The following is a 57,671-nucleotide window of genomic DNA, read 5'->3' on the forward strand; positions in this document are numbered from 1 at the left end:
CCGGTTTGGGTCACGGTTGGTAGAACACTTCGACCCTGTAGCTGCCTTCCCGCACCAAAGTATCGCCGATAACAACAGGCGCACCGGAACCGCCCGGCTTGGGCAGCAGGCGATCTACGGGAACGCCAAGCTTAACAAGCTGTCCCACCACTGAATTCGTACGCAGAGCGTCGATGTTCTTCGTTTCGGCCTCGTCTGAAAATCCGGCGATCACGAATTTTTTGTCCGGATGCGACATCGCCTGCTTCGCGATGGCTTCGACCACAGGTTCGCTGGCCTGAAGCACCGCCGAGTTCTTTTCGAAGAAAATCATATACCGATCAGGTGCCTGATCAGTCGGAGACTGCGCCGCACAAGCAGACAGGACCAACGCTACGGCGATCAACGCGCGTGGACGCGAACTCAGGAATTTTCGCAAGGCATCGGAAAAAAACATGTTAGTCCCTCAACACGATGCAGCCACGTGCTTCGATTGCTGCAAGCACGGCTTGCGGTGCATTCGTGGACACCATCACGCTGCAGGATGGCGACTTGCTAGACAGGGTGGTTTCCGGCTTTGCCGGCTTTGCAGGCTTGGCATCGGCAACCTCGATATCCGGAAGGCCTGCACGCTCGAGCGGACCTTTCAGAAAGGGGTCGTCCCGCATGGTTTCGATCGATACGCGCAGGAGCAGTTTCGCTTCTTCCGGCGGCATGTGCTGCGAGGCGCCGATCAGGGTCTGGACCCAGTTGCGCCGCTGGCAGCTTTCGTCGATTTCGGAGCGACCCGCACCAACTGCGATACCGGCCATCGAAGTTGAAGCCCCGTAGGACGCGCCTGTGCACGGACCACCGGCAAACGAAGGCATGCCAGGCGGTGGTGGACGCTGCTCGCCTCCGGAAAAGTCGAATATGTTGCCGCCTGAAATTGACTGCGCACCAGCATCGGACTGAGACGGCGTACTGATCACCGCGGAATTCGTGGTTGACTGGGTTTGGGTCGGGAATTCTTGTGCAACACCAATACCCTGACTGGCTATCGTCACAAAAAGAGCCGTGGCGACGAGATATTTCATTGTTCTTCTCCAACTTAACCCAACCCCGGTTGGGGATGGGCGATTTTTTGACGCCTTGCACCACGGTCAAGTGGTGCAAGGCGGGACAAGTTTTGATCGATTACTCGGGGGTACCCGGCATGAAGAACGAGATCTTGCGATCCACACCGCCGCCAGCGATTGCCGTACGGTCTGCCGTCTGGAACATGCTCATCCCGTTACCTTCCAGATCGCCGGTAAGCACGAGATCGGTGTCGCCCACGTCACGCGAGAAAAGGAAATCGGCGCCATTTTTATTCGCCGAAGCCCGAACGGTTTGATTGACCGTCACGTTGTCAATCCGCAGATCGGTTCCGGTGATGCCGCTGATTTCACCGTCATAGGACACGCGCGAAATCAAGCCATCCGAATCCATCTGACCGGCAATGTGTGCCGTGGTTTCAGACGTTGCACCCACGATCGGGACCACGGTCGGCTCGTTGTAGTCCGAGTAGCCGAGTTCGTTGAGGCTAAGGCTGGTTTTGTTCGAAGACGAGGCGTCGATGTAACCGAGCGTTTCGCCAAGACCGCGCGCACTTGCGTTGCCTTTGGTTGTCATGTCGGCGGTCACCGATCCTGTGCTGACGTAATCCAGCTCCGGGGTCAGAGCGTAGCTCACAGTCAATGCGCCGCCAAGAAGATCGCCTGCATCGACAGTGGTAAGATCCAGATTGCCAGCGCCATTGATCAGCTGTCCGGCTGCGGGAGTTCCCATCATAAAGTCGTTATCGCCACCGGAAGAAACAGTAACGGTGCCCTGTGCCTGGTTGTCCGACGACCTGCCCTGGTTCCAGTAATGCGCATACCAGCCACGTGCCGCATCTGGCGTAGCGCTGGTGACGAGTGCAAGCGTAGCGTTGTCGGACCAGCCAACGGTGCCAACCGAAGAATTCACTTCGAGGCTACCGGCCAGTTGGGACGGCAGCGTTTGTGCCATTGCCTGGCCTGCAGCAAAAACCATCAAGAACGAAGCTGTCGTTGCAGCACCGAGTTTCATGTTAAGAATCATCATTACCTCCATTATACGGTATCGTTTTTTTTATTTTAAGTTCCTATGAAATGTCAAACGTATCTCTAGCTTTGTTTTATATGATAATTATTGGCTTAATTGGCATTAGATAGTATTGGGCATCCTTAGTTAGCATTATTGGTTCTTTCGCGCCACATCCGCATTCAGATAGCAGCGGTTTGGCGCGGATTCGGCGGTCCGTAGCACGGCGATAATGCACACAAGCCAAGCCCAGAGGTGAGCAAGGATTCGGCTGCAGGCGTTCAGGATGGCAAAGACCGCGTCGCCGATGGCGCCTTTCATGGGGCATCGGGACAGGCGGTGATCGGTTATCATCGCGCCGATTTCGGCCTCGATTGCGCTTCGTCTGCGAAGGTCGATGATCGCTTTGACGGACACCCGGAAATCCCCCGGCACCGGAGCGATGCCCTGCTTCATGGGCCATGCCCTGATGGAGAACCGCTCGGGCCGGATCGTGCAGGGCGACCACACGCAGGCCGAACGATGACAGCCAACACCCTATCCGCGCCAAAGTCCGCGAAACCAAACCAAGCCGGCGGCGCCAAAGGAACACCGTTCCGCGCCGCCGACTTGTTCAGTAGCCTGCAAAAGCCAATAAAGGCTGGCCGACGATTGTTATCGCGCGAGAACGATCAGTGCCACAGCGGCGGTAAACAGGAGAACCTGACCGACAAGAAGCTTACGATCCATCACACGTGCCGCTGCAACAGCAAGATCGCCACTAAGCTCGGTGCGCGATGTCCAGATTGCTCGAAGCAGCGTCAGCACGATCATGGCATATGCCACTGCGTATATCTTGTCGATCAGCACCAGATACCCGACCTCGGGCAGTCCGTCCGAATACGACTGCTGCAAGAATACAGCTGTCAGCAAACCAGTCGCTGGCAGAGCGGTCCGGACTTCTACGAGCTTGGGATCGAGCACAAGCACCATCCATGATGCCATCAAGAGGATGACCAAAGGCAACATGAGCTTCCAGATAAAGAAGTTCACCGGCCGTGCAATTTCCAGATCGAAGCGCAGGGTGGAATACACGGATGCACTGCCAGCTTTCTCGGCGCCGAAGAAGCTACCATAGTCGTGCTGCAGCTGATGTGACGACCAGTTGCTGATCTGCCAGCCAGGAATTGCCAGCATGTGACCGTATCCGCTGCCTTCTGTGTCCATGACATACACAAGCTGGTCTGCGCCATGGGTGCTGTCTTCGAGATAGACAGACAATTTCTGGCGGTCCAACGGGTAATCAGCGAGGACGAAGGGCTGCATGAACCGCCCTTCGACCTTGAGCAGCTTGTATTGATGGCCGTCCGGAAGCAGCATTGGCTCTTCGTTCAGCGGGGTGACTATCGCGCCCCATTCCTCGACGAGGTTGGTGATTTCCATGGTCGCAGTGGGATCAATGTCGCCCTTCCATTTGAACCACAGATAGGCGTCCAGATAGTAGGTCGAGCTGGCTACTTCCAGCTGGTACACAGTGTTCACATACATGCCCACGTTCACGACCTCGGCTGTCGCAGCGGGCGTTTCGAGTACAGAAATCGTACCGGATGCTTCAGCTTGTGCATTGGCCGAAACCGTCGTGCTCGCCAAACTTGTTGCGATCGTTCCAAGACAAAGAGCTAGCAAGGATAGTAGTCGCCATAGGGTCGTCATCGGGTTGTTCCTTTTATTCTCTTTTCATGCAAATTCACCCGGTTGGCTGGCCTTGGACAAACGTCGATACGTTAAAGACACAAGGGCGCAAAGACCGTCCAGTCTGCAGCTTTCACAGAAAGGCAGAAGCCAACTTATTGTAATTTATTTCAAGACACGCTTTAGATGGGTCGCCCCCAGACCAAAGATAAAAGGCCGGGTCCGCACGGGCAGGCTTATCGCGTCTGCAGCCCCGTCCTTGCAGCGCGGCCAAGCGACGCCTTCTTCGCTAACTTTGAGGCAAGGAGGCCGGAAGAAGCATGCGACAGAATGTGCCATGTGGTGCTGACATACAAAATATACATTTTGCAATGTTGAAACCAGCATCAACGAACGCTGTGGTAAAATCCCTGTTTTGCACGTCAGGCGATGATCTCATCATAATGTATAACACTCAGTATGCCGGTTTCGACCATCGGGTCGCAAGCCTCGTAGGTCATGTCGACAACAATTTTGGTGCCATAGCTACGAAACACTGCAAGCCATTTGTGCCGGAAGGCTGTGTCTAAATCGAGCTGTACGTGCCTGTCACTTACCGCCGAAATCAACGCAACTTCGCCACGTCGCACAGATCGCACAAAAGCGTCGTCATGCATGAATTGACTTGCTTCGCCAACCAGCCGTTCCACCAGCTTCACGTCCATCAGTTTCGAGAAGTCTGGCCAAGCAGCCATCAAGCCACTCGAGGCCGTTAGCAGCTTTACGCCGTCGAGTTCGAACGATGCCCGGATCGCTCCTTGCTGTTGGATTGCCAGGTTATCCACGCGAAAACGCTCATCAGCCGTTGCTGTCATGATATCGACCAGACGCCCGACAAGACGACGATGGGGGATATCACGTCCGTTTTCCCAGTGAGAGACCGCTGATTGCGATACACCAAGAACGGCGGCCAAGCTTTCTTGCTTGACACCGTTGGCCTTACGCCAGTCGCGTACCAAAACTCCAATGTTTTGCGCTAGCAACCAAAACCCCCGCAGGGGTATATTTATAGTTGGCTGCGCCAAGGAAGCCATTGTTCAAAAGAGCGAAAGAAAGTCTTTAGAATGGGTTGAAATCGTTTAGAAGCTTCGGGAAGGGCGCCTAAAAGTGGCGCCCTTCGATATCAGGTTACTGTGCGGTCAGGCGCAGAACCGCGATGTTCTTGCTGCCATCCGTCGCCGTGGTCGTGCCCGCAACGACAATCAGCTTGTCGCCCTGAACGACCACCGCTTGCGCCATGTCGTCACCATCCCCGAGAGAGATGTTCACGATGCCGTTTTCGGTGCCGTCATCGGCGGTGCCGAACGCCTGATCTAGGTCGCCATTGGCTTCATAGCGGGCCACAGCGATATTGGTGCTGTCGCCTTCCTGATGATACCCGGCCACAACCAGCTTGCCGTCATTCTGGATCGCCAGACCGGTCGCATAGTCGTTGCCTTCGCCAAGCGAGGTGGAAACGAAACCGTTCGGGGTGCCATCTTCAGCAACCCCGAAGCCGTCGTCCGGTGTGCCATCTGCATTCAAGCGGGCCAGCACAAAATTGCTGGAACCGTCAGCCGAAACGCTGTCACCTGCAACGACGACTTTGCCGTCAGCTTGCAGCGCGATGTCCCGAGCAACGTCATCACCTTCGCCCAGCGAAATATTCACGAAGCCCTCAGGGGTGCCATCGTCGCCCGAAGCGCCGAACGTTGGATCGGGCACACCTGCGGCATCATAGCGTGCCACGATGATGTTGCTCGATCCATCGTCGGCAACCCGATTGCCCGCAACGACGATCTTTCCATCTGCCTGCAGCACCAGCGAATTTGCTTTGTCATCGCCATTGCCGAGCGAGGTGGCAACGAAACCGTTGGGCGTTCCATCTTCGGATTGGCCGAAACCTTCGTCCACGCTGCCGTCAGCATTCAGTCGCGCTACGATAATGTTGGACGAGCCATCAGCGGCAACACTGTCACCCACCACGACGATCTTGCCATCTGCCTGCAGTGCAACATCACGGGCCACATCATTCCCGTCGCCCAGCGAAATGTTGACGATGCCGTTTTCAGTGCCGTCGTCTGCGGTACCAAAGCCTTGGTCCAAAGTGCCGTCAGCATTCACTCGCAGGACGACGATATTGGTCGATGCACCTTCTTCATGGTAGCCAGCAACGACAACTTTGCCGTCGGCCTGTTGGGCAACGGCGGTACCGAAGTCATTGCCTTCGCCCAGCGAAATGTTCACCACGCCGTTCGGGGTGCCATCATCTTCGCCCACTCCAAAGCCCGCATCGAACGAGCCGTCAGTGGTGTAGCGGACCAGCACGATGTCATTGCTTTCGCCGTTGTGCCGGTTGCCGACGACAACGACATGGCCGTCAGCATCAACGGACAAGTCTTCTGCCATGTCGTCGCCATTGCCGAGCGACGTGGACACAACGCCTGCCGGAGTGCCGTCGTCTTCGCCCGCGCCGAAGGAAGCATCCAGCATTCCCGCGCCTTCAGCAGCCCATGCGATGCCTGCCAGCAGCGCAACGGTAGAAACGGTTGCGAGGCCCAGTGCGCCCTTTGATTTTACGTTCATGTTCATTCGAATTCCTCTTGGCGAATTTGATCGTTGACCAACAGAAACCATAGCTGCGCACCGGAACGCCTCATGGCACTCCGGTATGAAACCAGACGCTTGGCTGTTGGGATCACACCTAGGATAGCAGTGTGCGCGGGCGCGGAGCAAAAGGAGAAATATTAGCTGCCATCGACATCCATATTTCGGGAAAGATAAATTTTCTAATATTTTTCAAGTGATTGTGCGGAAGCCAGAGAGAGTTTTCTTTGCTTTGATATTTGGCCCCGGATAGACCGAGGTAGGTTCTGCTCGACCTGTGACGTTGCCCCCGACTTTTATCCAGCATGAGCGAGACTCCGGGTTTTGATGATCCGACCCCCGACTTTGGGCCGCCCGAAGGCAGAGTTTTCCGGCTTCGCTCAGGGTGACGGGCTGGTGACGCCCCCTGATTTCGTCAGCATGATCGGGACCTTGTTGCCGATCGCGCCGTGTGGCCGTTCCTCGTTGTAGTATCTGCGCCAAGCCTCCAACTTTTCGGCAGCGTCCGCAAGGGTGAGGAACCAATGCTGGTTCAGACATTCCGCCCGGAAGCGTCCATTAAAGGCTTCGATGAAGGCATTGTCCGTCGGCTTGCCGGGCCGGGAGAAGTCGAGGACCACCCCGCGCTGGTAAGCCCAGAGGTCCATGTCTCGCGAGACGAACTCGCTGCCTTGGTCGACGCGGATCGTCTTCGGGTAACCCGGCGTGCGGCACACCCGGTCGAGGGTCGTCACGCCATCTTCTCCGCGGTAGCTGTAGCGAACGTCCAGCACGGGGACGTGAGCCGCGAGAAGGTGTCGACCACGGTCAGAACCCGCAGCTTCTTGCCCGTCGCCAGTTGGTCGTGAACGAAGTCCATTGCCCAGACATCGTTGGGCCCGATGGCCACTGCGCGGTCATCGCGCAACTTCGCCTTCACCCGCCGCTTGGGCGTCTTGTGCCGCAGCTGCATGCCCAACTCCTTATAAATGCGATAGACTTTCTTGACGTTGATGCCCCAGCCTTCACGGTCCAGCAGAACGTGAACGCGCCGGTAACCATACCTCACGCGCGTCTCGCAGATCTCCTTGATCCGCTTGGCCACAGCAGCCTGATCGGTGCGGCGGGATTGGTAGTGGAACGTCGAACGGTCAAACCCGATGGCCCCACAAGCCTGCCGGATCGACACCGCCCAATCGCTGCACATCCCGCGAACGAGTTCGCGCATCCGACCAGGCTTCAAAGCTTTCGGCGGATCTTGCGGGCCTACAAACGATCCCCCGGATCGTTTGCTATACGGCCCTCACCTGTAACATCTCGCGATCAAGCGTCAGGTCCGCCACGATCTTCTTCAGCCGCGCATTCTCGTCCTCGAGTTGCTTGAGCCGCTTCATCTCGGTCGGCAGCAGACCGGCATACTTCTTCTTCCAGTTGAAGTAGGTCGCCTGGCTAATCCCCGCCTTCCGGCAGATCTCCGCAACCGGCGTCCCGTCTTCGCCCTGCTTGATGATGAACGCGCATCTCGCGCGTCCGAAAAATTACTCGCCTTCATCCGATTCCGCTCCTCTCCCAGCCAGGAAAGCGTAGCCGAAAACTCCAGCTTCAAACGGTCCAGTTTGCCGGGATCAGATCACGTCGTTCTATTACGCGCCGCAGGGCGAGACCGCGATGAACCTCGACCTGATGTTGAAGGTCGACAAGCAGTTCCTGGACACGCCGTTTTACGGTGTTCGGCAGATGACATGGCACCTGCAGAACGAGGGCCATGCCGTGAATGAAAAGCGCATCCGGCGGCTGATGCGCCTTATGCGATTGATGCCAATCTACCAGAAACCCAATACCAGCAAGCCCGCGAAGGGACACAAGACCTACCCCTATCTTCTGGGCGGGCTGCGGATCGACAGGCCCAACCAGGTCTGGTGTGCGGACATCACCTACCTGCCGATGCGCAAAGGCTTTCTCTATCTGGTGGCCGTCATGGACTGGTTCACCCGGAAGGTACTGGCCTGGCGCATCTCCAACACGCTGGAGGCAGAGTTCTGCCTTGAGGCTTTGAACGAGGCGATCCTCAAGTTCGGCCCGCCAGAGATCATGAACACCGACCAAGGCAGCCAGTTCACGTCCTTCGACTGGACCGACCGGCTGAAGCGGGCAAAGACGAAAATCTCCATGGACGGCAAAGCGCGATATCTGGACAACATCTTCATCGAGCGCCTTTGGCGGTCCCTGAAGTATGAATGCGTCTATCTGCACGCCTGGGAAACCGGTTCTCAAGCCAAGGCTGGCGTGGGACGCTGGATCACCTTTTACAACCACCAGCGGCCCCATGCCGCCCATGGCGGTCAACCGCCCGCCGTGGTCTACTTCAACGCAACCCAAACCGATCAGCAGGTCCAGGCAGTAGTATCCGTTGTCAGCAAGAGCTATTTGGCGTCCAGTTTCGTTTGTCGCGCAGAAGCGCGTTGGCGAGGACGATTAGCTTTCGCATGATCGCGGTGATGGCGATTTTCGCGGCCTTCCCGCTGGCAATCGGCTTCTGGTATTTTTCCCTTAGTGGTGCGTTGTAGCGCGTGGCGACAAGGGCGGGCATGTAGAGGGACCTTCGCAGACCGGCCCGCCCGCCCTGGATGTGCGCATGCCCCTTCCATTTACCTGACTGCTGGGTGATGGGCGCGAGGCCCGCCAAAGCTGCCGCCTGTCTGGCGTCCAACTGGCCGAGTTCCGGCATCTCGATCAGCATGGCACAGGCCGCGATCTCGCCGATGCCCGGAATGCTGGTCAGGATGTCAAAACGTTGCGATAATGCTTCGTCCGCCCTGACAGCTTCGAGAATGGCAGCGTCGATTTCGGCCAGATGCGCCTCCACCTGACGAATGCTGAGCCGGAGCTGGTGCTTGATCAACGCAAGGTTGGCGTGCCGGAGGCGCACCGTCAGGGCAATGCGATCCTTCACCCGGCCTTGGCGGGCAACGCGTAACTCTCTCAGATCGTGCAGTATTTCGCTTTTAGGCGAAAGAGCTTGAAGATCCAGCGTCGCCCCAAGCCGCGCCAGCATTGCCGCATCGACCCAGTCCGTCTTGGCGAGGCGACCGATGGCTTCGGCAAAGCGCCGTGCCTGCCGCGGGTTCACCTTGATCATGGCAATGTTCGCCGCTGCCAGCGTCTTTTCCAAGAGCCGATGGTAAGGGCCAGTCGGCTCAAAGACGACGCGCAACGCTTCGTCCCGGCCCAACCAGCGTAGAAGTGTGGTAAGACCGGCCTTGTTACTGCCGACCTCGAGGGTCGCCTTGTCTGGCAGACGGTGAATGACGAGAGTGTCTTTTCCGATATCGATTCCGATTGTATCGTTCATTTGCCTTTTCATCCCCTGTGCTTCTTATGCGGGGCTTTCCCCCAAGTATCCGTTCAGGCCACATGAAAAGGCGGGGGTGATCTGACTACTGCACGGCCCAGCACGGCCCAGCTTAATTCGATCCAGCCCCCGCCGCTGCCCGGCATATATGCCGTGCCGGGCAGCAGCTCCCGTATCGCACGAAAGCCAAAGACTCTTCTAAGAGAAGCTTAAATCACCCCGGAAACTGTCCAAGAGTTGGGGAGTAGCTCAGAGAGCCGACTTACACACACGGCGTGGCATCCGCAGAAGCCTGCGAAACCGGCCGCTTAAGCCGACGGCGCGAACGGTGGCGACGCAGATACCCGACGCTCAAGTTGGTTACCGGCGGTCGCCGGGTGACAGATAACTGCTGGCAATTGCCGATAGCGGTATAAAGTGCGCAAGAGGTAAAGAAATCGTAAACATATTCCATGTTGTACTTGAAACTCCGCGCTTGGCGAAATACCCAGCCCCAAGTCGCCCCGTAGTAGAAGGTGATCGTATGCCCAATATTCTCTTCCGATTTTATGCACCCAATAACACCGAACCAATGACGCTCCTAAACACAGTTGAGGCCGAAGTATCGTTGCCGCGTATGCTTGTAGCCGCACTCACTGTAGGACGACCTAGCTGGGCAGCATGGCTACAGCACGGCGGATATTCAACTATGGAGTGTACATGGCGAGCCGCAATGATAATGGCCAATGTTGCAGTTTCCGAGCGCGACGATGGAACACGCGCTTTCGAAGCATCTCAAGCATTCCGGCATTTGGATCCATCGGAAGAAGGAGCCGCAACATTCTTCATTGCCGGTGCAATGACGAAGATTGTTGCGGAGTTGTTTGGCGTACCTGCTCTATACCACTTGGATACGCTGCATCATTACTCTAGCTTCATTGGCCCAACGTTGCCGCAAGTCGCTATGCTCGTCAATGCAACACGCAGACCGGACTTCATAGGCCCAAACGCTGGGATGCGCTATGGCGTGTTCGAGTCCAAAGGGCGCACTCATCATTCAAATGATCCATTGAGGGTTTCGGCGAAAGAGCAGACGGCGATGATAAATACAATTAATGGGTTAGATCCAATCTGTAGGATCGCATGTATAACAAGTTTCGGGAACAGACAGATGACTGTGGATGTTGTAGATCCAACTGATTATCACAAGGACGCATTCAGTATGAAAACTGAAAACGCTGATCTAAAAGAGCCCTTCAGGCTAACCCAGCAGTTATTCCATGAGAATGTTACGCATGAGAAAATAGTACAGCACAGCAAATTTAAGATGGTTAAACTAGAGGCGGCAGACCTCGAATTTGGTCTCCGTCAAGATATTTACGAGACACTGGAATTCGGCTCGAACACTGATATGGAAGCACAGCTTAAGAAGCGAGGCAGAAAAGAAAGTATTGTATATCCTGACTCTCTGATTTCTCGGCTCAGCGTGGTGGAGGACGGAAAGGAAGCCGTTGCATCAGACGGGCACTTTGTCCGAGTTGGCCCGAGTTGGGAACGTTGGATGCGGTCGACGGACGCTCAATCTTGAGCACTGTTTTGCTATTGCACAGGTCCGGTCGTAATTCTCATCGAACTTCTTCTCTTCTGGCCGGGATTTTCTCGTCCGTCAGGTCGATCCCAATCAGAAAGTACAGAATAGGGAACGACTTTTCATTTTTGCCTCATGCAGCAACCGCCACGCTGCATCGCCGTCAGTCCGTTCTCCGCCCCTCTGTGATTGATCGCGGCAGCGCGACAATCCTCGCATGAATTACCGAGAAGGCTGATCGCTCCTTTTGCTGCGGCGAGTATGAATGCCGGGTTCGGCAGCAGAATTTTGATGACCGACCGTCTGCAATGGGCCGCAGTTAAATAATGGGATGTCGCGCAATTTTGAAAGGGCTGTGCTGCACTAAAGCCCGTGGGAATAGGATGAGGCAGGCGGAACCAGCCGCCATCACACTAACGCTCATCGACACGGTGATCTCAATAAATTGAGCGATGTATCGTTTATAGAATCGTACGTGCTTTGTTGCTTTGTTGAAATCACAAGTCTCGGTCTTCTCTTTACGGACTTCTTTACTGTTTTTCATCATTATCTCTCCTTTAATAGATCTTCCGAGCAAGCTCAGAAAGGTTAAAAAATTGATGCAGATGAGCAGTGTGATGACAGCAATTGGAATCGAACCCGCAACTCCTCCGAAGATGTAAGTTATGGAAAATATATGAATGTACGTAGCGGATAGCAATATGTAGTCTGAAACCGTGTGCGCTTCCAGGAATCTGTACTACGGCGTGGCTACGGGGCGAGAGTCGGCTTTGGGCCGAAAGGAACGGCCTACTGGTCGTTGCAAGACGCACCAGAGAAGTGAATAAAAGCCAATCCGACTGTCAACGGTTCGGACCTGCTTGGTTCAATCATGCGGTTTCGAAGCTGCGAAGACGTCTCCAAACATGAGAAGGGCACCGCCGAAGCAGTGCCTTTCTGCAAAGATCACTTCCACTCCAAGACTGCACACACCGGGAAATGATCGCTTTGCATGTTGTGTTGCAGACGCACCAAAGAAACGTCGAAGACGGCACTGTCGTGGAAAATGTAGTCGATGTGATATTGCCACTGGCCCGATTGGGATCGACCGACGACCGTCGGTTCACGCTCGTCGCCAAGCGCAACATCGACAAAGCGGTGGTAGGCCGAGGCTAGACCCGAACGGCTCCAACCGTCGAAAATGTCTTGTCGCAGGGATGCGTTTTTCCTGCTGACTGTATGCGCGACAGAGGCATTGAAGTCGCCTGCGATGATCAACGGCAAAGCCTGGCGTTGCGCTTCGGACTGGAAGTAGCGCACGATCCGGTCCGCGCAGTCGATTAAATCCATATAGAACCCATCGCCGCGCTTTCGTTCGCCATAGGCCCAGATCGAGGCGAAGTAGAAGGGCCGCGGAGCATTCACGACTGCACCAACCGCGTTCCCCATCGGGGCTTCGGTCACGTTCGAAAACGCGTGACGAGACCCCAAAGCGATGCTTTTGGCAGGATTGGATACGGCCGGATTCGAGTAGATGTTTAAGCCGAGGTCAGGTCTTGCTTCGCATTCCTGAAGCGCGAGTGCATCGCATTCCATGGTGCGTAGAAGAAATCCGCGATCGCGCGGCGGAGCCTTGGAACGCCCCGCAGACAAGGGCGTGATCACGCCCTTGCTGTTCCATGTGCAGACCTTGATCATCGTATCGGGATTGGTCGGAATGGTGGAATTCACTGCGCGTCCTCCATCGAAGTGGCGGAAGCAAGGTCCACCGCAAATTCTTCGGCCAGATCCAAGGCGGCAACCGCTTGGTCGGCAAAACTGCCTTGTCCCATGCGGATCGGGCCGGACATGCGCGAATAGGCCGCGCGCCAACTGTCAGCCACCGGGGTTTGCGCAAAGATCGTCTGGCACAGGACGAACAGGCCCGTGAAACTGGCAGCGTGACGGGTCATCACAACTTCGTCACGGCAATTGCACAGGTCGCCGTGAAAATCTGGCGCGATGAGAAGAAGTTCTCCACCCGACCAGAACACACCAGCGCCGTAGGTCAGCGTACTGATGTGTGTAAGGGTATCAGGGCGCGTCATTGCCAACCACCGTAGGCGGCGCAACTCGGTCATTACCCAGTCATGACTTCCAAGTGTCGCCGGGGAGGATTGCTTAAAACGCGGTGCTTCCGCGCGTCCCAGTCCTTGGTGGAACCGCCAATCGCCAGACTGGATGACGGGCAGATGTTCGGTCCGTCCGGAGAAGATGTATGTCCATGCCGTGACCCGCGCACCATTCGGTCCGGCGAGGGTGATCAGACGGCGCTGGAACAGGTTCTCGTCAACGGTGCGGTGCGGCGCATACCCCTCGATCCGGTCGAGGTCTTCGATTGTCCGTCCGATATCTGCGACTGCAATGAACTCGCCTTGGATATCACCACGCGGACCGGGAACGTAGGCGGGGTACGCACCGCAGTCCACAAGCCGTCCTTTGGCAGCGGCAGGGTGGCGGACCGCATCGGCTTGCACCAGAGCGGCACGGCTTTGGCCGGATAGTAATGTGCCATAGACGAATATTCCCGCAACCGACGAAGGCGTTAAGCCGCAGGCACCTGCTGCCTCCCACAGAGCGAGCGAAGACAGGCCGTGGTCCGACAGACCGCTTGCAACGACATTCACGTAATCGGTGTGCGGCCCCACGTGGTCGCGTGCCCGAGTTGCCGTCACGCGGTAGCTGAAGGCCTGAACTTGGTTGCCGCCAGCGTCCTCTACGATGAGCGCGAAGGCCTCGTAATGTGCGGACAGAGCCTTTGCGCCCTCCTTGGCCGCCAACGCCGCGCGTTGCGCTTCCGTCAACTCGAAGAGCACGCCTTCGACGGCATGGCCCACCGCCGGACGGATGTCAGCAACCCCGCCCTGACGGCCCGCGGAGTGTTTGCCGAAAACAAGCCGATGGTCATGGGCCGTCGCCCCGCCGACGGGCTCCAATGGTCCACAAGCGTGGCGGTTGTCGTCGCACCATTTTTCCCAGTCTTTGGCGTTTAGGTTCGAGCCGTATGCGAAGTAGGGCAGACTTTGAAAATAGGTCAAAACGTCACTCATCAATGTGTTTCCTGTACCTGCACATCGACCACCGATGCGCCATGAACAGGGCTTAGCGCAGATCGATTCTTACATTCTCTTACCAAGCTTTTGGGGCTGCACTTTTTTCCAGTAAGCCAACATGAGTGAGCGGAGTTGCGAAGCGGAGGTTGACCGCGCCAATCGTGCCCTCGACAGGGTTCGCGCCCTCCAACTGCTCTGCGGCAAGCGCTGTGATCTTGTCGCGAAAACCACTTAGATGCTTATTCAGCCTGTTCTCGTTCGAACCAAGTTGTGTCCCGACTGAATGGCCTCGTTCGACGGACATGGCTTGCCGCAAGGCGTCCTCATCATGTTCCGAAAGGCAAAGGGTCGCGGCCAAGGTGGCGTCCATGCCTTTCAAATTTGTGCCCGAGAATTTGACGGTGGGATACACAAGCCACTCGAACTGGATGACAGGTTTTATCCGCTTTACGCTTTCCTCATAAAATAGGCGTGCCAACGGCTCTGTCATCCAGATCATCGGAACCCCGCGGATCAGGACAGTCCATTTGCCCCGCGGGGTCGCTTCGGAAACAAAATCCGGATCGATCCTGCCGGCGAACGGCAGACCGAGCAGGTAGCCTGTCTGTTCGATCAAGTTCGCAGTGACGCGCTGCGTAACGGCCCGACGGCCGGCCTCCTCTCCTCGCTCCTCGGGGCGGCGAGCTAGGTCCAAGGCTTTCTCAAAGCTGCCTTTGATGTCGGCATCGCTAACAGCCGCAGGCTCAAGTAGCCGCAGTCGATGCAGGGCGGCCACACGAAGCAAATGAGGTCGCGATCCGAAAGCCGGCTGCCCGCACGGTTCATCCAGCAACGCCAGCACACGGGCGAAATCCGAACTGTCACGCGCATCCCGCATCATGACATGCGCCAATCGATAGGCGCATAGTTCGGGAAAAGGCGAGGTCAGGCGTATCGGGATCGTCGCGAGGCGATACAGTTCCTCCAACTGTTTACGTACATGCGACCAGTCGGGCGAAAGCAGCGATTTCTCGGCAACGACCGCCTCGAGTTCCTTATACAATGTATCGATAGAGAAAGGCTCTACCATATCCGTGGCAACGAAATCGTTCATTCTCGTCTTTTCACTCACACCGAACCTGAAACGCCTGCGTGGTCCAGCATCTGAGGGTATGCGGGCCAACCGTCAATTGTTTCGCACATGCTTGCGTGTTTCGCGTGATGGCGGGCACTGATTTCAGATGATGGCGGGCACCCGTTTCGCGCGATGACGGGCAGCTATTTCACGCGATCGCGGGCAGCGATTTCGCGTCATCGCGGGCAGGCCTGGTCGGCAAAGAGAGGATAGAGCTGCGCTCCTTGAAGAGAGGGGGGCAGGATGCCGACGGGACGACTGAACATGCGGCGGATACGCGATGTTTTACGATTGAAGTTTGGCCAGGGCCTGAGCGAGCGGCAGGTTGCCGCCTCTCTGGGGCTGAGCAAGACAAGCGTTGGAACTTACCTGCACCGGGCGCGGCAGGCGGGTCTGACCTGGCCTTTGCCACAGGGTCTCGACGATGACGGGCTGGAGCTTTTGCTGTTTCCCGCAGCGCCAACCGTGCCCGCCCCCGAGCGGCCGTTTCCGGATTGGATCAGCATCGACCGAGAGCTGCGCCGTCCCGGGGTGACCCGGATGCTGCTGTGGGAAGAATACCGTGCGGCCCATCCGGCAGGCTTTGGCTACACATGGTTCTGCACCCATTTCGACGCCTGGAAAGGGCGGGTTCGCCCGACGATGCGGCAGACCCATGTTGGCGGCGAGAAGGTCTTCGTCGACTTTGCCGGCGACACGATCGACGTCATAGACCCGGCAAGCGGTGAAGTGCAGCCCATGAAGCTGTTCGTCGCCGCGATGGGCGCATCGAACTACACCTATGCCGAAGCGGTCGCCTCGGAGGGCCTTGAAGACTGGATCGGTGCCCATGTGAGGCTGTTCACCTTCTTGGGTGGCGTGCCCAAGGTGGTCGTGCCCGACAACCTGAAGTCGGCCGTGCTGAAGCCGGACCGCTACGATCCCGGACTGAACCGGACCTATGCCGAGATGGCGGAGCATTATGGCACGGCGATCCTGCCAGCCCGGCCTCGCAAGCCCCGCGACAAGGCAAAAGTCGAGGTTGCGGTGCAGGTGGCGCAACGCTGGATCCTGGCGCGGCTGCGCAACCGGCGCTTCTTCTCTCTGGCGGAGCTGAATGCCGCGATCCGGCAGTTGTTGGATGAGTTGAACATGCGGGTCATGCGCGGCTACGGCGCCAGCCGGGCCGATCTCTTCGCGACGCTCGATCGGCCGCATCTCCAGCCGTTGCCGCAGGCCGCTTATACCTTCGCGCGATGGAAACGCGCCCGAGTGGCGTTGGACTATCATGTCGAGGTGGACAGTTCCTGGTATTCCGTGCCCTTCGGCCTGATCCGGGAAGAGGTGGATGTTCGCATCAGTGGCGACATCGTGGAGATCTTCCATAAAGGTCAGAGGGTTGCCAGCCACCTCCGCTGCCCCGGACGCCGCAGCCATGTGACGCTGCCCGATCATATGCCCTCGGCCCATCGGCGGCACGCCGAATGGACCCCGGCCCGGATGCTGGCGCAGGCCGCCAAGCTGGGACCGTCGGTCACCGCCTTTTGCGAGGCGGTCATGACCGCCAGGCCACATCCCGAGCAGGGCTTTCGAACCTGTCTCGGGGTTCTGGCCCTGGCCAAAAGCTACGACGCCACGCGCCTGGATGCCGCCTGTCGGCGCGGCCTGACCATCCAGACCCGATCTGTCGCCTCGATCAGGTCGATCCTGAAGAACGGGCTCGACCGGGCCTTCCTTGAGGACCGACCCGAAGACCGCCCCCTGCACCACGCCAATATCCGTGGGCAGGGTTATTACCACTGAGAAGGAGAAGACTGATGTTGACCCACCCCACTTCCGAGCGCCTCACCGCGCTCGGCCTGGCCGGAATGGCACGCGCGCTGGATGAGCAGCGCCGTGCCGGCCCCACCTATGAAGCACTCGGCTTCGAGGAGCGTCTCGGCCTTCTGGTCGATCGCGAGGCCGCCGAGCGCGACACCAAACGCCTGACCGCCCGCCTGAAGTTCGCGGCCCTCCGGCAGACCGCCAGCGTCGAGGATCTCGACCTGCGCACACCGCGTGGCCTCGACCGCGCCGTCATGGCGCATCTGATCGACGGGGGTGGACCCTTCGGCATGAGAACCTGCTGATCACCGGCCAGACCGGCCTCGGCAAAAGTTGGATCGCCTGTGCCCTCGGTCACAAAGCCTGCCGTGACGGACGCAGCGTCGTCTACCACCGCGTCCCGCGCCTCTTCGAGGCCCTCGCCCTGGCCAGAGGAGACGGGCGTCACGCCCGCATGCTCAAAGCCATCGCCAAACTGGACGTGCTGATCCTCGATGACTGGGGTCTGGCCATCCTCGCCCCATCGGAGCGACGCGATCTGCTGGAAATCCTCGAAGATCGCCACGGCCGTGGTTCTACCATCGTCACGAGCCAACTCCCGGTTGAGCACTGGCATGAAGCCATTGGAGATCCCACCCTGGCTGACGCCATCCTGGACCGCCTCGTCCACAACGCTCATCGCCTTCAGCTCTCAGGCGAAAGCATGCGCCGAAAAGTCACGAAACCCCTTGACCTCGGCCATCAGGCCTGACTCCATGAAGCCGTCGATCAGCCTGCCCGCGACCGCGAAATGGCTGCCCGCGATGCCGTGAAACAAGCGCCCGCGATCGCGCGAAATCACTGCCCCAATCGCGCGAAATCCGCACATGCTTGATCGCCCCTAGCCTGATCCGACGGATATGAAGCCAAAGATATGCTCTCCAGACCGAGGCGCAGGCTACAAGTTAAAGGCCGATGCGTGAGCATCGGCCTTTATCCGTTACCAGTTTTCGAATGCAATATGTACCGAAAGAGTACGTCGACCGATCAACCCATGTATCCATAGCGGGGCTCCTTTGTGTTGATTGAAAACGTGGGGCTTTTGGGCCCACACCCGACCTGAGTTCGGTCCGGGTCAGGCAGAGACCGGTTTGTTCAGCCGCGTCAGAATGCTGCTGTCACCGGAAGGCCACATCCCCACGCGACGAGTTCGCGAGCCTTCGGGTCGTCGCAATCGAGAGCACGATGTTCTCCGAATTGGAGAATAGCGAAGAGAGCCGTCTCAAACGGAATGCGCATGCCGACGTAGACCGTCCGGGCCTTGTCATGGCCTGCCAGATCGATGATCGAACCGCTGATTGGCTCGCAGTTCCACGCATTTGGAAGCAGTTCGTCGCTTCTCTCCGGCAAGATCCAGCCTTCCCAATACTCGACGCAATGCAGGTGCGCTGCATAGAGGGGATGGACGAAGTGCCGGTACCTTTCGAAATGCTCAGTCGTGGGCACGCTCGGTCCGGAGGCGCACCGTCCGAATGCGCTCACCGTCCGTCCGGCCCAAGTCTGACCGACCGGACCAGAAAGAAAGGCTTCGATCCGAACAAGATCTTTTTCGGAAAACTGGCCAGAACGTGCAGCTTGGGCCACAGCAGGTATGGCGCTTAGGAACAACTGCGTCTGGATTTCTGTGTACATTCTCACGCCCCTTTCTCTGTGCTGAACGGGAATTGGGATCGTCCGTCGCGGGGCGGAAGCGGTTTGTTGTGGGTGCGCCTGTGCCCGATCAAGATCACGCTTCGACCTCGGCATCGCGCTGACGACGCCCATACGCCGCGACTTGTCCGTCGAGATGGGCAATCCGCAGTTTGAGATCCATCAGTTCGGTGCTCTGGACCGCAACCACTTGCTTGCACCGGTCGATTTCGGCGGAAAGTTCTGCCCTTTCATGGAGCGCCACGGCTAGTGCCTCCTTGACCCTGAACAGTTCTTGCCTGACAGCATCTTTTTCAGCGTCGGCCGTACGCATCGTCTCGAACTGAGCGCGTGCGAGGAAATCGTTCTCCACTGTGAACCCTTCGATGATTGCGTTTTCGAACGCAGTCATCAGATCGCCGATGCGATCCTTCTGTCAGGACGGCAGTCGGGCGCGGTCATCCCGGCGCTGCCGATCGACGTATTCGTCGAACAACTCATCGATGACTTTTTGCATCGACTCCGGCCGCACCGTCGGACTGATGTCGAAGATGCTTGTCAAGATGGGAAGCACATCGCTTGCCGGGATCTGCGCGACATCCGTCGGAACACGGCCGCGCTCGGCGAAGATCTTTTCCAGTGCGAAGCGCACCTGCTTCAGCGTGTAAGTCGCATTCCGTCCGCCCTTGTTCGCAGCCATTTGTCAAACCTCCATTGTCATTCATTTGTCAAACCGCGCCCTGCATTCGGGGCCGGTAAGCGGAAGGTGGGTTTCGACGAATTTTTCTTTTGCCGGGTTTGATCCGCGAAATCCTCAAGATCAGGGCCGCACAGGGGTCGACAAAGATCACAAACCCATTTCTGCAGCATGCCGCACGGAACCATCTTCCCCTCGAAAAGAGAGGGGCCGTCGATGGAACTGCTCACACTGCAAGATCTATGTCCGCATCTGGGATTGGATGACGAGCGCACTGCACTGAAAGTCGCGGCAGGCTTCGGCTTTGCCCCGCGCGAGCGCTTCGGGCCCAAAGATCACTACCGCTTCCTATGGGACAATCTCTTTCGCTTCGTTCACGGGATTGAGCCAACGGCGCATCGGGACATCGAAGCGGATCTGAAACGCCCTCTCCTTCATTTCGATGGCCTTGCCGCCTCCTTGAGGAAAACGACCGAGGGCCTGCGCAAGGATGTCTCGCGCGGCAAGGTTATCCTGCCGCCTGCCATGATGCTGACCGACCGCACGCGGGCGTGGCGTCTACGGGATATCGAATGCTGGATCCGGGGCGAGCCGCTGCCGACTTACGTTGCCTACATCAAAGGAAACATCCCTTCAGCGGCAGAACCGACAGACGTCGAGATGCATGCATCGCCCTTCGAGCTGGAACCCCCTCTGCCTAATCAGTCCGGAGGTTTCGATCCCCTCGCCGATATCCTCAACACGAACCGGGCAATCAAACTCCCCGGACTGAACCCGAACACAGGACCCATCTTCAACATGGCCTGAACACAAACACCCGCCGTTTTTCGGCAGCGTGATGTGACGATCCACTCTCGCGTCTCTTCGTAGCGGCCCTATGGCCTGAAAAAATCGTTCGCCAGATAGACAGACAGTTCGCCGCCCATGGTGCGGTTGTAGCCGGGTTTGACAGCAGCCAGCAACGCGCGCGCGTCGGACCCGTAGCCCGGGCGTTCTTTGACAAGTTCAAGCCAGACCAGATATGCGGGGTTCGACGTGAACTGCGCGATCTGTCCGTTGGCACCGGCCGGAATCGCAACGCGTTCGGGAGACCTGATTATGGCAACCGTATTGCTGAAGATGTCGTCAAGTTTCTTGCCCTCGATGGCAATGTCGTATGGATTGTAACCCTGCCGCTGGACCATACGAGCGATCAAGGCAAGATACATCGCCGCATAATTCTGGTAGTGTGCGGACATGATGCCGCGTTTCATCTCGAGCCGCAGATTGCCGCTGGACGAAGCGTCGGACAGTGCTGAATAGATCGCGCTGACGCCGATGCGGAACAGAGCGTCATCGCTCGCGACCACACCGATAACTGCGGCGTAAAGGCCCCGACGATAAAAATGGTTGTTGCAGCAGGCTCCATCCAGTCCGCCCCGCACTGACAGGTGATGCCATGCAGATGTGACCAGCCATGCCTCGATCCGGTGTTTTTCGGCATCATGCCCCGGCACGAGTTCTCGCACGATGGAATAGGCAATCGCGGCAGCGGAAAGCGTGGCTTCGATCTCGAACCATGTCTGCTGCCCCGAGACTGCAATGTCGAACCCGGACAAGGCTGAACTTTGCGCCCACCGGTCCAGAAGGGTGATGAGGCATTCGCCGCTTCCTGTATCGACGGAAACCATTTGTGCGGCGGCAAGGCGGGCCACACGGTCCTGGAACATATGGTAGATCTCGGTGGCATCCCGCCAGCTTCGGGGGTCGGTATACAGGCCCGGTATGGCTTGGGCGCCCGTTATGATATGGAACGGCATTCCGTCGGCGCAACTCAACGGCTTTCGCATCAGGGAAATGCGGTAGTGCAAGCGGTCCGGAGCGCCGTTTCCTAATAGGTCGGCATGTCGCGCGCGGATGTCGAACAGACCGGCATGAGAATCGTTGACGACAAAGCTGCTCAGGTCAAGTGCATCGCGCTGTTCCTCAGTCATAGCAGTGACCGGGAGACAGAAGGGCAACGACACGACAGCCCAGAAACCCAGACAAAGCCGAAAAGCCAGCATCCTCATCGGGCCAACACAACCCTGACAGGCCGTCCTGCGTCGACCTCGATGTTTGGGTCGTCGAGCAGCAGTTGAACGGTAACAAATCCCGCACGGGCGCGCTGTGCACCGATGCGGTCGCCATAGACGCCGGTGCCGATGGCGGAAACCCGCGCCGTAAACTGCCGACCTTCTGCTTCCATTGTCACGCTCGCCTGCTGGTTCAGACGCACCAACGCGGCAACAGAGTCGGAGAACTGGGCTTCGACCGTAACCATGCTCGGCGCGGTGTTGACCAAGGTTGCCACCAGGTCGCCCGGTGCGACCGATGTGCCAGATGCCGCGATCCAGACAAGACGGCAACTGCAAGGTGAATGGAACGAAAGGGCCGCGCGCTGCTGAACAAACGCTTGCAGCCTCGCTTCGCCAACGTCACGTGCCAGGCTGATTTCGCTTTTGCTCATCTCGCGGTGGTAGCCGTCGGGCAAGACGACAGAAAGAGACTCGGCGCTCTGTCCGGCAGCGCGCAAAGCAAGGACGGCAAAAAGCCGTTGGTTCGCCCCCGCGATCTGTATATCCGCGTCGAGTTGTGCCGAGCGTAGCGTGACCACACTTTCGTCGCGGGACAGTTCGGCACCTGTTTGCACGCTGCTTGAGACGGTGCCAAAAACCGGGCTTTTGATGTCAACTCGGGGAGCCGTCATCGTCGCACTTGTGCTCGTCAGGGTCGTAAATGCGGTATAGGCACGATGTGTCGCAACCCAGGCCCCTCCCGCTAAAGCGAACAGACTAAGCACCAGGACGACCCAAGGCAGGGCCCTTGCCGTTTTTCCGGCTGGCGACCCGGTAAACGGGGTCGGCGGATCATGCTCTTCCAAAAGGTCGGCTGCGCCGGGTAGCATCCCGGTCAGCACTAAGCGCAAAAGTCGCGCAAGCGTCGCCTGCCCCTTTGGATCGATGCTCAGAATCCGGTAGCGATGCCCCGTTGCGCCGGTTGCGTCAGTTGCAACGATTTCCAGCTGCATCGGCAAGGTCAGATCGAACCCGTTCAAAGGAACCCTCATCGTCACCTCCCGGCCAGCTTCACCCGGACATTCTGGCAACGGCTCCCTTAGCGTCAGGTAACACAACGAAAGGCGTAGACCTTCGATCCGGCTTTCCCCGCGCTCCAGTGAAAAGGGCAGCGAAACTTCGACAAAGTCCCGCGGGTCGCGGCGCGCCATCTGAAAGGCCGGTTGCTGGACTGTTATGCCGAGACTCAAAACAGGTCTCCGTGCTTCGTCAGCGTCAGTGCCGTGACGGCGATCAAAGTTACGAGCGAAAGGACATGCAACGTGCTTGCTGCGAGGCGAGCAGCACCTTGCGTGCCACGTGCGGTGATGCGCTGGCGGGTCCAGCTTTGGCTATCCAGATGGAATAGCAGATAGGTCTTGAGGACCGCGCCCCAAAGCTGTCCATACACCATCAGAAAAGGCCATGCCGGATGGAAGCGACCCCAAACCGCTCCCTGAATCAAGGATGCGACCAAGCGCGTCATCAAGACCCAGCACACATAGCAAACCAGATAGACCGGAGAAACCAGAACCGCGATCAGCACTGCGGATGCCGGACCGAGCAAGGTCGTCCACATCGACGCCCGTTGGTCGAGCAAGGTTATCCAAAGGAACCAGCCGCAGCGCTGCGGTCCAAGGCGAAGTGCCTTGGCGTTTGCGCGCAGCATGTTACCGAACCAGCGATGCATCAGACGCGTCGAGCCGACAAGGAAACCATTGTCCGTAGGCATCCGCTCGTGCGACACCGCCATGACATCGGCGATATAAAGCATGTCGCTTCTTTGGCGGACCAAATCGAACCACATGCTTTTGTCATCTCCGCTTAGAAACGGAATCCGCCCGTAAAGCCAATGGTCCATGCTGTCTTGTTCGATCGCGGCGATGAAACTGTCTTTCAGTGTGGCTTCGGTGCGATAGATCGAAAAACGGCCTGTCAAAACCAACAACCGGCGAGACAGGGCCAATGAGGACATTGCAAGATGCCGCTGCGCAAACCGCAGCGGATACCACTGCTGCGCGGCGCCTCGGGTTTCGACAACTGCGTCGTTGTTCGTCGTAACGGCGATCAGCCTGCGGTCGTGTTGAAGAAACGGAAAGCTGCGAACAAGGGCCTCGGGTTCAAGGACGACATCGCCGTCGAGAAATATCGTCAGCGCATCCGCTGGCGGCATGTCGCGCCGGATGTGGCGAAGCGCCTGCCCCAAAGCCGGGCGCTTGCCCCCGCCGCACTGGAATTGCGCGCAGATCGTGATGGCTTGCGCACCGTCAAGTCTGGCGGCCAACTCGGCCAACACCGCGCAATCCCTGTCCGACGTGATGGCGGCGATGATGGTCGCAGGTCGTCCGATGGCCAAGAGATTCTCGATCAAGGCGCGATACACAGAACGGAAGACGGGTTCCTCGACATCATACGAGGCGACTACGGCATAGACGTGCGAAACCTGCGGCAGGTTGATGTCGTGCCGTGACCGAGCCGCGACACGTGGGAAGACCAGCTTCAGATAAATCAAAGCGCGCAGCAAATTTAGCCCCATCCAGCCGTAGCGCCACATCGCAACCGCGCCGACCGCAACGAGAAATGGCCGTGTGGACGTTTCGGGCGTCGACAGAACCAATCCCAGTGCTGCCCATAGAAACAAAGCGCAGCATAAGCTGGACCGCCACGCCAATCCAAGGATGCCGCACCTGTCGGAAGGTGCGGCAGCTTGGCCGTTAGAGGTAACGAACCTCGAGCGGTCGTTGCGCACCGACATCTCCTCGGTTCACCCCCTTGGTGTCAAAACTGATAGGTCGCGCTGGCACCGACATAAGGAATGTTTTGCGTGTCATCTTCCCGATCCACCAGCACCCCGCCCCGTAGCGTCAAACCTACCTTGCCAAGGCGGAGATCGGTCGCAACCAGCCCGAGGCGAAGCTTTTCCGATCCATCCACTCCGGAGAACCCAATTTCCGGCCCGAGCACAACCGACTCGAACCTGTGTCCCACTTGCAGATTGGTCTGATATCTATCGTCGGACAGACTGAATGTTGCGTTTACGTAAAGCGGAACGGACTTGCGGGACTGAATCTGGCCCATTGCTTTTGGGCCAAAGGCGGTTTCTCCGTCCGAAGTCCTCGCTTCAACCCCGCCGAACAGTCGATATTTCCAGCCGTCACGAACAAGTTGGTAGCCAAACAAGACATCGGCCGTGGAGGTGTCGATCTCTCCGTCGGCGGTGCCACCTCGCAGGTTCAAGCGTAAAATGGGCGCATCCGACGACAGATCGGCACCAAGCGCCCTGAGGTAAGACACCCCTGCGTTTCCACGATCTTCGTTGGCGGTGCCGCTGAATGTAACCTGTTCGCGCACCGGGTCCGCCGTCGCGGACTGGGGAGCGGCCAGCGTCGCTATGGTCGCTGCAATGATAGCAGGGCCAATAGCCCGGAACGTCTTCGCCATTTCGTTAATCCGATCATTGATTTACAGGACCGGCGTATCAATGGAACACTGATGGTTCAAATACGCATGGGACAGGCGGCCTCCACTTTGGATACAGGCTTCTGCCCTTTAGCGAAAAAACGGAGACCGCAACCAACGCTTCTCAATGCGGCAATCCCGAGGTCATTCGGAGATTCGTGAGTTGAGGGCTGAGGACTGAGGTGATTTCGAACTTGCCCTATCTTCTTACATGCGTGGTCAAGACCGTTGTGCCGTCGGGTATCATTCCCGCAGAGTTCGCTGCCAACCGTGACGTATCGGGGATGTCATGATCTGCGGATTGAGATTCGACTTCGAACCGACTTCATCGTCGGCGGCTTTCGGTTTTATCTTGGAGCGGGCAGAAGGGTTTCCGATGCATACAGGGATGACCTCACCGTCTCGGCGGTGGTGCAGCAACAAAATTACCTCGCCAACAGCTTTTTCGGTGGAACGGCTGCCTTCGACGCTGCGGCCGTAAAGGCGGCGACCGACGGGACAGGTCTGCGACTTCAGGTGCCGCTCGTGTTTGCCAGTCAGCCCCAGGATACACCCGTCGGGAACAGCAGCCGCTAGTAAGCGCTGTGCCGATCACACCATGACGGCGTAATTCCATGGGAGCAGGTCGCCGATCTGGCTTTGTTTGTGGCCTTTGACGATGGCGGTAAGCGTGTTTGCGAGCCAGACGTGTGGGTCGATCGCGTTCATCTTGCAGGTTTCGATGAGCGAGGCGATGACGGCCCAGTTCTCAGCCCCGGCGTCGTGGCCAGCAAAGAGGGCGTTCTTTCGGTTCAGGGCGATGGGGCGAATGGTGCGTTCGACGGTGTTGTTGTCGATCTCGACGCGGCCATCAGTCAGGAAGCGGCCAAGGCCGTCGCGGTATTTGGCGATGTAGGCAAGTGCTTCGCCCAAGGGCGACTTTGCGGAGGCGCGGGCGCGGTGGTAGGCCAGCCAGTCGTCGAGGCGGGCGAGGATCGGGGCGGAGCGGTCCTGCCGGATGGCCAGCCGGGTCGCGGGGGCAGTGCCGCGGATCTCGGCCTCTATGGCATAAAGCTCGCGGATGAGAGCCACGCCGTCCTCGGCAATCGGCGCGGGTCCGCTGCGGGTGATCTCGATCAACTTGCGGCGTGCGTGCGCCCAGCAATATGCGAGCTGAATGCCCGGACCGATCCGGTCCGCTGCGATCAAGCGGTTGTATCCGGCATAGCCGTCGACTTGGAGAATACCCCCAAAACCCTTCAATATCCGCTCAGCATGTTGCCCGCCCCGACCTGGGGCAAAGGTGAAGACCACGCCCGGTGGTGACGTGCCGCCCCACGGCCTGTCATCGCGGGCCAAGGCCCAGAAGTATCCGGTCTTGGTCTTTCTGGCCCCCGGATCGAGAACCGGGGCGCGGGTCTCGTCCATGAAGAGCTTGGTTGACCGCTTCAGGTCCGCCATCAGCGCGTCATGGACGGGGCGGAGTTCGAAGGCGGCGCGACCCACCCAATCGGCAAGGGTGGAGCGGTCGAGATCGACGCCTTGGCGGCTGTAGATCTGGGCCTGCCGGTAAAGCGGCAGGTGGTCGGCATACTTGCTGACCAGCACATGGGCGACCGTGGCTTCGGTCGGCATGCCGCCCGGGATCAGCCGCGCGGGGGCAGCCGCCTGAACCACGCCATCGGTGCAGGACCGGCAGGCATATTTGGGTCGGCGGGTGACGATGACACGGAACTGGGCGGGCACGATGTCGAGCCGTTCCGACACATCCTCGCCGATGCAATGCAGGCAGCCACCGCAAGCGCAGGTCAGGCTGTCCGGCTCGATGATCTCCTCGATGCGCGGCAGGTGCTTTGGCAGCAATCCACGATTGGCGGCACGCGGTTTGGCGGGGCGCTTGGCGGCCCGATCCGCGGCATCCTCTTCGGCATGGATCACGGCCATGGCCGTTTCCAGATCTTCCAGCGCCAGTTCGAACTGGTCCGGATCGCCCTTTTCCGATTTACGGCCGAAGACCGCCTGCTTGAAGGCCGCGACCAGCTTTTCTAGCCGTGCGATGCGCTCGTCCTTGCGCTTGTCACGTGCGTCCGCGGCAATCAGCATCGCCTTCAGCGCAGCAATTTCTTCAAGCAGATCAGCGGTCTCTGGCATGGCTGATGTTTACCAAACCACCATGGGCTATGCCTCCGGAAAGAGCACGATGAGTCATCCTGCCGCAGGGCAGAACCGGTCATTCCACGGCTTTGGGAGCCTTCGCCGCGACGGCCCGAACGCGCCGCCAATCGAGCCCCGCAAACAGCGCCTCGAACTGCGCATGGTTCAGCATCATGACCCCGTCCTTAACGGCGGGCCAGGTGAAGCTGTGTTCTTCCAGCCGCTTGTAGGCCATCACCAGACCGGTGCCGTCCCAATACAAGAGCTTCAACCGGTCCGCCTTCTTCGCGCGGAACACGAAGACTGTCCCGGTGAACGGGTCCTTGCGCAGCTCATTCTTCACCATCGCGGCCAGGCTGTCGTGGCCCTTGCGGAAGTCGATGGGCTTCGTCGCCACCATGATCCGCACCCGGTTCGACGGGAAGATCACGGGAAAGCCCGCAATGCCATGATCAGTTCCGCGAGCCGTGCCGCAGGTGTGGCAACATCCAGCCGTATCGTCACAGGGCCGATCAACAGATCAATCGACGCAGTTGAAACAGGCGTGTCCACTGCCTGCGCCGTCGCCACCGGCGCGGCGAACTCGGCTCCCGTTACCTCTGGCACGACCAGCTTGCCCTGCCGCGCAAGCGTCCGCCACGAAGACAGGTGGTTGGCCTTCACCCCATGCCGACCCGCCACCTCATTCACCGTGACACCAGGCACCAGCGTCTCCGCCACCATCCGGCCCTTCGCCTCGTCAGACCACCGCCGCTTGGCTGCCGGTGCTGCCAGCAGCTCCACAAAGCCGACGGCCTCCATACTGCGCTCCCGATGGACTCCCACTGACACCTCCCGTGCAAATCTCCACACGAGGGCGCATCGCAGCTTACGGATTCAGCAGGAAGGTGGGGTCGGCACAGCGCTTACAGCCGCTAAGCGGGGAACAGTGCTACTGTCACGCTTGAGACAGAGTTTGTGAAACCGCCGGAACTGAGCGCCGAGCTCCCGTGCAGGTAAGATCGGTCACAAGTCACCACCATGATAGCCGTCGCCAGCCGCTCACCTGCGCGTTCCTCGCGTCAACCGCTGCTGACAGAGTTGGGACACGTAAAGCGCACCAGATCGCGGCCCACGAAGCCTGACGAGCAAACGGGAATGCGCGCGGGGCGTATCGAGCGATGCGCGCATGATCCCAAAGAACAAAACGAAGCAACCCTCACCTCATAAGCCAACCAGCATCAACCGGACCGAGCGCGTGGCGCGGGTTATGTCACCGAGTGAACCCCAAAATGACCTTGGAAAGCTGATCAATCATGTTGAGGCCATTTTTGCCGACCCGAAGCAGAACTGGCACACACTGAAATTGTTCATGCCATCTTTGCCGGACTGACCAGCGAAACCAAACCCCAGTCGGGTCAAACCGCTACTACTCGACACAGCATTACAAAGCCGCAGGACGGAAAAAAAGCGAAGCTGGTTCATGGAAAGGTGGATACAATGTGCGGCGCGCGAAGTTCAGTCCCGAGATGATGTGTGTAGCGGTCCCCTTGTCGCCGACGCCATGTGTCAGGCGATGATCGGTCCATTATCCACCATCGGTGGAAGGAATTCAGATGCCAGCCCAAGAAAAAGCTCAGTCTCGGAGCCCCTCGCCGGATGCACCCCATGTGCATCACCGGAGGTATTGGAGTTGGCCGATAAGTGGCTTTGTCGTCGGATGTGTGGCTGGACCTGCGCACGCCCACGTCAAATGGTTCGCCCCTTATATCGTCGGGGCTTCACCGCAACCCCTGTCGGCGACGCTTGGCAACCTCTGGTTCTGGACAGCGATAGCCCTCGTGCTGATGGCCTTTGTTGCAACCCGCATCCTTGAACGCCAGAACATTGGTCAAACCATGCTTGGCGGTATGGATCGCGCCGCTGCCCCGCTCTGGGCGCGCGCCGACGACTTTATGCGAGTGGCGGTCGGCACCTTTTTCGTGGCGATCTTTGCGGTGGGCGGAGTGTATCTTACGCCCGACCTCGCCACTCCGTCGGAATGGGTGTCGTGGTTCCAACTGCTCATCGCCGCAGGACTGTTCTGGCGCAGGACCATGCCCTTATCTGCGGCGGGGATCATCATCCTGTGGGCGATTGCGCTGCGAGACTATGATCTGTTCCATCTTCTCGATTACCTCGCGCTTGGCGTCGGCGTGGCGGGTTATCTCGTCCTGGCAGCCAGCACGCAGGACAGATGGCAAAAGCATCGCTTCGAGGTGCTGCGCTGGGGTGTTGCGATTGCCTTGATGTGGTCCAGCCTTGAGAAATTCGCCTATCCGGAATGGTTCTACCCTCTGGTTCTGGAAAAGCCGTTCCTTACGTTTGGACTGCCGCGCGACGTGTTCATCCCGATGGCGGGCGTGGCCGAGTTCACGATGGGATTTGGTCTTTTGTGGACACCACTTGTCCGCAGACTTTCGTCTGTTGCACTGCTCATAATCTTTATGACCGCCGTATGGCCCTTTGGCAGGGTCGATATGATCGGACACGCGCTGATCATGGCCACAATCGTTCTCATCGCGCTTGACCCGGAACGGCAACTGCATGTCCTTACCGGCGTCCGTCAATCGCTGGGCGGGGTTCCCCTTGTCCTTGCAGCGGCCCTGATCGTATTTTCGACCGCCTACTGGGGCACGCACCGGATGATCTATGGCAAAGATGGAGCGCCGAATGCGGATGCCGGAAACATGGCGACCCACGCGCCCGATCCTGAAAAGCCTCACGGTCCTGAAGCTGCCGGCGCAACACCTGATCCGGCTGGCAGGACAAAAGACGTGCCCCTGCCATAATGCGGCATGGCCTACCTGATTACCGCGCAGCCAGTGGACCAATCACGGGGCTGCTATCGGTCGATCGCTTCCTACGCCCGCTAGAAGGAAATACCATCGAAGAGAATGCTCGGCCGAACTGAGAGCGTGTCCTCTTGGCGCGTCAGGCATCCGCCTCACCAGCCGCTCACCTGTGCGTTCCGCGAGCTGGCCGCTGCATGACAGCGACGAGACGCAAGAATCGCACCAGATCGCGGCCCACGAAGCCTGACGAGCATCCGGATAGCATGTGCTAGGTGTTCTGACAGCAAAGCGCAGCACACCCGCACATCTTGAACTTCAGAAGATCCCAAAGGTGGGCAGTGTCTCTACGGTGTCTTCATCGAGCAATTGACGCGCCTTCCGCAACTGCACCGTCACACGCCCGGCGGTCCAAAGCTGGCCATGAAGCGTGCGAGAACCCTTCGCGTTCAACTGATCGGCAACTTCGGCGCGTGTAAGAGCTGAATGTTCCGGATGCGCCCGCAGGAGCTCGACGATCTCCCTCACCATGGCATCCGCCTTTGCCTTGAAAGCCGCAGCGCCTTTGGGTTGGACCGCATTGATGTCAGGGTTCCCGAAGACAGCGCCCTGATCCTTTTTGCGCTTCATGCCCGCCTTGGTGCGTCGCGAGATTTCATCCCGTTCATGTTCGGCTTTTGCAATCCGGGCAGCTTCCGTATCGGCGCGAAATTTCTCGCCTTCTTTCAGGGAGACGATGCGGTCCGAAGCCGGAAGAAGATCACGAAGTTCACTGGTCGATGCTGCATGACGGGAAAGACGCGACCAATCCCAAACCACAAGCACGGCATCGAAGTCACGGCAGGCTTGTAGAGCATTTCGAAGGCCGCGACGATCGATGATGCTTTCCGAGCCTGCGCCCGTGGCAACGTCCAGAAAAATGTCGACCAAAGGCAAGCCACTCTTCTCAGCGTAGTTGCGGATTGCTTCTGCTTGCGAGTCGAGGCTGAAACCTTGGTTGCCCTGAGCCTCAGTTGAAACACGAACGTAGCCAGCGATTGCCTTCGGGCCGGTCTTTGCGCTCGCCTTCGTTTTCGCCATGCCTGCTGCTCCTTTCGTTGTCGTCATAATAGGGCGGACGAGAGAGGGACAAAAGGGTAGGCCAAGTCGCAATCGAGCCATAAGGCTGAGCGGTCGTGATTGATATGTGCATGAGGGCTGGTAAGGGCTGATGTGAGATGTGTGGGGGCCTATCCGATCTCCCCTTGGGTATCGCTCGTCGGGGTGACGCTATGAGACCCTATGGGATGAACGAGCCTGCACCTCGAATGGGAGTTTCGGCGGCACCAAGGCCAAGGGCCGCGAAACAGGATTTGCGCCGAAAGCCATATCCGCGCCCAGCTACATCGGAAGAATGCCTATATGCTTATCTAGCCAAATAGCTTTCTATGCACGCTCTTCCTCGTATTCAATCTGAGGGTGGACCAGACGATCAGCTACAGCCAAGCCCGTTTCATCCGACGGACCATTGCATTATGTGCATAGCTGTCCGGTTTACAAATCCTCGTAAAATCCAGAGCAGCACGATATGGTTGTCGATAGACGTCAACCGCCTTGTTTTATTGATCTCTTCAGGTTTTCATCTCGCTCATTCCGTCAACTGGCAGACCTGTGTTTGGCGTGAGTGGAAGCCTCGGACCAACCATGGTGTCAGCTTTGTGGCCACCCCCTGTCAGCGCCTGTAACCCCATTACGGCACCTGTTTCGATGCCAGCTATGCTCTAGGCGCAGGGCATCCAAAGACCCGACAGGACTGCGCGACAAGAGTCCTGTCGGGTTAGCTGATCGATGAAACTCTACTTGGCTGTCGGATCAGCTTCGGAGTCATGCAGGAAGAGCTTCAGCACCCGAGTGATCGTCCGAGCAGGTGCGGGATCGGTATTCGACGACGCCTCGCGTATCAGTTTGAGCCAGGCGCGCTCATTGTAAGTCAGCGGTTCGCCGAGCAGGTCCGTGATCAGTTTCAGCATCTCGGCCCCGTGAGTCTGCTCGATCGCAAGCCGCATGATCACAGCCGGATCATCCTCGAGCGCCTTTGCGAACGCAGGCACCCTGTCGAGCGCCAGCTTCGCGTTGCCCGTCTTCAACATGCTGATGAAGTTTGCATTCGCAAAACCAGCCTCTCGGGCGATTTCGGCTTGGTTTTTGTGACGAAGCTGGCTGATCCGAAGATCGATATATTTGGCGAGGCGGCTGTCGGCGTAGGGTGTGGTGCTCATGTCGTATCCTTGATGCAAGCGCACGTCGATGTGCGATGCATCAAGAATAGCGAGCGGGACGATGGGGAATTTCTGGGAAACGGGTGGCATTCCCGAACCTTATCGCAAGCGACCTTAAACGGCGGTAAGCGGACGGTCGGTGCAGTGATGTCTCCTGTTCTGGACCGCGACTGGCAATGAAGCCAAGCATTCCTCTGCTGTTCCTTTCGTTCCAACTGCATTCGCGAGACTTCGAAGCGCGTTCGCAGTTAGTTTCGTCCCGTATCTGCTGTCTCTCGTTCGGCTTAAAGAGGCAAAATCCCGCAAAGACATGGGCGATCGAAATCCGTCCGTTACTGCGCAAGGCCACCTGAACCGTTGCAGGCGTCCCATTCAAGAAAGGTGGGGTCGGCACAAACCCGGCTCAGTTCTGTTCTGAAAGCGACGCGCTTGAGCGACCAAACGGGCCGTGCCATCCTCCAACAATGGAACGGGATATCTTGATCTGATCCCGGCAAACTGGACCGTTTGAAGCTGGAGTTTTCGGCTACGCTTTCCTGGCTGGGAGAGGAGCGGAATCGGATGAAGGCGAGTAATTTTTCGGACGCGCGAGATGCGCGTTCATCATCAAGCAGGGCGAAGACGGGACGCCGGTTGCGGAGATCTGCCGCAAGGCGGGGATCAGCCAGGCGACCTACTTCAATTGGAAGAAGAAGTATGCCGGTCTGCTGCCGACCGAGATGAAGCGGCTCAAGCAACTCGAGGACGAGAATGCGCGGCTGAAGAAGATCGTGGCGGACCTGACGCTTGATCGCGAGATGTTACAGGTGAGGGCCGTATAGCAAACGATCCGGGGGATCGTTTGTAGGCCCGCAAGATCCGCCGAAAGCTTTGAAGCCTGGTCGGATGCGCGAACTCGTTCGCGGGATGTGCAGCGATTGGGCGGTGTCGATCCGGCAGGCTTGTGGGGCCATCGGGTTTGACCGTTCGACGTTCCACTACCAATCCCGCCGCACCGATCAGGCTGCTGTGGCCAAGCGGATCAAGGAGATCTGCGAGACGCGCGTGAGGTATGGTTACCGGCGCGTTCACGTTCTGCTGGACCGTGAAGGCTGGGGCATCAACGTCAAGAAAGTCTATCGCATTTATAAGGAGTTGGGCATGCAGCTGCGGCACAAGACGCCCAAGCGGCGGGTGAAGGCGAAGTTGCGCGATGACCGCGCAGTGGCCATCGGGCCCAACGATGTCTGGGCAATGGACTTCGTTCACGACCAACTGGCGACGGGCAAGAAGCTGCGGGTTCTGACCGTGGTCGACACCTTCTCGCGGCTCACGTCCCCGTGCTGGACGTTCGCTACAGCTACCGCGGAGAAGATGTCGTGACGACCCTCGACCGGGTGTGCCGCACGCCGGGTTACCCGAAGACGATCCGCGTCGACCAAGGCAGCGAGTTCGTCTCGCGAGACATGGACCTCTGGGCTTACCAGCGCGGGGTGGTCCTCGACTTCTCCCGGCCCGGCAAGCCGACGGACAATGCCTTCATCGAAGCCTTTAATGGACGCTTCCGGGCGGAATGTCTGAACCAGCATTGGTTCCTCACCCTTGCGGACGCTGCCGAAAAGTTGGAGGCTTGGCGCAGGTACTACAACGAGGAACGGCCACACGGCGCGATCGGCAACAAGGTCCCGATCATGCTGACGAAATCAGGGGGCGTCACCAGCCCGTCACCCTGAGCGAAGCCGGAAAACTCTGCCTTCGGGCGGTCCAACGTTGGGGATCGGATCAATCTATATGCCAAAGTCAGTGTTGTTTTTCAGGGATTTCCGAGGCTTAACTGGCGGGCATCTGAAGGTCGCAGATTACATCAAACATGTGCGCAGCAATCCGGCCTATCGGCCTATCATGTCACTTTCATCGAGATCCTTGCCCAGTGATCTTTGGGACGACTGCGAGATTGTTGGGCCCGATTTCGATCCGGAGCTCGCCGATGTGCTGTTTCTGGCGGGCCGCGATTGGGAGGCCGTGCCGAAAGATATCGAATTGCGCGTGCCCGTCATCAACCTGATCCAGGGCCTTCGCCATGCGGATGGCGACGACGTTCGCTATAGCTTTCTCGGTCGGAGGGCGACGCGATTATGCGTGAGCACCGAGGTAGCGGAGGCGATCACATCGACCGGAAAATGCAACGGGCCTGTTCTTGTCGTTCCGGCGGCGCTGCGACCCGATGATTTCCGCCCTGACGCAAGCAGGTCGAATGACGTGTTCATCGCGGGACTGAAGGCGCCGGAACTTGCGCTTGCGGTCATGGACGAGTTGAAGGGCAGGGGATTGAAGGTTACAGCTGAAACCGAACCAGTTCCACGTGCGGATTTTCTTGGAAAGCTTCGCGAGGCGCGCATTGCTGTAACGCTGCCCTCTGCGCGTGAGGGTTTTTTTCTTCCCGCGCTCGAAGCGATGGCGGCAGGCTGTCTGGTCGTATGCCCGGATGCCGTCGGAAACCGTGATATATGTATCGACGGCGAAACCTGTCTGATGCCCTTGGCACGGCAATCAGATCTTGTCGGGTCGGTGATGACCTTGTTGGGGGACAGGGAGGTGGCACGCAAAATAGTGGATGGCGCCAAGCGGATGGTGAGCAAGCATAAACCGGCGGCAGAACGCAGGACGTTCATGAATGTTCTGAATGCGACGAGCCCGAGGAACATAATCCTGACCGGTCTGCCGCGGTCGGGGACCACTTTGGCTTGCAGCCTGTTGGGTCAGTTGCCCGACGTTGTGGCTCTTCACGAGCCGATGAGACCGATGATGATTTCAGGCTTGGGCGGGTCCGAATTCATCGACACCGTCGTCGAGTTTTTCGATGCCATGCGCCAGCAGATCAAAACCGAAGGTACGGCCGCCAGCAAATCGCAAGAGGGGCGCGTACCTCGAAATCCTTTGGGCGACCAAGTAATCGATGGCCAGCGCGTTAAGAACATCGATGGTAACATCATATCGGTGGAAAATGTGACCACGCCGAGGTTCGACCTTTGCATGAAGCATCCTGCGATGTTTACGGCACGTCTGCCCGTTCTGGCAGAAGTCTTCGACTGTTACGCCATCGTGCGTAACCCGTTGAGCGTGCTTCTCTCTTGGCGTGACAGTGGCATGTCTGTCGGGGACGGCCATTCACCTGCGGCAGAGTCCCATGACCCTGAACTTGCAGCGCTATTGCGCGAATTGCCTGATGTACTGGACCGCCAGATTGCCCTGCTCGATTATATGTTCGCAAGGTATCGCGATTTCCTGCCCGATCGCACCATCCGCTATGAGGATGTGATTTCCACAGGCGGCGCGGCGCTTTCGGCAGTCGTGCCTGCAGCGAAAAGCCTTGAAGAGGAACTGTCATCCCGCAACCGGCGCCTCGTCGTGAAAAACGCGGACACGCTGCACATCGCACGTCGATTGCTCGAGAACGCGGAGGCTTGCTGGTTTTTCTATGACCAGAGCGACGTCTTGTCGATGGTCGAGGGTGGTTGATTTTTCCTGGCGGCTGGATTTGCGCCGGCCGGAACCCTATGGATGACGCGCTCGTGTTTTTTTGCCTGACGAAATCCGCTGCGGCGGTAGTACCTTGACGAGAACACAAGATTAGCGGGGACGCGCTTCGATGAGAAAAGACCTGATCTTCCATATCGGCCTGCCGAAGACGGGAAGCACTGCGATACAGGCGTTTCTGGCTCGCAACATCGGTCTCTTGGGCGAACACGGCATATCTTACCCTTTCATAACGGAAGAGATGGCAAGCTCGGGCGGAATTTCGGAGGGCAACGCCCTGCACGAATTCGTGCGGTTGGCAAAGCAAGAGGGAATTGCCACCTCATACGAGGACAGGGCACCGACGTTCTTTGCAAGGATGGTCGAAAACGCAATCGAGCAAAGCGAGCACCAGACGATCCTGATTTCGGGCGAGGAATTGTCGGCGCTGACGGTGCTGGATCATTTCCGCGAGCTGTCGAAGCATCACAGGGTGCGCATCGTCGCCTATGTCAGGGACCCTTACGACATCGTCTGTTCGAGTTGGAAGCAGCAGGTGAAGGTTTCGGGTGAGAGCCGGAGCTTTCCCGAGTTCGTGCATGACATGGGAAGATACACTGGGCGCGTGAGCATCAACCGTCTGGCTGAATTCGTACGGTCTGGCCTGGACGTCACGGCCCTGTCCTATGATTCATGCAAAAGCCGTTTGATCGAGTCGTTCCTCGGGGCTATCGGCGTCAGGGCTCCGCTCGAACGTTTGTCAGGCTTCGTCGGGCAAACGCATAATCGATCCCTGTCGTTCGAGGAGGCCTCTCTCGTCGTGATGACGTACAAGTGCGGCGAGTCGGACTGTGCGCCGCATCTGCTTGCAAGTTTCCAGAAGCGCGCGGCACCCTTCGTTGATTCTGTAATCTCGGAAATCGACGAGCAAATCCGGAGCAAATTGCGTGACGACATCGAGACTTTGAACGCTCTGCTCGAGCCAGATCAACGGCTGAGGGTGGTGCCCCGGAAAGGCATATCCCTGTCGGATCTGGCAATTTCACACGAGAACGTGGGCTTACTGCTCAAGGTCTTGTCCGACGCAGTGGTCAAACGTCCTGCGAGCGATGATCGCCCATCGCAGGAATGGCTCGAACTGGGACTTCCGGACGATTTCGACGCCGAGCGTTACCTGCTGCTGAATCCCGACGTAGCACGGGCCGGGCTTGGAGCGGAATACCACTATCTGAACCATGGCCGTTGGGAAAGCCGGGTATACAAGCGGGTGTGATGCGAGGCATTGCCGGTTGAGGGAAGTAGCAGGCGACGTCATGCAGGTTGGTGCGGTTTTCATACCGGGTGGGACGGTCTTCACGCTGCCTCGGTCGACGCGGATCGTCTTGCGATAAGCGATCATGCGGCACGGCCGACCGAAGATGCCTACGAAAACCTTGCCGCTTGAGGTGCCGTGACGGGTTCGCCCTTTGCAGGCTCCGCCGTTTTGACATCGGAACAGACCTGTTTGGGGTCAATCGGCCCGGCATGCCGGTGCGGATGAACGCAGCGGCGCCTTGTGCAAGGCGAGTGGTTTTGGCCTACATTTCCGATAAATGCGCGTTCAACAAGATTGATTTAAGTTTACTGCAGCGTGAAAATCGTGCCATTACTTGGTCATAGCGCCGTCTTGCGCGGCAATAACGGATGAGTGAAGATGAAGAAACTGCTTTCGACTACGGCCATACTGTCCTTCTTCTCCGGGTCTATGGCTTATGCCGATCCTACTGTAATGCTGGGACTGGCGCTGAACTTCGGTGGCGGAAAGCCTGTGTCGACGGGCGTGACCATGAAGGTGTTGTCGTCTGACGAGCCCGACACATTCGTCGGAGCGGCGGGTGTTTCCTATTTCTTCGACGATGGTGGTTACTTCGGCGCGGACCTTGGCGTGGGTCGGACATTCGATAGTGCCGCTGCGACGATTTCTTATGATTTCCTGAACCAGCGTCCTCAGATATCGGCAGGTTGGGCGCGGACGCACAGCGTCTGCTGACCTTGCTTCGCGCGTATTTGCCGGAAACGGTGGGTTCTTGGACATTTCAAAGCGCAGTATCCAAGCGCGAATGCAGCGGTCTGCACGGCAGATCGCTGCGTGACGGGATCGTATGAACGCGTCCTGTTCCGATACCGTCGATAATGACGACCTCGCACCCATCCTCTGAGTTTTGACAAAGATGCGCTTCGCGGTTGTCCTGCATCTCTATTACGAAGACCAATGGCCGGAATTTTCGGCCGCATTGGAATCGATAAACGATACGTTCGGTCTTTTTGTCAGTTTGGGGCCGCACAGCGACTTCGAAGGCGAAATCCGGCGCACTTTCCCGGATGCTGTTGTGTCATGCGTGCCGAATGTCGGGCGCGATGTCGCTCCGTTTCTCGCATGGCTGCCAAACCTGCAAAAGTTCGATGCGGTCTGCAAGATACATACGAAGCGCAACGATGCAGGTCATATCGGTTGGCGGCGGTCACTGGTAAACGGCCTGCTTGGCAGCGCCGATACCGTTCGTGTTTATGTCGATGCGTTCGAGCAAGAGCCCGACTTGGTTCTTGCAGGTCCAAGTATGAACTATGTCGATGGCGACGCGCACATTTATCATTCCAGACGCGCGCTTACGTTGCAGCACGGCGAACTGCCTGCAGGCTGGGGATTTTTTGCCGGAACGATGTTCTGGTGCCGCCCATCCTTCTTTATCAGCCTGAAAGATGATTACCCCCAAGATATCTTCGTCGCACATGGCGACTCTGAGGGTCACCCCGAACATGTCATCGAGCGCGCGTTCGGATTGATGGCACGTTGCGCCGACAAGAAGATCATGCTGGGCGGCGATCATCCGACCATCGCCCGGGCGTCGCAACTGCGCGGCAACTTGGATTGGAGCGAGCGTTACCTTGGCTTCAAGGCTGATCCCGCCGAAGAAACCTCGGTGGCCCAAGCGGAGGGAGTCGCGCCGAGCCTGGTGCAGCTTTACGAGCAGCAGTCAGGCCATCCTTCCGAGAAGTGGTCCGGTAGCCTCAAGCAATACGAAAGAATCTGCCGGGGCGTCCGCGACAGAAAAGTGAAATTGCTCGAAATCGGGGTGAGGAATGGCGGATCGCTTGAAGTGTGGTCCCGCTACTTTCCGTCAGGCCGCTTTTTCGTGGGCTGCGACATCGATCCCAAGTGCGCCGAAATCCGCTTCGACGACGACCGTATCAAAGTAGTCACCGCCGATGCTGCCGCACCGTTTGCCAAAACGCTGATCATGTCGATTTGCGGCCAGTTCGACATCATCATCGACGATGGGTCGCACCGTGCGGATGAAATCATGCGCGCTTTCCTACAGTTCTTTCCGGCTCTGGCCGAAGGAGGCGTCTACATCGTCGACGGAGTGAATTTAGCGGAATTCTCTGCCGAAGAGGGAGGACCGATGCAGCCGACCTCGTCTCTGGCTTTCTTTCGGACGATCGCGGACGTTTTGGCGAGAAGTACTTCGTCAGACCCGACAGATGCCGCCCATCGCCTCGCGCCCTTTGTCCGTGACCATGACCTCGAGATCGACGTCGCGTTGTTCAGGACGATCCTGTCCATCGAATTCGCGGGTTCGCTCGTCGTCTTGCGAAAAGCGGCGGCTCACGAGATCGGACCGGGAACGCGCATGCGTCGTGGATCGGCAAGCGCAGACTGGGATGCCGAAACCTTGCAATCTCTGGGGCAGGATTCGACGGCTTTCCCTTCCCCATCGCCGGCAGTGTTGCTGCCAGCGGCAATTTTTGTTTCGGCCGTCGTCTGCTTCAAGAATGGCAGCGCAAATCTGCCGGACGCCATCCTTTCGATCCAGAAACAGAGCAGGCCCGTATACGAGATCATCGTGATCGACGACGGTTCCGTCGCGCATGAAGCGGAATGGCTGCAGTATTTTGCAAAAGATGCGGGCTTCAAGTTGCTTCGGCAGGACGCCGCAGGCAGCTCCGCGGCGCGGAATTTCGGGATCCGGGCGGCGTCCGGCACGCATGTCTGCTTCGTAGATCAAGACGACATCTTGCTGCCCCAGCACGGAGAAGCCTTCGTGGACCATTGGCGCTCTATCAGTTCCAGACTGGACAGGCTCGGCTGGATATTCAGCGATTACCGACTGATCGATGAAAACCAGACTGTCACTTCAAGTGCCGTTTTACCTCATTCGGCCGATCCAATACCGGCAACGCTAGATGCCATGCTGGGTCGCGAATTGCACATGGCATCGGCGAATACGTTCATCGACCGGGCGGCTTTTCTGTCTGTCGGTGGATTCGATGAACGCCTTTGCGGGTTCGAGTTTGACGATCTTTTCCTGAGGCTGTTCATCCACGGATACGGTACCGACTTTTTCCCGCACGCTCTGGCCGATCGACGCAACCTGGGCGGGTTGGCATCCCAGGGCGCGTCAGTTTTGGACAGCACCGAAGCTTTTTTCGTCAAATGGCTCGGCCATCGTTTCGATAACCCCGAAGAACAGAAGCTGTGCCGCACGAACCTGAAGGCGCGGATACTGCGCAGCCTGCAAGCGCGTCTCGGGCAAGGGCTTGTCGATGACGACGAAGCGTTCTGGTCACTGTTCGAGAAATTGGAAGCAGCGAAGTGAACTTGCGCGGTATTGCAGCTATCGATGAACCGTCTGCGCAGCCATCGGAGCACGAAGGCGATGCAGTCGCTGCGGCGTTGGCGGATGGCAAGCCTTACGTGGCCTTGGCGATTGCGGCGCGCGACCTGAAGGAGCAAGGCGAGTCCTACAAAACCCTATCAAGTGTCGCGAAAGTAGAAGCCGTGCTAGGGCACAACATCCGGGCGAAGCGGACATGGAAGCGCGCCCTGCATTTCAAGCATGACGCGCAAGCCTATGCTGGCCTCGGCTCCATTCTTGTGCTCGAAGGTGATCTGGATACTGGCGTCGCCATGCTGCAGTCTGCTCTTGCCCTGGCGCCGCAAGATGCTTCGCTGCTCTCCGCAATCGGGTTGGCCTACCTGTACCGCGACGATGCGGTCAGTGCGAGGCGCTATTCATCCCGCGCCTTGTATATCGATCCGGCAAACAACGAAGCCCTTTTGTGTAGGGCGCGGGCCGATCTCTTCCTCGGACACATCCATCTTGCGCAGGCGCAGATCGCTGCACTTTTCCGGTCGGGTTACAAGATCGACGAGGTTCGCCTCTTGCAGGTGGACCTTTTGGCCCATCTTGACGAATTCGAGTCGGCGTTGGTTTTGTCGGCAGACCTTTGCGAGCGTTACCCGGCATCGGACGAAGCGCTTTTGGCATTCCGCCGTGCGTTCCGTGCCTTTCAGCGCAGCGAAGACACAGATCGGTATCGCAGCTTTCTCGATGCGCTTTCGCATTGTTGGGACTCGTCGGCAGTACCGCTGGTCAACACATCGCCCTTGGACGACGGGCAGCGTTTGGATATCGTCATGCCGGTCCACAACGCGCCCGAGACGACCCGCAATAGCATTGAGAGCATTCTGCAGCGCTCGGGCAATCGGTTGAGCCGGTTGATCATCGTCGACGATGGTAGCGGCGCGGAAACGCACGATATGCTTATGGAAATGGCAGTGCGAGACGGGCGTATCGAAGTGCTGCGGTGCGAGCAGCGCTCAGGATACACGAAAGCGGTGATGCAGGGGATCGCTCGCAGCACATCGGCTGCTTTCGTGGTGATCAACAGCGACACCTTGGTTACTTGGGACTGGCTCGAGTCGCTTTATTCGGCCCTGAAATCGGATCCAAAGGTTGCGATGGTCGGACCGCTTTCCAATAACGCCGCCTGGCAGAGCTACGGGCCTGTCTTTTCCGAGCATGACGGCTTTCGCGTCACGCCCATCCCGGACCAACCCCTTCGCGAAGCCATCATCGCCGGATCGGCGGGCGGAGCACTCGTTCCCCTGCCGATGCTGCACGGCTTCTGCATCCTGGTGGACCGCGTTGCATACGATGCCGTGGGCGGGTTCGATTCCACTACCTTTCCGGAAGGCTACGGCGAGACGCAGGACCTCTCGATCCGCCTAGGCAGTGCCGGTCATCGCCTCTGTGCCGTCACGGAGTGCGTGGTTTTCCACGAACACGGGGCCAGCATTTCTATCCAGCGCCGCGGGACACTTTCGCGGATCGCGCGCGAAAAGCTTTATGCGCGCTACAGCGCCCTCAATTATCTGTGCATCGAGATGATCTGCTGCGAAAATCCCCATCTCGGGGCCGTTCGGAACGCGGTTTCGGCCGAAGTTCCGTTCAAATACTGAACGGGCAGAGACGGTCTTCTGAAGCATCAGTGCAGCGTCGAGCCGCCTCGATTACTACGAGGGCATGGTGGCCCACTGTAAGCGCTGTGCCGATCACACCATGACGGCGTAATTCCATGGGAGCAGGTCGCCGATCTGGCTTTGTTTGTGGCCTTTGACGATGGCGGTAAGCGTGTTTGCGAGCCAGACGTGTGGGTCGATCGCGTTCATCTTGCAGGTTTCGATGAGCGAGGCGATGACGGCCCAGTTCTCAGCCCCGGCGTCGTGGCCAGCAAAGAGGGCGTTCTTTCGGTTCAGGGCGATGGGGCGAATGGTGCGTTCGACGGTGTTGTTGTCGATCTCGACGCGGCCATCAGTCAGGAAGCGGCCAAGGCCGTCGCGGTATTTGGCGATGTAGGCAAGTGCTTCGCCCAAGGGCGACTTTGCGGAGGCGCGGGCGCGGTGGTAGGCCAGCCAGTCGTCGAGGCGGGCGAGGATCGGGGCGGAGCGGTCCTGCCGGATGGCCAGCCGGGTCGCGGGGGCAGTGCCGCGGATCTCGGCCTCTATGGCATAAAGCTCGCGGATGAGAGCCACGCCGTCCTCGGCAATCGGCGCGGGTCCGCTGCGGGTGATCTCGATCAACTTGCGGCGTGCGTGCGCCCAGCAATATGCGAGCTGAATGCCCGGACCGATCCGGTCCGCTGCGATCAAGCGGTTGTATCCGGCATAGCCGTCGACTTGGAGAATACCCCCAAAACCCTTCAATATCCGCTCAGCATGTTGCCCGCCCCGACCTGGGGCAAAGGTGAAGACCACGCCCGGTGGTGACGTGCCGCCCCACGGCCTGTCATCGCGGGCCAAGGCCCAGAAGTATCCGGTCTTGGTCTTTCTGGCCCCCGGATCGAGAACCGGGGCGCGGGTCTCGTCCATGAAGAGCTTGGTTGACCGCTTCAGGTCCGCCATCAGCGCGTCATGGACGGGGCGGAGTTCGAAGGCGGCGCGACCCACCCAATCGGCAAGGGTGGAGCGGTCGAGATCGACGCCTTGGCGGCTGTAGATCTGGGCCTGCCGGTAAAGCGGCAGGTGGTCGGCATACTTGCTGACCAGCACATGGGCGACCGTGGCTTCGGTCGGCATGCCGCCCGGGATCAGCCGCGCGGGGGCAGCCGCCTGAACCACGCCATCGGTGCAGGACCGGCAGGCATATTTGGGTCGGCGGGTGACGATGACACGGAACTGGGCGGGCACGATGTCGAGCCGTTCCGACACATCCTCGCCGATGCAATGCAGGCAGCCACCGCAAGCGCAGGTCAGGCTGTCCGGCTCGATGATCTCCTCGATGCGCGGCAGGTGCTTTGGCAGCAATCCACGATTGGCGGCACGCGGTTTGGCGGGGCGCTTGGCGGCCCGATCCGCGGCATCCTCTTCGGCATGGATCACGGCCATGGCCGTTTCCAGATCTTCCAGCGCCAGTTCGAACTGGTCCGGATCGCCCTTTTCCGATTTACGGCCGAAGACCGCCTGCTTGAAGGCCGCGACCAGCTTTTCTAGCCGTGCGATGCGCTCGTCCTTGCGCTTGTCACGTGCGTCCGCGGCAATCAGCATCGCCTTCAGCGCAGCAATTTCTTCAAGCAGATCAGCGGTCTCTGGCATGGCTGATGTTTACCAAACCACCATGGGCTATGCCTCCGGAAAGAGCACGATGAGTCATCCTGCCGCAGGGCAGAACCGGTCATTCCACGGCTTTGGGAGCCTTCGCCGCGACGGCCCGAACGCGCCGCCAATCGAGCCCCGCAAACAGCGCCTCGAACTGCGCATGGTTCAGCATCATGACCCCGTCCTTAACGGCGGGCCAGGTGAAGCTGTGTTCTTCCAGCCGCTTGTAGGCCATCACCAGACCGGTGCCGTCCCAATACAAGAGCTTCAACCGGTCCGCCTTCTTCGCGCGGAACACGAAGACTGTCCCGGTGAACGGGTCCTTGCGCAGCTCATTCTTCACCATCGCGGCCAGGCTGTCGTGGCCCTTGCGGAAGTCGATGGGCTTCGTCGCCACCATGATCCGCACCCGGTTCGACGGGAAGATCACGGGAAAGCCCGCAATGCCATGATCAGTTCCGCGAGCCGTGCCGCAGGTGTGGCAACATCCAGCCGTATCGTCACAGGGCCGATCAACAGATCAATCGACGCAGTTGAAACAGGCGTGTCCACTGCCTGCGCCGTCGCCACCGGCGCGGCGAACTCGGCTCCCGTTACCTCTGGCACGACCAGCTTGCCCTGCCGCGCAAGCGTCCGCCACGAAGACAGGTGGTTGGCCTTCACCCCATGCCGACCCGCCACCTCATTCACCGTGACACCAGGCACCAGCGTCTCCGCCACCATCCGGCCCTTCGCCTCGTCAGACCACCGCCGCTTGGCTGCCGGTGCTGCCAGCAGCTCCACAAAGCCGACGGCCTCCATACTGCGCTCCCGATGGACTCCCACTGACACCTCCCGTGCAAATCTCCACACGAGGGCGCATCGCAGCTTACGGATTCAGCAGGAAGGTGGGGTCGGCACAGCGCTTACGGCCCACTGCATGGCACATGCTTCGTATACGCAGATATCCGTCGGCTTAAGCGCGAGTTGGCGCAGGCGTCGTAAGAGCGATGAAAATGAAGCCACGGTCGGTTCAACCGCTCATCGCGACAACTCGGTCTGAAATGTTCAGAAAGCAATCGGAATGGCACGATCCGGGCGACTTTGCTTGTCGGACGAGTAGACGGTTACACGCTCGCGGCGCTGCATAGCAGACAAGACCCTCAGCGACAATGGGCGGGCTTTGAGTTCGGTCACCGCGCCAAGCGAGGAGCCATCATATAGCTCAGCGCTATCGCCCTTTGCCGCCGCAACGACGAAGGGCAGCTATGGGCCGGTTGCGTTTTGATCACCCCGATCACCGAAGTGATGGTCATGATCGAATTATGTCGGATGCTCTGCTGATACATAGATGCGCTGGTGAATAAGGGTCGCCCACTTTTCGGTCTGCATGAAGGGAATATCCCCAGCATCCCGGCCGGACCCGATGATCGCGAGGTCGCAGGCCGAGCTCATACCGGTTGCATCAACAAGGTGCCATGCGCCGTCCAGCCAGACCTCTGCAACGGCATGGAAATCCGGTGGGTCAACATTGGCGCTATATCCGGTGGCATATCTGGCGGGGATATTTCCCGCGCGCGCAAGGCCACAGACAAGATGTGCATAGTCCCGACAAACCCCTTCACGCGTGATGAACGTATCAAATGCCGTTGTATTGGCACATGAACTGCCGGGGACATAGACGAGCGAGGCCGCCGTCCAGTCGAGGATCGCCGCGATCTTCTCGCCGCCGTCTAGATGCCCGAACCGCTCGTCGGCAAACGTTTGGAGCAGATCGGAAGGGCATAGGCGGGATGGCCTGAGATACGTTAAAACTTCGCCCGACAGCGCATATAGGGGCGTTGCCGCAAGGCTAGGCAAGGCAACATTGGATTTTCTTACATCGACTTGGGCGCGATAGCGCAGGTTCAGCTGGCCGCCCTCTGAATGCACCCAGACCCGTTGACCGACATTGCCCTCGCCGTCGATCCAGCGCAGGGTTGCATTCTCGATTTCCAGCACACTCGAGAGCACGGTCTGCCCCTCCGTCTGCGCTACCGTGATTGCCAACAGCGCTGGATCGCCGCCCTCAAGCGCGTAGTTCATGTCGACATCGATAGCCAATTTCATAAGCTGCTTGCCTGCTGAAGCCTTTGGTGCGTGCCTATCATGTCGGGCGGTCGGCACATCTGTTCAAATGGTGATCGGCTCGGAGCCTTGAAAAGTAATAGCAGAGGTGATCATCGGCTGGCTGCTTAGACGAAGCCTCACCACAGCGTGAACAGACGTGGGATCACCGCCAGGGGCCGACTTCGAGCGATAGAGTGACGGAGGGACACAGTGGGCGCGTTTGTTTGATGCTGCTTGGGACTGGATCCGCAATGGGTCCATCTGAGCCTCGGGCTTTCCTAATCAGTTGCTGCACCTTCAGCTCTGTCTTAACACTTGCACACCCTATAGATTTTCCAGCTGGAATTTATGCCTTTTCTTGAATTTTTGCGCCCAAGGCCCGCCGACAAGCTGCCTCTGCTAGAGCGGTGTTTGTCGGTCGATCTGGAAGTCGATCCCAAGAAGGCAGCGATCTTCGACCTCGCCGCCGTGCGCTTTGGTTCCGGTCCTGCTGTGGCGGCGAGAGGACGGTTGCAAAAGTCACTGGATGATCTTGAAGCAGCCCTTAAGGCGACAAGTCACATTATCGGTCACAACATCCTGCGTCATGACATCGAGCATCTTCTGGCCGCGCGTCCGAGGCTTCGCGACAAGATGAGCGCGCCGATCGATACGCTTTGGCTGAACCCGCCGGCCTTTCCGCGCAACCCTTACCATCACTTGGTGAAGCATCACCACGACGGGCGCTTGCAGGCGGGGCATGTGAACGATCCTGAGCTAGATGCCCGGCTGGTGTTTCAGGTTCTGGAAAACCAGATCGAAGCCTTGAGAAACCAAGCGCCCGAGATGCTTCTGGCGTGGCATTTTCTTGTGACGCGATCGGATCGGTCGGACGGGTTCGACGCTGTTTTTCAGCATGTCCGCAACGCGAACGCACCCGACCGAGGGACGGCACTCGCCGCGATCCGCAAAATCTTGGTCGGCCAGGCGTGTGGTGCGCAAGTCGACCCCGCTCTGGATGCCCTGAAAGACGCGCAGATGGCTTGGCCGATGGCCTATGCGCTAGCGTGGATATCGGTGTCCGGAGGCGAGTCCGTCATGCCGCCTTGGGTCCGGTTTTCGTTTCCGCGGGCCGCGTTGATCGTTCGTCAACTGCGCGACACCAACTGTGGCAAGCCGACTTGCTCCTGGTGCGCAACGATGAACGATCCGAAGGGCGCGCTGGCGAAATGGTTCGGGTTTCCGGCTTTCCGTCCTGAGCCTACCGATGCTGACGGACGACCGTTGCAGGAGGTCATCGTCGAGAGAAGCATGGCCCATGACCATGTCCTCGGCATCCTGCCCACCGGCACCGGCAAGTCGGTCTGTTATCAAGTCCCGGCCCTCAGCCTCTATGACAAAACAGGCGCATTGACCGTCGTGATCTCGCCTCTCGTGGCATTGATGGCCGACCAAGTGCAGGGGATGGAACGCGCTGGTATTTCGTCAGCTGTAACGATCAACGGTATGCTGTCGATGCCAGAGCGGCAGGAAGCGCTGGATCGCGTCAGGCTGGGTCAGGCTGCTATCCTGCTGATTTCGCCAGAACAACTTCGGTCGGTCTCGGTGCGTTCGGTCCTGAATCAACGCGAGGTCGGAATTTGGGTGTTGGACGAGGCGCATTGCGTCTCGAAATGGGGGCACGATTTCCGGCCTGACTATCGCTACATCGGGCGTTTCATCCGAGAATTCTCGGGTGATGCACCGCCAGCCCCGATCCTCTGCCTGACGGCTACGGCCAAGCCCGAGGTCGTGCGCGATATCACCGACCATTTCCGCGAGCGGCTTGGAATCGAGCTTGGACTGTTCGACGGGGGGGCGACACGGACGAACCTGTCCTTTTCGGTGCTGCCGACGGGGAAGGAGAGCAAGCTTGGCGATATCCTGACGGCCATACAGGATCATCTTCCCGAGGGGCGTTCTGGCGCGGTTGTCTATTGCGCGACCCGCCCTGAGACCGAGCGCGTGGCAGAATTTCTTAAGGCACAGGGTCTGGCCGCTGCCCATTTTCACGCGCGGTTGACGGCCGATGACAAACGGTCCGTGCAGGAAGCCTTTCGTGTGGGTGACCTGCGGGTGATCGCGGCGACGAATGCCTTCGGCATGGGGATCGACAAGCCCGACATCCGGCTTGTTGTTCATGCCGACATCCCCGGCTCACTCGAGAACTATCTTCAGGAGGCAGGTCGCGCCGGACGTGACCGACAGCCTGCCACGTGCGTGCTGTTGTATCATACCGACGATGTTGAACGGCAATTCACCCTGGCCGCACGTTCGCGTCTGGAAAGGCACGAGATCGGCGCCATCCTCAAGGCTCTGCGTCGGATCGACGAGCAGGGACGGAACGGCGGCAAGGTTGTGGCGACCACCGGAGAAATCGTGCGCGAGGAGAAGGATCGCGACTTTATCCGCGACAGCGCGACCGACGACACGCGGGTCAAAACGGCCGTTTCGTGGCTGGAGGAGGCAACCCTTGTCTCACGTGAAGAGAACCGTGTGCAGGTGTTCCCTTCATCGCTCATGGTGCGCACGTTGGCCGAAGCGGCAGAGCGGCTCGGAAAAGCGCAGATCACAGAAACACGGCGCAAGCAGCTTTTGGATATCGTCCGCCACCTGATGAACACGCCCGCCGATCAGGGTATTTCAACCGATGAGTTGACCGGCATCGCGGGCCTTACACATCGCGGACTCGCCAAGGCCATGGCTGACCTTGAGACGCTCAGTCTGGCGAAGAACGACATCGCGATTACGGTTCAAGTCCACGTCGGGATAGAGAACGCCTCGCGCCAGCGGCTTGCGGCAGCACGGGCGCTGGAAGGCGCGCTGATCGGCACGATGCGGGAAATGGCACCTGATGCTGATGCGGGTGGGGGGTGCCTCTTGGACCTCACGGTTGCCAGCCAGAAGATGCGCGAGATCGGGAATTCCGGTGCAGGCCCTCATATCCTTGAACGCCTGTTGCGCAGTATCGAGCGGGACGGGCGCGACGAAGATGGCGGGCAGGGCAATATCAGGCTGAGAAAGCTGTCGTCCAAGACGCTCGAACTTACGCTTCAGCGGTCATGGCGGGTGGTGGACCAGACGGCTTCCCTGCGCTGGACCGCAGCCGAACGGTTGCTGGAATTCATGATCGCCAAGGTGCCCAGCGGGACCAGGGGCAAGGATATTCAGGTCGAAATGACGCTCGGTGACCTTTTGGCCCAGCTGAACGGTGATGCTGTCATAAGGGCATCGGGCATAAAGGACATGACCAAGCTGATGGAACGTGCGCTGCTTTGGCTGCACGAACAGCAGGTGCTGACGCTGGGCAAGGGACTGACGGTCTTTCGCTCGGCCATGACGATCCATCTGAACCCAGAGCGGACGCCATTTGCGGCCAAGGACTTCCTGCCCCTGCAAGAGCATTACCGCGAGCAGACCGTGCAGACCCATGTCATGGCTGCCTATGCCGAAAAGGGGCTGGAACGGATCGACGAGGCGCAGCGGCTGTCAGAAGATTACTTCACCATGGATCAAGAGCGCTTCCTGCGCCGCTGGATGCCCGGGCAGGGTATTGAGATTCGCCGCCAAACCACCGGACGCGCGTGGAAGCAGATCGTCGAAGACCTCGGCAATCCGACTCAGCAAGAGATCGTGGCCGATGATCGCGAGGAGACCAACGTCCTCGTGCTGGCCGGTCCCGGATCAGGCAAGACACGGGTGCTCGTTCACCGCATGGCCTATCTTCTGCGCGTCCGGCGCGAAGACCCCAAGGGCATACTCGTCCTGACCTACAACCGCCATGCCGCGGCCGAGATCAAGGCTCGCCTTCGCGGACTTGTGGGAGAGGATGCCGCTTGGGTCACTGTCTCGACTTGCCACGCGCTTGCCATGCGGCTGGTAGGTGCGAGCTTTGTTGGTGGAGCGACCGAGACTCGCGATTTCGACGCCATCCTGCAGGACGCCGTGCGCCTGCTCACGGGCGAAGGATTAAGCCGCGCCGAGGCCGAGGCGCAGCGCGAGGCGTTGATCCAAGGATACCGCTGGATTCTTGTCGATGAGTATCAGGACATCGGACCCGACGAATATGCGCTGATTGCTGCCGTTGCGGGGCGCTCGCTGGAAGACCCCGATCAGCGCCTCAGCCTCTTTGCCGTGGGGGATGACGACCAGAACATCTACGCCTTCAGCGGGGCGTCGATTTCGTTCATCCGCCAGTTTGAACAGGATTGCCGAGCCAAGCCGAAGTTCCTGACCGAGAATTACCGATCGACCCGCTACATCATCGACGCTGCAAACCAGGTCATCGAACCTGCCCAAGGGCGCATGAAAGCGGGCCACCCGATCACGGTAGACAAGGTTCGCACCCTCCATCCCGGCGGCGGCGTCATGGCGACCTACGACCCCGTCAGCCGTGGCCGCGTGCAATTCCTCGACGTTGTCGGCGACGACGTCGTTCAAGGCGTTGCTGCGGTGGATGAACTGGTCCGGCTTTCCCGTCTCGACCCGGATTTCTCGTGGTCGCGCACGGCGATCATCTCTCGCGACTGGAAGCGACTGGCGCCCGTGCGGGCCTATGCCGAGAAGCTGGGTCTGCCTGTCGAGATGGCAAATGAAAAGCTGCCGAGCATATGGCGCATGCGCGAGATGCAAAGGTTGGTTGCTGGCCTGCGGGAGCGGCCAGCGGCAATGCTGACGATCCAAAACATCCTTGATGTCCTCAACCGGCAACGCCCGACACGCTGGGTCGAGTTGATTGCCGAGGGTGTCGCGGATCTCGCCCGCGAACTCGGCACCAAGGCGATCCCTGTTCCAGATGCCGTGGAGTGGCTTGCCGAATGGGCACAAGATGTCAGGGGATCTCAGCGTGGGCTTCTGCTTTTGACCGCGCATCGGTCCAAGGGGCTGGAGTTCGATCATGTTGTAATCCTGAACGGCGGCTGGCAGGCGCTTTCGCAAGGTGAAGACGGCGAAGCTCCACGGCGCCTGTTTTACGTCGCCATGACTCGGGCGCGGCGAAGCCTTTCCGTCGTGACGAGCGGGGCACATGCCTTCGTCCGCGCCGACAGTGAAAGCGAGCTGTTGCGCAAGGTCGAGGCCCCGCGACCCGTCGACCTGCCCGAACCTGACCAATATCAATTGCCAGACATGAGCGCGGTCGATCTTTCCTATGCCGGTCGTCTTGCCGAGACGAGCCAGACGCTTGCCGCCGTTGCTGCTGCCGAGGTCGATGACCCCGTGACGCTGGACCTACACGAGGGAAAATGGATGATCATTGACACCCGAGGACGAGTGCTCGGGCGTATGGCGGGGAACTGGAATCCGCCCGAAGGGACGCACCTTGTTGCAGGCAAAGTCGGGGCCATTGTCCGCTGGCGCAAAACCGACAACGAGGAGGCTTTCCAAGTCTACATAAAGCGTGGGGAGTGGGAGACGGTTCTTCCGGAGCTGGTGTTTCGAAAGGACCCTCGCGCCTTCAAAAGGTGAAGGCATTTGGGACTGGTTCGTGACACGGGCGCATTGGTGATCTTTAGCCACCCGCAACTGCGATGGCCCAGCTTTCGCAACGCGCCCAAGTGGTTCACCTCACGTCGCGGCCTTGATTGAGGATGATGACATTGCCGCTGCAGATATCCCCTGCGGGCGATATCAGGAACCCGACCCAAGCCGCGATTTCCGACGGTTGCATCGCGTGGCCATGCGGCATGGCGGCGATGGCGCGGGCCAGCACATCCTCCGTCAGCACCTTGAACAGGGGCGTCTCGGTCATGGCGGGGGCTACCGAGTTCACCGCGATCTTGTCCCGCGCATAGCGGCGCGCCAGATCCTTGGTTAGCGTGTCCAGCGCTGCCTTCGAGGCGCGGTAGTGCGGCGGGTCGAAGACGTCGAAGTTATAGGCCCCGTTCGAGCTGATATTGACGATCTTGCGCACGCCGGGTCGGCCCGCCATCAGCGGAATCGCCGCCTGACAGCAATGGAAGGCACCGGAGAAATTGAGCGCCATTTGCCCGTCAAGTTCGACTGCCGGGATGTTCGGGAAATCGGACATAAAGCAGGTGCCAGCGTTGTTGACCAAGGCATCGACTCCGCCCTGATCCGAACCTATCTGCGCAAAAGCATCGGCAATCGCCCCGGCGTCGGTCAAGTCAACCACTATGCCCGTGAAGAGGTCCGCCGACATGCTGGCCAGACCCGTCGCGTCGATGTCCAGCCCCACCACATGCAGCCCGTCCGACAGGAGTTTCGCGCTGATCGCCCGCCCAAGGCCACCCGCCGCCCCTGTCACGACCGCAATTCTCGACATGTCTCACCCCAACTTCCATATCCGCTTGGCTTCAAGCAATATCACAACAACCGCGCCGATCCTGCAATTGCGCCGCGGCGATGGTCAGCTCATGCAGCCATTATTTGACAGTCCCAAAGCGACAGTCGTGCCAGTCATCTTTCTCGAAGGAGCCCCTCGTCTCGGGGTGGGCGACCACTTTCCGCATGCTGCCATGTCTCGGTAGGGAGATAGAGGAGAAGGTCATCCTGCCAAGCGGCGGACACAACACCTTCAATCGATTAAGAAGGAAGCTCCATGGCGGGCGGACCGAGCGCCACCGCGGCACGCCAGACCGGAACGATTGCAGTGCTGTTGGATGCATCATGCCACCTCATGCAGCACGCAGTGCGGCTTCAAAGAAGCCGGACTGATAAAGTTCGAGCTCGGTAACAAAGCCCGCCTGCATAGTGGCTTCATAGGCTTCGATCTCTGCAACCTTCCACCGGGCCGCGTTGCCGCCGGGATGATAGGGCTTCGGAAAAGCGCCTTTCCGGCACCACCACCAGATCGTGTCGACCGATACGCTGAAGCGTGCGGCGACCTGTTCGACGGGAATGTAGAAGGACTCGGGAGGGAGCGGTTTGTTCATGACACATCCATTGCAGGGGTAAGTTCGGAGAGGTGTCAGGCTAAGCCCGACTCCGATTCTTTAGCGGCGAGGCCCTTGCGTTGCGTCGGAATCTGATCGCCAAAATAAGCGCCCACTTAACAAAGCGCCGACCGTTGTATTTTTGCAACTTTCATCTCGTCATACGGACCACGGCACAAAACGTCTGTTAGGCCCTGAGGTCATACCGATTCAGGGCTTCATGACCGGACGATGCGTTTTGTAACCCAGATGTAACCCAGCCCGCGAACAGCCTCGGATGCGAAGACATGCGCTTATTATTTAATGAGCGATTTCAGGGTGTTAAGTGGTGCCCAGAGCCGGAATCGAACCAGCGACACGCGGATTTTCAATCCGCTGCTCTACCAACTGAGCTATCTGGGCACCGTGTCGAAGCCTGCGCTTCGGATTGAGGCGTGATACGTCAGGGTCGGGGGGCTGTCCAGAGGGTTTGAGGAAAAATATGCGGTGGAGCGGGTGATTTGGGTGAGGTGGGTCAAGGACCGGTCGGGCGGGGTTGCCCTGCATAGGGATTGCGGGGGTGTGTGGTTTTGGCCGACCGGAGCGGGGCATATCGGTGGGCGATCGGGGGCGGAAACCGGGGTCTGGGTGGCGCGGTGCGTTCCGGGGGCGGGGGGCTGCCCTTCTGCCCGAATTAAGCGGGCCGGGACTGGCGCGCAGGGCCTGATGCCTCAGTTCGGACGGATCGGCGGGGCGTCTTCGTGGCCGTCGGACAGGGTCTCGTCGGCCTCTTCGTCGGTCACCGGTATCGCGTAGCTGCCTGTCAACCAGCGGCCGAGGTCGACATCGGCGCAGCGGCGGGAGCAGAACGGCTTGTATTTCGGGTCGGTATCCTTGTGGCAGATCGGGCAGGTCACGGCAGAACAGCCTCCAACGGCAGACGGTCGCGTTTTCGGGTCATCTCGTATAGGCCGAGTGCGGTCCAGCCCGCGAGGTTCGTCTCGGCGGCTTCGTGCTTGAAAGCGGCGCGGATCACCTGATCGAGGATGGCGCGGTCTTTCTTGGGCAAGGGCGCGAAATCGACGACCACCTGACCGCCAAGCCCGCGCAGGCGCAACTGGCGGGGCAGGTCGCGGGCGGCGGCGATGTTCACCTTGAGGCTCGCGGCAGGGCTGGTGTCGGGGCCGGTGTTGATGTCGACCGCGACAAGCGCGCGGGTGGGTTCGATCATCATATGGCCGCCCCCTGTCAGCGCGACGCGAGGGTCGCGCAGCGCGTCGAGCATCTCGGCGACACCTGCATCGGCGAAACCGCCTTCGACCACCTCGTCGGGGGCGGGATCGGCCCAATCGCGCCATGCGGTTTCGTGGGCGCCGGGTCCATCGACCAGCAGTTCGGGGCTGCCATCGGTATCGGCCAGCACCGCAAGGGCGAGGCTTTTGACGGCTAGGATGTCGTCGGCGATTTCATCCGCTTCGGCATCGGCACAGGCCGAGCGCAGGATCAGGCCCATGTCTTCGGGCGCGCCCGCCATGGCTTCGGTCGCTAGGGCAGTGAGGGTTTCGCGCAACTCCTCGTCGCGGATGCGGCGCGAGACGTTGAGGCCGGGGGCCGCGGGGGTGATGATCGCGTAGCGCGATTTGAACAGCAGTCGGACGGTGACGGGCACGGCCTTGCCCGGTTCGGTAGGGCCGGTCACCTGCACAAGAAGGCGCTGGCCGGGGCTGATGCCCGAAATCTGGCGCAAAAAGCCCGAGCCGCCGGGCAGTTTGACGAAAATGCCACCTTGGCCTTTTACAGGACGGTCGGCAACTGCGCGAAAGATCGCGCCGGGCAGGACGACGTCGCCTTCGGGGTCGATCAGCAGGTCTTCGAGCTGGCCGTCGACCACGAGGGCGGCGGCAGGGCGTCCGGCGATTTCGTCGATCAGGACAACGCGGCCCTTCATGGCAATCTCCATACAGGGTAGCCTGCGGCTTGCAGCAGGGCGGCGGTTTCGGAAAGCGGCAGGCCGACGATGCCGGTGAAGCTGCCGGAAATCCACGGGATGAAGGCACCGGCGGCGCCCTGTATCGCATAAGCTCCGGCCTTGCCCTGCCATTCGCCACCCGCGAGATAGGTGTTCAGTTCGGCGTCGGACAGGCGTTTCATCTTGACCGCGCTGACCGAAGACCGCGCCCAGAGCCTGTCGCCGCGGCGCACGGCGACGGCGGTGATCACCTGATGTCTGCGGCCGCCAAGGGCGGTAAGGAATTCGGCCGCCTCGCCCGCGTCGCGCGGCTTGCCAAGGATGCGGCGACCCAAGGCCACGGTGGTATCGGCGGTCAGCACCACGTCATCCGGACCCGCCGGAACGGCAAGCGCTTTTTCGCGGGCGAGCCGTTCGCAATAGGGGCGCGGCAGTTCGGCCTTGTGCGGGTCTTCGTCGATGTCGGGGGAAGGATGGCATCGGGCACCAGCCCCAGTTGCGCCAGCAAATCCTTGCGGCGCGGGCTGGCAGAGCCGAGGATCAGCTTCACTTGAAACGGTAGTTGATGCGGCCCTTGGACAGGTCGTAGGGGGTCATTTCCACCTGAACCTTGTCACCTGCAAGCACGCGGATGCGGTTCTTGCGCATCTTGCCCGCCATCACCGCGATCAGTTCATGGCCGTTGTCCAGCTCGACCCTGAATGTCGCGTTCGGCAGGAGTTCCTTTACGACGCCCGGGAATTCGAGGATGTCTTCCTTAGCCATGGTCTCTCCAAATAGGGTTCCGGCCCACGGGCAGCACCCGCAAGCTTCGGGGCGTGGTAATGCGCCGGATGGGGGGGATTTTCAAGGGGGAAAATACGCGCCCCTGTCAAAGGCCGGGGGGGTTCACACCCCCGGACCCCCCGTGGAGTATTTGGGCAAAGGTGAAAGGGAAAGGCAGTCAAGGACGCGTCAAAGTGCCCGCATCCAGAATTGCAGCGGTTTTGTCGTCTCGTGATCCTCGCCCACGTCTTTCCACGCAAATTCGGCCAGCACACCGGGCAGGGGTTCGTAGCCGCGCCCGGCCCAGAAGGCATCATTGGTGCGGGCGCTTGGGGGTTTGAGCGGGTGGTCGTCGGGACGCTTGACCGAGCAGAAGGCGACATGGCTGCGACCGAGGGCGCGGGCGTGATCCTCGCGCAGGTCGAAGAAGCGGTGGCCGAGACCCTTGCCGCGATATTCGGGCAAAAGCACCGATTCCGCGCCGTAGAGGATGCTTTCCAGCGGGATGCCCCGCGCGGCGAGGGGGGCGGCGAATTCGGCGGCGTGGTCTTCCATCGGGGTCGAGGTCGAGGCGCCCACCAGCACCTCGCCGAAGAAGGCCCCGACGAGCAAAGCCTTGGGGCTGTCGCGATAGGTCGCCAGATACTCGCGCTCATAGGCCAGCGAGCCGTCGTAAAGGTAGGGCCAGTCGCGGAACACCGCGATCCTTAGCCGCGCCACATCGTCGAGGGCGGCTTCCAGTTCGGCCCCCGACAGGGCGCGGACGGTGATGCCTTCGGGCAGCGGGCGCGTCATGCCGAAACCTGCCGGGTCCAGTCGTTCAGATTGTAGAAGGTGGTGATGCGGACGATCTTGCCGCCCCTGATCTCAAAGAACCCTCCGGCGGGCAGCACGTAGCGCTGCCCCTTGGCCTCGGGCAATCCCGGATCGGTCTTGAGATATTCGCCATGCACCACGAATTCCGCCGCCCCGCGCGACCCATCCATGTTGGCGAGGATCACCAAATCTTTCAACTCCTCGCGGTAGCTCACTCCCATATGCCCGCAGAACTCGGCGAATTTCGCACGGCCATGGCGGATTCCGCCCTCGTTCACGCGATGTTCGACATCTTCGGACACGCATTGCAGCATTCCGTCAACGTCACTCGCGTTGAAGGCAGCGTAGTAGCGGGATAGCAGACCAACGGTCTTGTCAAAGCTCATGGCTTGTCTCCTTCCGGCTCGGTGGGCGGTCCGAAGCGTTGCAACATGCGGTCCCGTATTTGGTCACGCGCCTGACGATAGGCCGACAGCTTGGCCTCGCGCCCCTCGCCCAATCCCGTCGGGTCGAGGATCGGCCAATATTCCACCTCCAGATGGTAGAACCGCGTCAACTCCAGCGCCATGCGCTGGCTTGCGGGCGACAGCGCGACGATCAGGTCGAATTGCGACAGGTCGTCCCCCCATTCCTTCATTTCCTCGAAACTGCGGGACCGGTGGCGCGACAGTTCGATCCCCAGTTCCTGACAGACGGCGATGGAAAAGCCGTCCACCTCCATGTCGTTCTTGACGCCCGCCGACTGGACGTAGGCGCGCTGGCCGTACAATCGCTTCATCAGCCCCTCGGCCATGGGCGAGCGGACCGCGTTATGATCGCAACAAAACAGCACCGACGTGGGAAATCGCGTTGCCACCCGGTTCAGCCCCAATGCAGGACGCAGATCAGGGTGAACAGGCGGCGGGCGGTGTCGATGTCGACCTCGGCCTTGCCGGTCAGCCGTTCCTGCAACACGCGCGCGCCTTCGTTGTGGATGCCGCGCCGCGCCATGTCGATGGCTTCGATCTGGCTGGGGGGCAGGCGTTTGACGGCTTCGAAATAGCTTTCGCAAATCTGGAAATAGTCTTTCACCACCTGCCGGAAGGGGCCGAGCGACAGGTGGAATTCGCCCACCTTGACCGTGTCTTCGGTGGCGATGTCAAAGACAAGCCGCCCCTCGCGGATGGCCAGCGACAGGCGGTAGGGGCCAAGAGGGGTGACGCGCCCGTCACGGACAGGCAGGGCGAAGGAGTTTTCTTCCAAGAGGTCGAACACGGCCACGCGCCGTTCCTGCTCGATTTCCGGCGTGGGGCGGGCGAGGCCCTTTTCGTCGATCTCGATATGGCAGATGCGGTTGGTCATGGAGCCATCCGGTTCAGTTCGGCTTCTTCCCAGTCTTTGAACT

At 59.3% G+C, this 57,671-nt stretch carries 47 protein-coding genes, 1 tRNA gene and 6 pseudogenes (1 of these 54 cut by a window edge); 13 read left to right on the forward strand and 41 right to left on the reverse strand.

Annotation, left to right across the window (positions count from 1 at the left end):
• Nucleotides 1–10: 10 nt before the first annotated feature.
• The 8 genes and pseudogenes from HYN69_RS02790 to HYN69_RS02825 all read right to left on the reverse strand — a co-directional run bounded on the left by HYN69_RS02790 (nt 11) and on the right by HYN69_RS02825 (nt 7,891).
• Nucleotides 11–436, reverse strand: coding sequence for an OmpA family protein (locus HYN69_RS02790; protein ID WP_108434401.1), 426 nt, complete (start codon nt 434–436; stop codon nt 11–13).
• A 1-nt stretch (nt 437) separates the two neighbouring features.
• Nucleotides 438–1,055, reverse strand: a complete 618-nt coding sequence (locus HYN69_RS20440; protein ID WP_159082334.1) for a hypothetical protein — start codon at nt 1,053–1,055, stop codon at nt 438–440.
• A 100-nt stretch (nt 1,056–1,155) separates the two neighbouring features.
• Nucleotides 1,156–2,085 carry a hypothetical protein gene (locus HYN69_RS02800; protein WP_159082335.1) on the reverse strand — a complete coding sequence of 310 codons (930 nt, stop codon included), beginning with the start codon at nt 2,083–2,085 and terminating at the stop codon, nt 1,156–1,158.
• 132 nt (nt 2,086–2,217) lie between these two features.
• A pseudogene (locus HYN69_RS21125) lies at nt 2,218–2,457 on the reverse strand (hypothetical protein); the annotation flags it as partial.
• A gap of 261 nt (nt 2,458–2,718) precedes the next feature.
• Entirely contained in the window at nt 2,719–3,756 is a 1,038-nt protein-coding gene (locus HYN69_RS02810; RefSeq protein WP_159082336.1) for a ligand-gated ion channel, read from the reverse strand.
• Between the two features lie 401 nt (nt 3,757–4,157).
• A complete protein-coding gene (locus HYN69_RS02815; RefSeq protein WP_159082337.1) occupies nt 4,158–4,733 on the reverse strand; it encodes a helix-turn-helix domain-containing protein in 576 nt (191 codons plus the stop codon).
• A gap of 169 nt (nt 4,734–4,902) precedes the next feature.
• Nucleotides 4,903–6,345, reverse strand: a complete 1,443-nt coding sequence (locus HYN69_RS02820; protein ID WP_108434407.1) for a hypothetical protein — start codon at nt 6,343–6,345, stop codon at nt 4,903–4,905.
• A 395-nt stretch (nt 6,346–6,740) separates the two neighbouring features.
• Nucleotides 6,741–7,891, reverse strand: a pseudogene (locus HYN69_RS02825) (IS3 family transposase).
• An 83-nt stretch (nt 7,892–7,974) separates the two neighbouring features.
• Here HYN69_RS02825 and HYN69_RS02830 point away from each other — a divergent pair.
• Nucleotides 7,975–8,829, forward strand: a pseudogene (locus HYN69_RS02830) (IS3 family transposase); the annotation flags it as partial.
• Here HYN69_RS02830 and HYN69_RS02835 read toward each other — a convergent pair.
• Nucleotides 8,753–9,691 (reverse strand): IS110 family transposase, encoded by a 939-nt coding sequence (locus HYN69_RS02835; protein WP_108437001.1) that lies wholly within the window; start codon nt 9,689–9,691, stop codon nt 8,753–8,755. The pseudogene HYN69_RS02830 and the gene HYN69_RS02835 overlap by 77 nt on opposite strands.
• Before the next feature lie 523 nt (nt 9,692–10,214).
• Between HYN69_RS02835 and HYN69_RS02840 the strand changes: the two genes are divergently transcribed.
• Complete coding sequence (locus tag HYN69_RS02840; protein WP_159082338.1) at nt 10,215–11,258, forward strand: hypothetical protein; 1,044 nt, start codon at nt 10,215–10,217, stop codon at nt 11,256–11,258.
• Between the two features lie 319 nt (nt 11,259–11,577).
• On the opposite strand, the gene HYN69_RS02845 is transcribed toward HYN69_RS02840, so the two are convergent.
• The 4 genes from HYN69_RS02845 to HYN69_RS02860 form a co-directional block, all read right to left on the reverse strand.
• Nucleotides 11,578–11,805 carry a hypothetical protein gene (locus HYN69_RS02845; protein WP_108434410.1) on the reverse strand — a complete coding sequence of 76 codons (228 nt, stop codon included), beginning with the start codon at nt 11,803–11,805 and terminating at the stop codon, nt 11,578–11,580.
• 398 nt (nt 11,806–12,203) lie between these two features.
• Nucleotides 12,204–12,968 carry an endonuclease/exonuclease/phosphatase family protein gene (locus tag HYN69_RS02850; RefSeq protein WP_108434411.1) on the reverse strand — a complete coding sequence of 255 codons (765 nt, stop codon included), beginning with the start codon at nt 12,966–12,968 and terminating at the stop codon, nt 12,204–12,206.
• The gene (locus HYN69_RS02855; RefSeq protein WP_108434412.1) at nt 12,965–14,326 is read right to left on the reverse strand and encodes a gamma-glutamylcyclotransferase; all 1,362 of its coding nucleotides are present in this window, start codon (nt 14,324–14,326) and stop codon (nt 12,965–12,967) included. Before HYN69_RS02855 ends, HYN69_RS02850 begins: the two co-directional genes overlap by 4 nt.
• Before the next feature lie 79 nt (nt 14,327–14,405).
• Entirely contained in the window at nt 14,406–15,422 is a 1,017-nt protein-coding gene (locus HYN69_RS02860; protein WP_108434413.1) for a hypothetical protein, read from the reverse strand.
• A 264-nt stretch (nt 15,423–15,686) separates the two neighbouring features.
• On the opposite strand from HYN69_RS02860, the gene istA reads away from it, so the two are divergent.
• Nucleotides 15,687–17,225: an IS21 family transposase gene (gene istA, locus HYN69_RS02865; protein ID WP_108434414.1), complete on the forward strand. Its 1,539-nt coding sequence runs from the start codon at nt 15,687–15,689 to the stop codon at nt 17,223–17,225.
• A 14-nt stretch (nt 17,226–17,239) separates the two neighbouring features.
• Nucleotides 17,240–17,997, forward strand: a pseudogene (gene istB, locus HYN69_RS02870) (IS21-like element helper ATPase IstB).
• Nucleotides 17,998–18,389: 392 nt separating this feature from the next.
• Here istB and HYN69_RS02875 read toward each other — a convergent pair.
• The 3 genes from HYN69_RS02875 to HYN69_RS02885 all read right to left on the reverse strand — a co-directional run bounded on the left by HYN69_RS02875 (nt 18,390) and on the right by HYN69_RS02885 (nt 19,614).
• Entirely contained in the window at nt 18,390–18,917 is a 528-nt protein-coding gene (locus HYN69_RS02875; RefSeq protein WP_108434415.1) for a hypothetical protein, read from the reverse strand.
• Between the two features lie 94 nt (nt 18,918–19,011).
• Entirely contained in the window at nt 19,012–19,326 is a 315-nt protein-coding gene (locus tag HYN69_RS02880) for a hypothetical protein (RefSeq protein WP_108434416.1), read from the reverse strand.
• Between the two features lie 24 nt (nt 19,327–19,350).
• A complete protein-coding gene (locus HYN69_RS02885) occupies nt 19,351–19,614 on the reverse strand; it encodes a hypothetical protein (RefSeq protein WP_108434417.1) in 264 nt (87 codons plus the stop codon).
• Between the two features lie 213 nt (nt 19,615–19,827).
• Here HYN69_RS02885 and HYN69_RS02890 point away from each other — a divergent pair, with 213 nt between their 5' ends.
• Nucleotides 19,828–20,418: a hypothetical protein gene (locus tag HYN69_RS02890; protein ID WP_108434418.1), complete on the forward strand. Its 591-nt coding sequence runs from the start codon at nt 19,828–19,830 to the stop codon at nt 20,416–20,418.
• 68 nt (nt 20,419–20,486) lie between these two features.
• On the opposite strand, the gene HYN69_RS02895 is transcribed toward HYN69_RS02890, so the two are convergent.
• The 7 genes from HYN69_RS02895 to HYN69_RS02930 all read right to left on the reverse strand — a co-directional run bounded on the left by HYN69_RS02895 (nt 20,487) and on the right by HYN69_RS02930 (nt 28,079).
• Nucleotides 20,487–21,662 carry an alginate lyase family protein gene (locus HYN69_RS02895; protein ID WP_108434419.1) on the reverse strand — a complete coding sequence of 392 codons (1,176 nt, stop codon included), beginning with the start codon at nt 21,660–21,662 and terminating at the stop codon, nt 20,487–20,489.
• Nucleotides 21,659–22,858 (reverse strand): efflux RND transporter periplasmic adaptor subunit, encoded by a 1,200-nt coding sequence (locus tag HYN69_RS02900; RefSeq protein WP_108434420.1) that lies wholly within the window; start codon nt 22,856–22,858, stop codon nt 21,659–21,661. Before HYN69_RS02900 ends, HYN69_RS02895 begins: the two co-directional genes overlap by 4 nt.
• A gap of 35 nt (nt 22,859–22,893) precedes the next feature.
• A complete protein-coding gene (locus HYN69_RS02905) occupies nt 22,894–24,441 on the reverse strand; it encodes a glycosyltransferase (protein ID WP_108434421.1) in 1,548 nt (515 codons plus the stop codon).
• A gap of 23 nt (nt 24,442–24,464) precedes the next feature.
• Nucleotides 24,465–25,127 carry a cellulose biosynthesis protein BcsS gene (gene bcsS / locus HYN69_RS02910; protein ID WP_108434422.1) on the reverse strand — a complete coding sequence of 221 codons (663 nt, stop codon included), beginning with the start codon at nt 25,125–25,127 and terminating at the stop codon, nt 24,465–24,467.
• 609 nt (nt 25,128–25,736) lie between these two features.
• Complete coding sequence (gene tnpC, locus HYN69_RS02920; RefSeq protein ID WP_108434424.1) at nt 25,737–27,275, reverse strand: IS66 family transposase; 1,539 nt, start codon at nt 27,273–27,275, stop codon at nt 25,737–25,739.
• Nucleotides 27,276–27,354: 79 nt separating this feature from the next.
• Nucleotides 27,355–27,708, reverse strand: coding sequence for an IS66 family insertion sequence element accessory protein TnpB (gene tnpB / locus HYN69_RS02925; protein ID WP_216824621.1), 354 nt, complete (start codon nt 27,706–27,708; stop codon nt 27,355–27,357).
• Nucleotides 27,705–28,079 (reverse strand): transposase, encoded by a 375-nt coding sequence (locus HYN69_RS02930; RefSeq protein WP_108434425.1) that lies wholly within the window; start codon nt 28,077–28,079, stop codon nt 27,705–27,707. The genes tnpB (HYN69_RS02925) and HYN69_RS02930 overlap by 4 nt, the downstream gene beginning before the upstream one ends.
• Nucleotides 28,080–28,981: 902 nt before the next feature.
• Between HYN69_RS02930 and HYN69_RS02935 the strand changes: the two genes are divergently transcribed.
• On the forward strand, nt 28,982–30,088 hold the full coding sequence (locus HYN69_RS02935; RefSeq protein WP_216824638.1) for a DUF305 domain-containing protein: 1,107 nt from the start codon (nt 28,982–28,984) through the stop codon (nt 30,086–30,088).
• A 318-nt stretch (nt 30,089–30,406) separates the two neighbouring features.
• On the opposite strand, the gene HYN69_RS02940 is transcribed toward HYN69_RS02935, so the two are convergent.
• On the reverse strand, nt 30,407–31,168 hold the full coding sequence (locus HYN69_RS02940; RefSeq protein ID WP_159082340.1) for a recombinase family protein: 762 nt from the start codon (nt 31,166–31,168) through the stop codon (nt 30,407–30,409).
• A gap of 755 nt (nt 31,169–31,923) precedes the next feature.
• The gene (locus HYN69_RS02945; RefSeq protein WP_216824639.1) at nt 31,924–32,436 is read right to left on the reverse strand and encodes an XRE family transcriptional regulator; all 513 of its coding nucleotides are present in this window, start codon (nt 32,434–32,436) and stop codon (nt 31,924–31,926) included.
• A gap of 471 nt (nt 32,437–32,907) precedes the next feature.
• Here HYN69_RS02945 and HYN69_RS02950 point away from each other — a divergent pair.
• The 6 genes and pseudogenes from HYN69_RS02950 to HYN69_RS02975 all read left to right on the forward strand — a co-directional run bounded on the left by HYN69_RS02950 (nt 32,908) and on the right by HYN69_RS02975 (nt 42,124).
• Nucleotides 32,908–34,058 (forward strand): annotated as a pseudogene (locus HYN69_RS02950) (IS3 family transposase).
• Between the two features lie 73 nt (nt 34,059–34,131).
• Nucleotides 34,132–35,844 (forward strand): glycosyltransferase, encoded by a 1,713-nt coding sequence (locus HYN69_RS02955; protein ID WP_216824640.1) that lies wholly within the window; start codon nt 34,132–34,134, stop codon nt 35,842–35,844.
• Between the two features lie 130 nt (nt 35,845–35,974).
• Nucleotides 35,975–37,114: a sulfotransferase domain-containing protein gene (locus tag HYN69_RS02960; RefSeq protein ID WP_108434428.1), complete on the forward strand. Its 1,140-nt coding sequence runs from the start codon at nt 35,975–35,977 to the stop codon at nt 37,112–37,114.
• A 420-nt stretch (nt 37,115–37,534) separates the two neighbouring features.
• Nucleotides 37,535–37,870 carry a hypothetical protein gene (locus tag HYN69_RS02965; protein WP_108437003.1) on the forward strand — a complete coding sequence of 112 codons (336 nt, stop codon included), beginning with the start codon at nt 37,535–37,537 and terminating at the stop codon, nt 37,868–37,870.
• A 181-nt stretch (nt 37,871–38,051) separates the two neighbouring features.
• The gene (locus HYN69_RS02970) at nt 38,052–40,478 is read left to right on the forward strand and encodes a glycosyltransferase (RefSeq protein ID WP_108434429.1); all 2,427 of its coding nucleotides are present in this window, start codon (nt 38,052–38,054) and stop codon (nt 40,476–40,478) included.
• Nucleotides 40,475–42,124, forward strand: coding sequence for a glycosyltransferase (locus HYN69_RS02975; RefSeq protein WP_108434430.1), 1,650 nt, complete (start codon nt 40,475–40,477; stop codon nt 42,122–42,124). Before HYN69_RS02970 ends, HYN69_RS02975 begins: the two co-directional genes overlap by 4 nt.
• Nucleotides 42,125–42,217: 93 nt before the next feature.
• Here HYN69_RS02975 and tnpC (HYN69_RS02980) read toward each other — a convergent pair whose 3' ends face one another.
• From tnpC (HYN69_RS02980) to HYN69_RS02995, 4 genes are all read right to left on the reverse strand, one after another.
• On the reverse strand, nt 42,218–43,756 hold the full coding sequence (gene tnpC / locus HYN69_RS02980; protein WP_108434424.1) for an IS66 family transposase: 1,539 nt from the start codon (nt 43,754–43,756) through the stop codon (nt 42,218–42,220).
• Nucleotides 43,757–43,835: 79 nt separating this feature from the next.
• On the reverse strand, nt 43,836–44,189 hold the full coding sequence (tnpB, locus tag HYN69_RS02985) for an IS66 family insertion sequence element accessory protein TnpB (protein WP_216824621.1): 354 nt from the start codon (nt 44,187–44,189) through the stop codon (nt 43,836–43,838).
• Entirely contained in the window at nt 44,186–44,560 is a 375-nt protein-coding gene (locus HYN69_RS02990) for a transposase (protein WP_108434425.1), read from the reverse strand. The genes tnpB (HYN69_RS02985) and HYN69_RS02990 overlap by 4 nt, the downstream gene beginning before the upstream one ends.
• Nucleotides 44,561–45,061: 501 nt before the next feature.
• Nucleotides 45,062–45,847, reverse strand: a complete 786-nt coding sequence (locus HYN69_RS02995; protein ID WP_108434431.1) for a transglutaminase-like domain-containing protein — start codon at nt 45,845–45,847, stop codon at nt 45,062–45,064.
• Nucleotides 45,848–46,195: 348 nt separating this feature from the next.
• Between HYN69_RS02995 and HYN69_RS03000 the strand changes: the two genes are divergently transcribed.
• Complete coding sequence (locus HYN69_RS03000; protein WP_108434432.1) at nt 46,196–51,331, forward strand: RecQ family ATP-dependent DNA helicase; 5,136 nt, start codon at nt 46,196–46,198, stop codon at nt 51,329–51,331.
• 94 nt (nt 51,332–51,425) lie between these two features.
• Here HYN69_RS03000 and HYN69_RS03005 read toward each other — a convergent pair whose 3' ends face one another.
• The 12 genes and pseudogenes from HYN69_RS03005 to HYN69_RS03060 form a co-directional block, all read right to left on the reverse strand.
• Nucleotides 51,426–52,148 (reverse strand): SDR family NAD(P)-dependent oxidoreductase, encoded by a 723-nt coding sequence (locus HYN69_RS03005; protein WP_108434433.1) that lies wholly within the window; start codon nt 52,146–52,148, stop codon nt 51,426–51,428.
• Nucleotides 52,149–52,500: 352 nt separating this feature from the next.
• Complete coding sequence (locus HYN69_RS03010) at nt 52,501–52,758, reverse strand: helix-turn-helix transcriptional regulator (RefSeq protein WP_108434434.1); 258 nt, start codon at nt 52,756–52,758, stop codon at nt 52,501–52,503.
• 326 nt (nt 52,759–53,084) lie between these two features.
• Nucleotides 53,085–53,160: transfer RNA gene (locus HYN69_RS03015), tRNA-Phe, on the reverse strand.
• Between the two features lie 308 nt (nt 53,161–53,468).
• The gene (locus HYN69_RS03020; RefSeq protein WP_108434435.1) at nt 53,469–53,654 is read right to left on the reverse strand and encodes a DNA gyrase inhibitor YacG; all 186 of its coding nucleotides are present in this window, start codon (nt 53,652–53,654) and stop codon (nt 53,469–53,471) included.
• Complete coding sequence (locus tag HYN69_RS03025) at nt 53,651–54,685, reverse strand: ribonuclease E/G (protein ID WP_108437004.1); 1,035 nt, start codon at nt 54,683–54,685, stop codon at nt 53,651–53,653. Before HYN69_RS03025 ends, HYN69_RS03020 begins: the two co-directional genes overlap by 4 nt.
• Nucleotides 54,682–55,256: pseudogene (locus HYN69_RS03030) on the reverse strand (Maf family protein). The gene HYN69_RS03025 and the pseudogene HYN69_RS03030 overlap by 4 nt, the downstream one beginning before the upstream one ends.
• Nucleotides 55,253–55,471, reverse strand: coding sequence for a translation initiation factor IF-1 (gene infA, locus HYN69_RS03035; RefSeq protein WP_108434436.1), 219 nt, complete (start codon nt 55,469–55,471; stop codon nt 55,253–55,255). The pseudogene HYN69_RS03030 and the gene infA overlap by 4 nt, the downstream one beginning before the upstream one ends.
• A 189-nt stretch (nt 55,472–55,660) precedes the next feature.
• Nucleotides 55,661–56,266 carry a GNAT family N-acetyltransferase gene (locus HYN69_RS03040; RefSeq protein ID WP_108434437.1) on the reverse strand — a complete coding sequence of 202 codons (606 nt, stop codon included), beginning with the start codon at nt 56,264–56,266 and terminating at the stop codon, nt 55,661–55,663.
• Nucleotides 56,263–56,673: a ketosteroid isomerase-related protein gene (locus HYN69_RS03045; RefSeq protein ID WP_108434438.1), complete on the reverse strand. Its 411-nt coding sequence runs from the start codon at nt 56,671–56,673 to the stop codon at nt 56,263–56,265. Before HYN69_RS03045 ends, HYN69_RS03040 begins: the two co-directional genes overlap by 4 nt.
• On the reverse strand, nt 56,670–57,080 hold the full coding sequence (locus HYN69_RS03050; protein ID WP_230426468.1) for an arsenate-mycothiol transferase ArsC: 411 nt from the start codon (nt 57,078–57,080) through the stop codon (nt 56,670–56,672). Before HYN69_RS03050 ends, HYN69_RS03045 begins: the two co-directional genes overlap by 4 nt.
• Before the next feature lie 68 nt (nt 57,081–57,148).
• Nucleotides 57,149–57,628 carry a UPF0262 family protein gene (locus tag HYN69_RS03055; protein ID WP_108434439.1) on the reverse strand — a complete coding sequence of 160 codons (480 nt, stop codon included), beginning with the start codon at nt 57,626–57,628 and terminating at the stop codon, nt 57,149–57,151.
• Nucleotides 57,625–57,671, reverse strand: the 3' end of a protein-coding gene (locus HYN69_RS03060) for a GIY-YIG nuclease family protein (protein WP_108434440.1). Its footprint extends 859 nt past the window's final position; only the last 47 of its 906 coding nucleotides appear in the window; the start codon falls outside the window, past its right edge; the stop codon is at nt 57,625–57,627. Before HYN69_RS03060 ends, HYN69_RS03055 begins: the two co-directional genes overlap by 4 nt.

The organism is Gemmobacter aquarius (assembly GCF_003060865.1).
Classification (GTDB): Bacteria; Pseudomonadota; Alphaproteobacteria; order Rhodobacterales; family Rhodobacteraceae; genus Paragemmobacter; species Paragemmobacter aquarius.

Bases quoted from the DNA above. Each gene is read 5' to 3' on its own strand.
- HYN69_RS02790 (WP_108434401.1), bottom strand. From the start codon at position 436: ATGTTTTTTTCCGATGCCTTGCGAAAATTCCTGAGTTCGCGTCCACGC.
- HYN69_RS20440 (WP_159082334.1), bottom strand. From the start codon at position 1,055: ATGAAATATCTCGTCGCCACGGCTCTTTTTGTGACGATAGCCAGTCAG.
- HYN69_RS02800 (WP_159082335.1), bottom strand. From the start codon at position 2,085: ATGATGATTCTTAACATGAAACTCGGTGCTGCAACGACAGCTTCGTTC.
- HYN69_RS02810 (WP_159082336.1), bottom strand. From the start codon at position 3,756: ATGACGACCCTATGGCGACTACTATCCTTGCTAGCTCTTTGTCTTGGA.
- HYN69_RS02820 (WP_108434407.1), bottom strand. From the start codon at position 6,345: ATGAACATGAACGTAAAATCAAAGGGCGCACTGGGCCTCGCAACCGTT.
- HYN69_RS02835 (WP_108437001.1), bottom strand. From the start codon at position 9,691: ATGAACGATACAATCGGAATCGATATCGGAAAAGACACTCTCGTCATT.
- HYN69_RS02840 (WP_159082338.1), top strand. From the start codon at position 10,215: ATGCCCAATATTCTCTTCCGATTTTATGCACCCAATAACACCGAACCA.
- HYN69_RS02845 (WP_108434410.1), bottom strand. From the start codon at position 11,805: ATGATGAAAAACAGTAAAGAAGTCCGTAAAGAGAAGACCGAGACTTGT.
- HYN69_RS02855 (WP_108434412.1), bottom strand. From the start codon at position 14,326: ATGAGTGACGTTTTGACCTATTTTCAAAGTCTGCCCTACTTCGCATAC.
- HYN69_RS02860 (WP_108434413.1), bottom strand. From the start codon at position 15,422: ATGAACGATTTCGTTGCCACGGATATGGTAGAGCCTTTCTCTATCGAT.
- istA (WP_108434414.1), top strand. From the start codon at position 15,687: ATGCCGACGGGACGACTGAACATGCGGCGGATACGCGATGTTTTACGA.
- HYN69_RS02875 (WP_108434415.1), bottom strand. From the start codon at position 18,917: ATGTACACAGAAATCCAGACGCAGTTGTTCCTAAGCGCCATACCTGCT.
- HYN69_RS02880 (WP_108434416.1), bottom strand. From the start codon at position 19,326: ATGACTGCGTTCGAAAACGCAATCATCGAAGGGTTCACAGTGGAGAAC.
- HYN69_RS02885 (WP_108434417.1), bottom strand. From the start codon at position 19,614: ATGGCTGCGAACAAGGGCGGACGGAATGCGACTTACACGCTGAAGCAG.
- HYN69_RS02890 (WP_108434418.1), top strand. From the start codon at position 19,828: ATGGAACTGCTCACACTGCAAGATCTATGTCCGCATCTGGGATTGGAT.
- HYN69_RS02895 (WP_108434419.1), bottom strand. From the start codon at position 21,662: ATGAGGATGCTGGCTTTTCGGCTTTGTCTGGGTTTCTGGGCTGTCGTG.
- HYN69_RS02900 (WP_108434420.1), bottom strand. From the start codon at position 22,858: ATGGCGCGCCGCGACCCGCGGGACTTTGTCGAAGTTTCGCTGCCCTTT.
- HYN69_RS02905 (WP_108434421.1), bottom strand. From the start codon at position 24,441: ATGTCGGTGCGCAACGACCGCTCGAGGTTCGTTACCTCTAACGGCCAA.
- bcsS (WP_108434422.1), bottom strand. From the start codon at position 25,127: ATGGCGAAGACGTTCCGGGCTATTGGCCCTGCTATCATTGCAGCGACC.
- tnpC (WP_108434424.1), bottom strand. From the start codon at position 27,275: ATGCCAGAGACCGCTGATCTGCTTGAAGAAATTGCTGCGCTGAAGGCG.
- HYN69_RS02930 (WP_108434425.1), bottom strand. From the start codon at position 28,079: ATGGAGGCCGTCGGCTTTGTGGAGCTGCTGGCAGCACCGGCAGCCAAG.
- HYN69_RS02940 (WP_159082340.1), bottom strand. From the start codon at position 31,168: ATGGCGAAAACGAAGGCGAGCGCAAAGACCGGCCCGAAGGCAATCGCT.
- HYN69_RS02945 (WP_216824639.1), bottom strand. From the start codon at position 32,436: ATGCCACCCGTTTCCCAGAAATTCCCCATCGTCCCGCTCGCTATTCTT.
- HYN69_RS02960 (WP_108434428.1), top strand. From the start codon at position 35,975: ATGAGAAAAGACCTGATCTTCCATATCGGCCTGCCGAAGACGGGAAGC.
- HYN69_RS02965 (WP_108437003.1), top strand. From the start codon at position 37,535: ATGAAGAAACTGCTTTCGACTACGGCCATACTGTCCTTCTTCTCCGGG.
- HYN69_RS02970 (WP_108434429.1), top strand. From the start codon at position 38,052: ATGCGCTTCGCGGTTGTCCTGCATCTCTATTACGAAGACCAATGGCCG.
- tnpC (WP_108434424.1), bottom strand. From the start codon at position 43,756: ATGCCAGAGACCGCTGATCTGCTTGAAGAAATTGCTGCGCTGAAGGCG.
- HYN69_RS02990 (WP_108434425.1), bottom strand. From the start codon at position 44,560: ATGGAGGCCGTCGGCTTTGTGGAGCTGCTGGCAGCACCGGCAGCCAAG.
- HYN69_RS02995 (WP_108434431.1), bottom strand. From the start codon at position 45,847: ATGAAATTGGCTATCGATGTCGACATGAACTACGCGCTTGAGGGCGGC.
- HYN69_RS03000 (WP_108434432.1), top strand. From the start codon at position 46,196: ATGCCTTTTCTTGAATTTTTGCGCCCAAGGCCCGCCGACAAGCTGCCT.
- HYN69_RS03005 (WP_108434433.1), bottom strand. From the start codon at position 52,148: ATGTCGAGAATTGCGGTCGTGACAGGGGCGGCGGGTGGCCTTGGGCGG.
- HYN69_RS03010 (WP_108434434.1), bottom strand. From the start codon at position 52,758: ATGAACAAACCGCTCCCTCCCGAGTCCTTCTACATTCCCGTCGAACAG.
- HYN69_RS03025 (WP_108437004.1), bottom strand. From the start codon at position 54,685: ATGAAGGGCCGCGTTGTCCTGATCGACGAAATCGCCGGACGCCCTGCC.
- infA (WP_108434436.1), bottom strand. From the start codon at position 55,471: ATGGCTAAGGAAGACATCCTCGAATTCCCGGGCGTCGTAAAGGAACTC.
- HYN69_RS03040 (WP_108434437.1), bottom strand. From the start codon at position 56,266: ATGACGCGCCCGCTGCCCGAAGGCATCACCGTCCGCGCCCTGTCGGGG.
- HYN69_RS03045 (WP_108434438.1), bottom strand. From the start codon at position 56,673: ATGAGCTTTGACAAGACCGTTGGTCTGCTATCCCGCTACTACGCTGCC.
- HYN69_RS03050 (WP_230426468.1), bottom strand. From the start codon at position 57,080: ATGGCCGAGGGGCTGATGAAGCGATTGTACGGCCAGCGCGCCTACGTC.
- HYN69_RS03055 (WP_108434439.1), bottom strand. From the start codon at position 57,628: ATGACCAACCGCATCTGCCATATCGAGATCGACGAAAAGGGCCTCGCC.